General features: G+C 28.4%; 74 protein-coding genes and 1 pseudogene. 11 read left to right on the plus strand and 64 right to left on the minus strand.

Annotated elements, in window-relative coordinates:
- The 55 genes from KGF38_RS17160 to KGF38_RS17425 all read right to left on the minus strand — a co-directional run.
- A partial coding sequence (locus KGF38_RS17160; protein ID WP_227832546.1) for an N-acetylmuramoyl-L-alanine amidase occupies positions 1 to 540 on the minus strand: 540 nt, incomplete at its 3' end.
- Positions 540 to 797: a phage holin family protein gene (locus KGF38_RS17165; RefSeq protein WP_227832547.1), complete on the minus strand. Its 258-nt coding sequence runs from the start codon at positions 795 to 797 to the stop codon at positions 540 to 542. The genes KGF38_RS17165 and KGF38_RS17160, both read right to left, overlap by 1 nt.
- A 15-nt stretch (positions 798 to 812) precedes the next feature.
- Positions 813 to 1,043 carry a hemolysin XhlA family protein gene (locus KGF38_RS17170; RefSeq protein ID WP_009902618.1) on the minus strand — a complete coding sequence of 77 codons (231 nt, stop codon included), beginning with the start codon at positions 1,041 to 1,043 and terminating at the stop codon, positions 813 to 815.
- A 70-nt stretch (positions 1,044 to 1,113) separates the two neighbouring features.
- Positions 1,114 to 1,641 carry a DUF1643 domain-containing protein gene (locus KGF38_RS17175; RefSeq protein ID WP_227832548.1) on the minus strand — a complete coding sequence of 176 codons (528 nt, stop codon included), beginning with the start codon at positions 1,639 to 1,641 and terminating at the stop codon, positions 1,114 to 1,116.
- 72 nt (positions 1,642 to 1,713) lie between these two features.
- Positions 1,714 to 1,884 carry a hypothetical protein gene (locus KGF38_RS17180; RefSeq protein WP_227832549.1) on the minus strand — a complete coding sequence of 57 codons (171 nt, stop codon included), beginning with the start codon at positions 1,882 to 1,884 and terminating at the stop codon, positions 1,714 to 1,716.
- Between the two features lie 11 nt (positions 1,885 to 1,895).
- Positions 1,896 to 2,243, minus strand: coding sequence for a hypothetical protein (locus tag KGF38_RS17185; RefSeq protein WP_227832550.1), 348 nt, complete (start codon positions 2,241 to 2,243; stop codon positions 1,896 to 1,898).
- A gap of 14 nt (positions 2,244 to 2,257) precedes the next feature.
- A complete protein-coding gene (locus KGF38_RS17190) occupies positions 2,258 to 3,634 on the minus strand; it encodes a hypothetical protein (RefSeq protein ID WP_227832551.1) in 1,377 nt (458 codons plus the stop codon).
- An 18-nt stretch (positions 3,635 to 3,652) separates the two neighbouring features.
- The gene (locus KGF38_RS17195; RefSeq protein WP_227832552.1) at positions 3,653 to 4,435 is read right to left on the minus strand and encodes a phage tail protein; all 783 of its coding nucleotides are present in this window, start codon (positions 4,433 to 4,435) and stop codon (positions 3,653 to 3,655) included.
- Positions 4,436 to 5,053, minus strand: coding sequence for a putative phage tail protein (locus KGF38_RS17200; RefSeq protein ID WP_227832553.1), 618 nt, complete (start codon positions 5,051 to 5,053; stop codon positions 4,436 to 4,438).
- A 1-nt stretch (position 5,054) separates the two neighbouring features.
- Complete coding sequence (locus KGF38_RS17205) at positions 5,055 to 6,107, minus strand: baseplate J/gp47 family protein (protein ID WP_227832554.1); 1,053 nt, start codon at positions 6,105 to 6,107, stop codon at positions 5,055 to 5,057.
- Positions 6,100 to 6,534, minus strand: a complete 435-nt coding sequence (locus KGF38_RS17210; RefSeq protein WP_227832555.1) for a DUF2634 domain-containing protein — start codon at positions 6,532 to 6,534, stop codon at positions 6,100 to 6,102. Before KGF38_RS17210 ends, KGF38_RS17205 begins: the two co-directional genes overlap by 8 nt.
- On the minus strand, positions 6,527 to 6,859 hold the full coding sequence (locus KGF38_RS17215; RefSeq protein ID WP_227832556.1) for a DUF2577 family protein: 333 nt from the start codon (positions 6,857 to 6,859) through the stop codon (positions 6,527 to 6,529). The genes KGF38_RS17210 and KGF38_RS17215 overlap by 8 nt, the downstream gene beginning before the upstream one ends.
- A gap of 14 nt (positions 6,860 to 6,873) precedes the next feature.
- Positions 6,874 to 8,391 carry an NlpC/P60 family protein gene (locus KGF38_RS17220; RefSeq protein ID WP_255646266.1) on the minus strand — a complete coding sequence of 506 codons (1,518 nt, stop codon included), beginning with the start codon at positions 8,389 to 8,391 and terminating at the stop codon, positions 6,874 to 6,876.
- Between the two features lie 239 nt (positions 8,392 to 8,630).
- A complete protein-coding gene (locus KGF38_RS17225; RefSeq protein ID WP_227832558.1) occupies positions 8,631 to 9,266 on the minus strand; it encodes a LysM peptidoglycan-binding domain-containing protein in 636 nt (211 codons plus the stop codon).
- 80 nt (positions 9,267 to 9,346) lie between these two features.
- Positions 9,347 to 12,733: a phage tail tape measure protein gene (locus tag KGF38_RS17230; RefSeq protein WP_227832559.1), complete on the minus strand. Its 3,387-nt coding sequence runs from the start codon at positions 12,731 to 12,733 to the stop codon at positions 9,347 to 9,349.
- 3 nt (positions 12,734 to 12,736) lie between these two features.
- Positions 12,737 to 12,886 carry a hypothetical protein gene (locus KGF38_RS17235; RefSeq protein WP_165476789.1) on the minus strand — a complete coding sequence of 50 codons (150 nt, stop codon included), beginning with the start codon at positions 12,884 to 12,886 and terminating at the stop codon, positions 12,737 to 12,739.
- Positions 12,887 to 12,912: 26 nt separating this feature from the next.
- Entirely contained in the window at positions 12,913 to 13,329 is a 417-nt protein-coding gene (locus KGF38_RS17240; RefSeq protein WP_009899644.1) for a phage tail assembly chaperone, read from the minus strand.
- A 15-nt stretch (positions 13,330 to 13,344) separates the two neighbouring features.
- A complete protein-coding gene (locus KGF38_RS17245; RefSeq protein ID WP_021402940.1) occupies positions 13,345 to 13,785 on the minus strand; it encodes a phage tail tube protein in 441 nt (146 codons plus the stop codon).
- A gap of 15 nt (positions 13,786 to 13,800) precedes the next feature.
- The gene (locus KGF38_RS17250; RefSeq protein ID WP_227832560.1) at positions 13,801 to 14,856 is read right to left on the minus strand and encodes a phage tail sheath subtilisin-like domain-containing protein; all 1,056 of its coding nucleotides are present in this window, start codon (positions 14,854 to 14,856) and stop codon (positions 13,801 to 13,803) included.
- Complete coding sequence (locus KGF38_RS17255) at positions 14,857 to 15,306, minus strand: DUF6838 family protein (RefSeq protein ID WP_227832561.1); 450 nt, start codon at positions 15,304 to 15,306, stop codon at positions 14,857 to 14,859.
- A gap of 8 nt (positions 15,307 to 15,314) precedes the next feature.
- On the minus strand, positions 15,315 to 15,671 hold the full coding sequence (locus KGF38_RS17260) for an HK97 gp10 family phage protein (RefSeq protein WP_227832562.1): 357 nt from the start codon (positions 15,669 to 15,671) through the stop codon (positions 15,315 to 15,317).
- Complete coding sequence (locus KGF38_RS17265) at positions 15,671 to 16,018, minus strand: hypothetical protein (protein WP_227832563.1); 348 nt, start codon at positions 16,016 to 16,018, stop codon at positions 15,671 to 15,673. The genes KGF38_RS17260 and KGF38_RS17265 overlap by 1 nt, the downstream gene beginning before the upstream one ends.
- Before the next feature lie 11 nt (positions 16,019 to 16,029).
- Positions 16,030 to 16,401 carry a phage head-tail connector protein gene (locus KGF38_RS17270; RefSeq protein WP_227832564.1) on the minus strand — a complete coding sequence of 124 codons (372 nt, stop codon included), beginning with the start codon at positions 16,399 to 16,401 and terminating at the stop codon, positions 16,030 to 16,032.
- Positions 16,394 to 16,675: a Rho termination factor N-terminal domain-containing protein gene (locus KGF38_RS17275; RefSeq protein WP_227832565.1), complete on the minus strand. Its 282-nt coding sequence runs from the start codon at positions 16,673 to 16,675 to the stop codon at positions 16,394 to 16,396. The genes KGF38_RS17270 and KGF38_RS17275 overlap by 8 nt, the downstream gene beginning before the upstream one ends.
- Before the next feature lie 13 nt (positions 16,676 to 16,688).
- On the minus strand, positions 16,689 to 17,612 hold the full coding sequence (locus tag KGF38_RS17280) for a hypothetical protein (protein WP_074179422.1): 924 nt from the start codon (positions 17,610 to 17,612) through the stop codon (positions 16,689 to 16,691).
- 26 nt (positions 17,613 to 17,638) lie between these two features.
- Positions 17,639 to 18,241: a DUF4355 domain-containing protein gene (locus KGF38_RS17285; protein WP_227832566.1), complete on the minus strand. Its 603-nt coding sequence runs from the start codon at positions 18,239 to 18,241 to the stop codon at positions 17,639 to 17,641.
- Between the two features lie 25 nt (positions 18,242 to 18,266).
- The gene (locus tag KGF38_RS17290; RefSeq protein ID WP_074179424.1) at positions 18,267 to 18,593 is read right to left on the minus strand and encodes a hypothetical protein; all 327 of its coding nucleotides are present in this window, start codon (positions 18,591 to 18,593) and stop codon (positions 18,267 to 18,269) included.
- A gap of 58 nt (positions 18,594 to 18,651) precedes the next feature.
- Positions 18,652 to 19,404, minus strand: a complete 753-nt coding sequence (locus KGF38_RS17295; protein ID WP_227832567.1) for a minor capsid protein — start codon at positions 19,402 to 19,404, stop codon at positions 18,652 to 18,654.
- Positions 19,382 to 20,659 (minus strand): phage portal protein, encoded by a 1,278-nt coding sequence (locus KGF38_RS17300; protein WP_074179426.1) that lies wholly within the window; start codon positions 20,657 to 20,659, stop codon positions 19,382 to 19,384. Before KGF38_RS17300 ends, KGF38_RS17295 begins: the two co-directional genes overlap by 23 nt.
- Positions 20,660 to 20,681: 22 nt before the next feature.
- Entirely contained in the window at positions 20,682 to 22,421 is a 1,740-nt protein-coding gene (locus tag KGF38_RS17305; RefSeq protein ID WP_227832568.1) for a hypothetical protein, read from the minus strand.
- Positions 22,409 to 22,534: a hypothetical protein gene (locus KGF38_RS20475; RefSeq protein WP_255646265.1), complete on the minus strand. Its 126-nt coding sequence runs from the start codon at positions 22,532 to 22,534 to the stop codon at positions 22,409 to 22,411. The genes KGF38_RS17305 and KGF38_RS20475 overlap by 13 nt, the downstream gene beginning before the upstream one ends.
- A gap of 441 nt (positions 22,535 to 22,975) precedes the next feature.
- Positions 22,976 to 23,434, minus strand: coding sequence for a helix-turn-helix domain-containing protein (locus KGF38_RS17310; protein ID WP_103929286.1), 459 nt, complete (start codon positions 23,432 to 23,434; stop codon positions 22,976 to 22,978).
- 203 nt (positions 23,435 to 23,637) lie between these two features.
- The gene (locus tag KGF38_RS17315) at positions 23,638 to 24,282 is read right to left on the minus strand and encodes a tyrosine-type recombinase/integrase (protein ID WP_227832569.1); all 645 of its coding nucleotides are present in this window, start codon (positions 24,280 to 24,282) and stop codon (positions 23,638 to 23,640) included.
- A 3-nt stretch (positions 24,283 to 24,285) separates the two neighbouring features.
- Positions 24,286 to 24,777: a hypothetical protein gene (locus KGF38_RS17320; protein WP_227832570.1), complete on the minus strand. Its 492-nt coding sequence runs from the start codon at positions 24,775 to 24,777 to the stop codon at positions 24,286 to 24,288.
- Positions 24,778 to 24,894: 117 nt separating this feature from the next.
- On the minus strand, positions 24,895 to 25,167 hold the full coding sequence (locus KGF38_RS17325; protein WP_227832571.1) for a DUF2829 domain-containing protein: 273 nt from the start codon (positions 25,165 to 25,167) through the stop codon (positions 24,895 to 24,897).
- Positions 25,168 to 25,369: 202 nt separating this feature from the next.
- Complete coding sequence (locus KGF38_RS17330) at positions 25,370 to 25,813, minus strand: RNA polymerase subunit sigma (protein WP_227832572.1); 444 nt, start codon at positions 25,811 to 25,813, stop codon at positions 25,370 to 25,372.
- 112 nt (positions 25,814 to 25,925) lie between these two features.
- The gene (locus KGF38_RS17335) at positions 25,926 to 26,186 is read right to left on the minus strand and encodes a hypothetical protein (RefSeq protein ID WP_227832573.1); all 261 of its coding nucleotides are present in this window, start codon (positions 26,184 to 26,186) and stop codon (positions 25,926 to 25,928) included.
- Between the two features lie 19 nt (positions 26,187 to 26,205).
- Positions 26,206 to 26,691 carry a hypothetical protein gene (locus tag KGF38_RS17340; RefSeq protein WP_227832574.1) on the minus strand — a complete coding sequence of 162 codons (486 nt, stop codon included), beginning with the start codon at positions 26,689 to 26,691 and terminating at the stop codon, positions 26,206 to 26,208.
- Between the two features lie 22 nt (positions 26,692 to 26,713).
- Entirely contained in the window at positions 26,714 to 26,974 is a 261-nt protein-coding gene (locus KGF38_RS17345; protein ID WP_227832575.1) for a hypothetical protein, read from the minus strand.
- A gap of 24 nt (positions 26,975 to 26,998) precedes the next feature.
- On the minus strand, positions 26,999 to 27,805 hold the full coding sequence (locus KGF38_RS17350) for a hypothetical protein (protein WP_227832576.1): 807 nt from the start codon (positions 27,803 to 27,805) through the stop codon (positions 26,999 to 27,001).
- An 11-nt stretch (positions 27,806 to 27,816) separates the two neighbouring features.
- Entirely contained in the window at positions 27,817 to 28,353 is a 537-nt protein-coding gene (locus KGF38_RS17355; RefSeq protein ID WP_227832577.1) for a LemA family protein, read from the minus strand.
- On the minus strand, positions 28,353 to 28,679 hold the full coding sequence (locus KGF38_RS17360) for a hypothetical protein (protein ID WP_227832578.1): 327 nt from the start codon (positions 28,677 to 28,679) through the stop codon (positions 28,353 to 28,355). The genes KGF38_RS17355 and KGF38_RS17360 overlap by 1 nt, the downstream gene beginning before the upstream one ends.
- A 2-nt stretch (positions 28,680 to 28,681) precedes the next feature.
- Positions 28,682 to 28,843 carry a hypothetical protein gene (locus KGF38_RS17365; RefSeq protein ID WP_227832579.1) on the minus strand — a complete coding sequence of 54 codons (162 nt, stop codon included), beginning with the start codon at positions 28,841 to 28,843 and terminating at the stop codon, positions 28,682 to 28,684.
- Positions 28,844 to 29,035 (minus strand): hypothetical protein, encoded by a 192-nt coding sequence (locus KGF38_RS17370; RefSeq protein WP_227483830.1) that lies wholly within the window; start codon positions 29,033 to 29,035, stop codon positions 28,844 to 28,846. It lies immediately after the preceding gene.
- A 12-nt stretch (positions 29,036 to 29,047) separates the two neighbouring features.
- Positions 29,048 to 29,305: a hypothetical protein gene (locus KGF38_RS17375; RefSeq protein ID WP_227832580.1), complete on the minus strand. Its 258-nt coding sequence runs from the start codon at positions 29,303 to 29,305 to the stop codon at positions 29,048 to 29,050.
- A gap of 60 nt (positions 29,306 to 29,365) precedes the next feature.
- Positions 29,366 to 29,848 carry a sigma factor gene (locus KGF38_RS17380; protein ID WP_227832581.1) on the minus strand — a complete coding sequence of 161 codons (483 nt, stop codon included), beginning with the start codon at positions 29,846 to 29,848 and terminating at the stop codon, positions 29,366 to 29,368.
- Between the two features lie 37 nt (positions 29,849 to 29,885).
- A complete protein-coding gene (locus KGF38_RS17385; protein ID WP_227832582.1) occupies positions 29,886 to 30,062 on the minus strand; it encodes a hypothetical protein in 177 nt (58 codons plus the stop codon).
- A 23-nt stretch (positions 30,063 to 30,085) separates the two neighbouring features.
- Positions 30,086 to 30,478 (minus strand): single-stranded DNA-binding protein, encoded by a 393-nt coding sequence (locus tag KGF38_RS17390; RefSeq protein WP_227832583.1) that lies wholly within the window; start codon positions 30,476 to 30,478, stop codon positions 30,086 to 30,088.
- The gene (locus KGF38_RS17395) at positions 30,475 to 30,660 is read right to left on the minus strand and encodes a hypothetical protein (RefSeq protein ID WP_227832584.1); all 186 of its coding nucleotides are present in this window, start codon (positions 30,658 to 30,660) and stop codon (positions 30,475 to 30,477) included. Before KGF38_RS17395 ends, KGF38_RS17390 begins: the two co-directional genes overlap by 4 nt.
- Before the next feature lie 59 nt (positions 30,661 to 30,719).
- The gene (locus KGF38_RS17400; RefSeq protein ID WP_227832585.1) at positions 30,720 to 31,424 is read right to left on the minus strand and encodes a hypothetical protein; all 705 of its coding nucleotides are present in this window, start codon (positions 31,422 to 31,424) and stop codon (positions 30,720 to 30,722) included.
- A 49-nt stretch (positions 31,425 to 31,473) separates the two neighbouring features.
- Positions 31,474 to 31,860: a hypothetical protein gene (locus KGF38_RS17405; protein ID WP_227832586.1), complete on the minus strand. Its 387-nt coding sequence runs from the start codon at positions 31,858 to 31,860 to the stop codon at positions 31,474 to 31,476.
- Between the two features lie 372 nt (positions 31,861 to 32,232).
- Positions 32,233 to 33,564, minus strand: a complete 1,332-nt coding sequence (locus KGF38_RS17410) for a DnaB-like helicase N-terminal domain-containing protein (protein ID WP_227832587.1) — start codon at positions 33,562 to 33,564, stop codon at positions 32,233 to 32,235.
- Between the two features lie 321 nt (positions 33,565 to 33,885).
- Positions 33,886 to 34,038 (minus strand): hypothetical protein, encoded by a 153-nt coding sequence (locus tag KGF38_RS17415; protein WP_227832588.1) that lies wholly within the window; start codon positions 34,036 to 34,038, stop codon positions 33,886 to 33,888.
- A gap of 119 nt (positions 34,039 to 34,157) precedes the next feature.
- Positions 34,158 to 34,313, minus strand: a complete 156-nt coding sequence (locus tag KGF38_RS17420; RefSeq protein WP_227832589.1) for a hypothetical protein — start codon at positions 34,311 to 34,313, stop codon at positions 34,158 to 34,160.
- Positions 34,276 to 34,545 carry a hypothetical protein gene (locus tag KGF38_RS17425; protein WP_227832590.1) on the minus strand — a complete coding sequence of 90 codons (270 nt, stop codon included), beginning with the start codon at positions 34,543 to 34,545 and terminating at the stop codon, positions 34,276 to 34,278. Before KGF38_RS17425 ends, KGF38_RS17420 begins: the two co-directional genes overlap by 38 nt.
- A gap of 122 nt (positions 34,546 to 34,667) precedes the next feature.
- Between KGF38_RS17425 and KGF38_RS17430 the strand changes: the two genes are divergently transcribed.
- Complete coding sequence (locus KGF38_RS17430) at positions 34,668 to 35,357, plus strand: hypothetical protein (RefSeq protein ID WP_227832591.1); 690 nt, start codon at positions 34,668 to 34,670, stop codon at positions 35,355 to 35,357.
- Here the strand turns inward: KGF38_RS17430 and KGF38_RS17435 are convergent, their stop codons facing one another.
- Genes KGF38_RS17435 through KGF38_RS17450 form a run of 4 tightly spaced genes read right to left on the minus strand, consistent with a single transcriptional unit; the run spans position 35,358 to position 36,744 of the window.
- The gene (locus tag KGF38_RS17435; RefSeq protein WP_227832592.1) at positions 35,358 to 35,543 is read right to left on the minus strand and encodes a hypothetical protein; all 186 of its coding nucleotides are present in this window, start codon (positions 35,541 to 35,543) and stop codon (positions 35,358 to 35,360) included.
- A 28-nt stretch (positions 35,544 to 35,571) separates the two neighbouring features.
- On the minus strand, positions 35,572 to 36,291 hold the full coding sequence (locus KGF38_RS17440; protein ID WP_227832593.1) for a helix-turn-helix domain-containing protein: 720 nt from the start codon (positions 36,289 to 36,291) through the stop codon (positions 35,572 to 35,574).
- 29 nt (positions 36,292 to 36,320) lie between these two features.
- Positions 36,321 to 36,536, minus strand: coding sequence for a hypothetical protein (locus tag KGF38_RS17445; RefSeq protein ID WP_227832594.1), 216 nt, complete (start codon positions 36,534 to 36,536; stop codon positions 36,321 to 36,323).
- A 22-nt stretch (positions 36,537 to 36,558) separates the two neighbouring features.
- On the minus strand, positions 36,559 to 36,744 hold the full coding sequence (locus tag KGF38_RS17450; RefSeq protein ID WP_074179443.1) for a hypothetical protein: 186 nt from the start codon (positions 36,742 to 36,744) through the stop codon (positions 36,559 to 36,561).
- A gap of 189 nt (positions 36,745 to 36,933) precedes the next feature.
- On the opposite strand from KGF38_RS17450, the gene KGF38_RS17455 reads away from it, so the two are divergent.
- Positions 36,934 to 37,263, plus strand: coding sequence for a helix-turn-helix domain-containing protein (locus KGF38_RS17455; RefSeq protein ID WP_074179444.1), 330 nt, complete (start codon positions 36,934 to 36,936; stop codon positions 37,261 to 37,263).
- A gap of 6 nt (positions 37,264 to 37,269) precedes the next feature.
- On the opposite strand, the gene KGF38_RS17460 is transcribed toward KGF38_RS17455, so the two are convergent.
- Positions 37,270 to 37,428 carry a hypothetical protein gene (locus KGF38_RS17460; RefSeq protein WP_176702509.1) on the minus strand — a complete coding sequence of 53 codons (159 nt, stop codon included), beginning with the start codon at positions 37,426 to 37,428 and terminating at the stop codon, positions 37,270 to 37,272.
- Positions 37,429 to 37,991: 563 nt separating this feature from the next.
- Here KGF38_RS17460 and KGF38_RS17465 point away from each other — a divergent pair.
- Positions 37,992 to 38,375 (plus strand): BlaI/MecI/CopY family transcriptional regulator, encoded by a 384-nt coding sequence (locus KGF38_RS17465; RefSeq protein ID WP_227832595.1) that lies wholly within the window; start codon positions 37,992 to 37,994, stop codon positions 38,373 to 38,375.
- Between the two features lie 148 nt (positions 38,376 to 38,523).
- Here the strand turns inward: KGF38_RS17465 and KGF38_RS17470 are convergent, their stop codons facing one another.
- A complete protein-coding gene (locus KGF38_RS17470) occupies positions 38,524 to 39,201 on the minus strand; it encodes an HTH domain-containing protein (RefSeq protein WP_227832596.1) in 678 nt (225 codons plus the stop codon).
- Positions 39,202 to 39,620: 419 nt separating this feature from the next.
- Between KGF38_RS17470 and KGF38_RS17475 the strand changes: the two genes are divergently transcribed.
- From KGF38_RS17475 to KGF38_RS17510, 8 genes are all read left to right on the plus strand, one after another.
- Complete coding sequence (locus KGF38_RS17475) at positions 39,621 to 40,808, plus strand: replication initiation protein (RefSeq protein ID WP_227832597.1); 1,188 nt, start codon at positions 39,621 to 39,623, stop codon at positions 40,806 to 40,808.
- Between the two features lie 19 nt (positions 40,809 to 40,827).
- The gene (locus KGF38_RS17480) at positions 40,828 to 41,628 is read left to right on the plus strand and encodes a GIY-YIG nuclease family protein (protein WP_227832598.1); all 801 of its coding nucleotides are present in this window, start codon (positions 40,828 to 40,830) and stop codon (positions 41,626 to 41,628) included.
- Positions 41,629 to 41,838: 210 nt separating this feature from the next.
- Positions 41,839 to 42,699: a hypothetical protein gene (locus KGF38_RS17485; protein WP_227832599.1), complete on the plus strand. Its 861-nt coding sequence runs from the start codon at positions 41,839 to 41,841 to the stop codon at positions 42,697 to 42,699.
- Positions 42,700 to 43,043: 344 nt separating this feature from the next.
- The gene (locus KGF38_RS17490; RefSeq protein ID WP_054277857.1) at positions 43,044 to 43,196 is read left to right on the plus strand and encodes a type I toxin-antitoxin system toxin; all 153 of its coding nucleotides are present in this window, start codon (positions 43,044 to 43,046) and stop codon (positions 43,194 to 43,196) included.
- Positions 43,197 to 43,321: 125 nt separating this feature from the next.
- Complete coding sequence (locus KGF38_RS17495; RefSeq protein WP_227832600.1) at positions 43,322 to 43,699, plus strand: hypothetical protein; 378 nt, start codon at positions 43,322 to 43,324, stop codon at positions 43,697 to 43,699.
- A gap of 227 nt (positions 43,700 to 43,926) precedes the next feature.
- Positions 43,927 to 44,130, plus strand: coding sequence for a hypothetical protein (locus KGF38_RS17500; protein WP_021373347.1), 204 nt, complete (start codon positions 43,927 to 43,929; stop codon positions 44,128 to 44,130).
- 18 nt (positions 44,131 to 44,148) lie between these two features.
- On the plus strand, positions 44,149 to 45,054 hold the full coding sequence (locus KGF38_RS17505; protein ID WP_227832601.1) for a ParM/StbA family protein: 906 nt from the start codon (positions 44,149 to 44,151) through the stop codon (positions 45,052 to 45,054).
- Between the two features lie 83 nt (positions 45,055 to 45,137).
- On the plus strand, positions 45,138 to 45,653 hold the full coding sequence (locus KGF38_RS17510; protein ID WP_227832602.1) for a hypothetical protein: 516 nt from the start codon (positions 45,138 to 45,140) through the stop codon (positions 45,651 to 45,653).
- A 9-nt stretch (positions 45,654 to 45,662) separates the two neighbouring features.
- On the opposite strand, the gene KGF38_RS17515 is transcribed toward KGF38_RS17510, so the two are convergent.
- From KGF38_RS17515 to KGF38_RS17525, 3 genes and pseudogenes are all read right to left on the minus strand, one after another.
- Positions 45,663 to 45,998, minus strand: a complete 336-nt coding sequence (locus KGF38_RS17515; RefSeq protein WP_227832603.1) for a BlaI/MecI/CopY family transcriptional regulator — start codon at positions 45,996 to 45,998, stop codon at positions 45,663 to 45,665.
- A 137-nt stretch (positions 45,999 to 46,135) separates the two neighbouring features.
- Positions 46,136 to 47,182 carry a DNA cytosine methyltransferase gene (locus KGF38_RS17520; protein WP_227832604.1) on the minus strand — a complete coding sequence of 349 codons (1,047 nt, stop codon included), beginning with the start codon at positions 47,180 to 47,182 and terminating at the stop codon, positions 46,136 to 46,138.
- Between the two features lie 71 nt (positions 47,183 to 47,253).
- Positions 47,254 to 47,606 (minus strand): annotated as a pseudogene (locus tag KGF38_RS17525) (N-acetylmuramoyl-L-alanine amidase); the annotation flags it as partial.

A 47,606-nucleotide genomic window follows, 5' to 3' on the forward strand; every position in this document is an offset into this window, starting at 1 on the left:
ATTATAATTGTTTTCTTCTGCTGAACTTATATGTTTAGTTATAGCTTCTACTATTGCAGTAGCTAATTTATCAGCTCCTAAACTCAAATACTTATTTGCATCTTCGGTGTCTACAAAGCATACTTCTATTAGCATACTTTTAGCTTTTGTTTTCTTTACTACATATAATCCACTTCCATCTTTTACACCTCTATTTGTGAATCCCAGCTTAGATATATTTTTACAAACATCTACAGCATCTTGATACTGCTTACCTTTATATGTGTAAACTTCACATCCTTTGCCACCTCCAGCGTTGAAGTGTATTGATATGAACCAGTCTAAATCTTGTCTATTAGCTTGTGCTGTTATCTTAGATAAACATTCTGATTGAGTAGATGCTTTATCTATAGTACAATCGACTACATTATTGCCTAGTTTTTTTAATTTATCAATTACTTTATAACCTACATTCCTAGTTTCTATTGACTCATTTATTTTACCTATAGCTCCAGAGCCTGGTCCTGTTTTTGTATGTCCACAATTTACACCTATTTTCATTATTTATTTTCCTCCTTTAACTGCTTGTAAGTTTGATTTATACCTATTGATATACCCCAACAAATCACGCCTTGTAAGACTGCATCAGCATTTAGTCCTAGCATCCATACTGAGAAACCTATACCAAGTACTAATAATACTACTGGAATATATTTGTTATCTAACTGTTTATACTTCTTACATCCTGCTCCTACAACATAAAGAGCAGCAACTAAAATTAGTAACTGCTCTGGTATGAAACTTATTAAATTATCCATCTCTTATCCTCCTAATTAAAATATTCCTTTCTGTATTGCAAATATAAAGAATCCTACTAAGGTTGTAATTATAACTCCTACAAGCCATTTAAGTACTCCTGTTAAATTCTTTATATCACTACATAAATTTTGTATTTGTATAGCAAACTTTGCTTGCTCAATCTCTATCCTATCAATTTGTTTGCCATGCTCTTTTACTCTTGTTTCAAGTGTACTTATTTTCTCCTTCACCAGTTCTTCATTCATGAAAACCTCCTAATTAATTGAAATAAAAAAAGAATCCTCATTAAAAAGAATTCTTTTTCCCGATATATTATTATAGAATATTATTAATATCTATTTGTTCTTCCTCCACTATATTACATATAGATGGATGTTTTGCATCCCCATTTTTATCTAATAATTTATAAACAATCCTACAGTCATTGTACTTTAATATATTAATAACTTCTTCGATTCGCGTCTTATTCCCATCGTTTGAACCCCAAGCTATATAAACTTTCTCTGAGTTATTTATGGCAAATTTAATCCATTTATCATTTTCTTTTTTGCCTAATCTTTTTATATTACCTTTTACTTTATCGCTATTTGTTTCTATATAAGAATATAAATTAACTATATAAATACCACCATATTCTTTATTATCAACTAAATAGTTTATTGCTTTCATACTTGTATTGTCATATTTATATTCGTTAGCTAAACTTGGATTAAGCAATATAATTGATGCTTTAGGTTTGTTCTCATCCCAGATACGTTTTATCAAGTACCTATGTTTTTGGTCTTTACTAAAAACCGCCTCACTTTTTATAGTTGATTCTCTAATATCTAAACCTTCATTCATAATAAATTCCCCCTATTTAAATTAATTATAATACAAATTAACTCAATAAGTGCAAATAAAAAAAAGAACCTTCTATACTGTCAGTTCTACTGGTGTTTCTTCTTTATTTAATAAACCTGTTAATTCTAAATATTGTTCCTCTGTAATCCTGTTAACTGCATAGAATACATCCATTTTATGTTGTAAATCTTCCTTAGTACTATAGTTATTTTGTTCTATCATTAATTTTAATAAGTTATACATATCATTTCCTCCTATAAATTGTTGTTTAATCTTATATTTTCTACTTCAAAAGCAGTGTTTACTATCTCACTATCTCTATCTTTGTTGCCTTCTTTTAACATATTTAATTCTTTTTCTAATGCTTCTAATCTCTTTTGTTCATCAGTTAATACAACCTCTATATCTTTTAAAACAGGTTCTTTTGTAACTGGATTTATAGACTCTATATACTGTTTACTATAGTCTATACTACCAAATTCAACATCTAAAAAGTGTAACTCTTTTATTTCTGACCATTCTTGTACATCTCCTGTTGCTTCTCCTGTTTGAAACAATATTTTTCCATCTTGATTATAAATTATTCTATTTCCTCTATCCATTTTTATTACCTCCTTTATACTCTAACAGCGATCCATTCAACGCCACTTATAGTTTGTGAAAAATCGCCAGTTAATTTGTACATAAATCCACTATCATTAGATGGAATTATGAATGTCCCACCTGTTCCACTTTGATAAATTGCTCCACTACGAATAGTTATATAACTAGAATAAACATCTACATAATGTTTATCATATCTTTCATTAATATAACGAATAATTAAAAAATTAGGAGTAAAGTTTAAAGAAACATTTAAACTTGCATAACCATCAAAGGAATTACATTTACCTTTTGCAAATTTAGCACGTTTAGAAATTTCTGTATTTAACTGACTTATAGTATTATTCTTCTCTGTTAGTTGATTTTGTAATTCTTCAACACTAGCATCTGAACTATCAAAAGATAATTTAATTTTCTCAGACAACTCCACAAGTGTGTTATTCAAACTTGCTTCTACATTCTTTAATGCTAAAGTATTTATAATACTTGTTTTACCATTTTTAAACCCTTCGCCAATCTCTACTAACTTAGTTGATATATCACTTAAACTAGCGTCTGTTTGCAGTGGCATTATTTCTTTACTTATGCTTAATACTTTCTCAACTGTTGCATTTTCTGCATCTGTAGCAACTATTTTAAGTGTGTGTATTGCATTGTCTGTAAGTTCATAGTTAATAGTTTTCTCTGCTGTTAAATCTGTTGTTATTGTTTCTTTTAGTACATCATCAATAAACCACTCTATTTTACTTAAATTATTATCTGTGTCTATTGCTGTAAAGATTGCGGTAGTTGAGTTATAAGAAGTTACATTTATTTTGGGTTTAGTGTTGCCTTTTGTGAATGTAACTGTTTTATCTAAAAATTTACCGCCACCAGTAGTACTAAGTTCAATGGTTACATTATTTACAGAATTAAATACTAAATTAGATAAATGTTCATCAGTTAAATCTATAGTATAATTAGAATCTACTGTATTATTTTTTTCACTTATTACAACATCATTTAATTTCACAGTTATTTTAAAAGCAACGTCTGGATTACTGTCTGGTATTCTATACTTTATATTACAAGCATCACCAATAACACCTAAATCACTATTTATAGAGATAGTAGGGTCTGGTATAAATTGAACAGTAGTACTCTGTCGCATTACATAACCATCCATAACATATTTCTGACCATTTCCTTTTGATATAAAATATACCTCATAGGAATCAATATAATAAGTTTTTGTTGCAGAAATATGTATACTGCTAGCAGTACTTAAATTATAACTACCCCAATATTCAGCACTATCAAGATAACAAGTATATTGATGTATGTAAGAGGCTGGATAAGTGCCTCTCCTTCTTTTAATTGTCTTTATGAAATCATACCAACCTGATGCCATATAATCACTCCTTTCATTTTACATTGGTATCAAATTACTATTTATGCTAAATATAATACTACTTCTATTGCCTTTTACTTCCTGCATCACTTCTTTTAATGCTCCCTCTACATTGTCACTTGCAAATAAGTTATCTGTATCTTTTATACTTGTTTTTTCTGCTGTTGTTTCTATACTATCTACACTAGTTTTAACCTCATTTATTGCACTAACTATATTTGTTTTATCTGTTGTAGTAAGTTGTGTCGTATCCCCTATTTTGTTATTTAACTCTGTTTTAGCAGTTTCTATGTTGTTTGTTAATTCTGTTTTAGTTGTATCTATTTTAGTGTCTAATTCTTGTATATCTTTAAGTGTGGCTAAAATAACAGTTGGGTCTACTTTCAAATTTACACTTGAAGTGTTGGAGACTACTAAAATAATTTTTATAACTAAGTCTTTTACACTTCCACTATCAGCAGTTGGTTTATATGTTTCAGGATATTTAGATACTGCAATTAATTGATTTAATGAATCAAATATTCCTACTTCTCTTATCATAAAGCCACCTACACTACCTGGTATTACAGTTTCTATTACTATCCAGTTTGGATTTTCTTCGTCTATCTTTACATTATTTAAAGAACCTTCCCAAACTACATTTTTTAGAGAAGTTTGTTCTTCTGTTGGATTATATTCTGCCCCTGCTCCATCACCAAGCTGTAATTTTACTAAATCTACTTTATTACCAAGTGCTGTAGCATTTGCAATAGATGCTTTACCAATCTTAGTTAAAAGCGTATAATATTTTTGTTCTGACAACTATATCACCTCCTGTCTAGGATATAAAGTTACTTTTTCCATACTCCTGTCATTGCCTGTAGTTATAGTCAATTCTCCAAAAGAAGTTATATCAGTTGGACTGTAAGGATATATAGTAACTGTTTCACCTGTATTCATTGTAGAACCTGCAAACATAGAACTTTGGTTGAATAAAATCATTTCAAACTTATGCTCTAAATGTGCAGGTTTTATTTCTTCTATTTTCTTATCTAATTCTAAAATAGTGTTATAACTGCAATTATTTGTTATAAAACTGAGTGTAAAACTAAATAGATTACTAAATATTTCTACATCAACATTGGTCTTTGTATAAGCTTCTGATATAGCTTTTATAACTTCTATTGTAGTTATTCCTCTACCTCTAATCTTTGCCTTTATATTACTTCTTCTAGTATCAAAATCTAACTTATAATTTATTTTTATTCCTAAGAGGTTCTCCCAGTCATCAAGTCCCCAAGTTGCTGTATCTACAAAAAACTGATCTAGTAAATCATCTTTTTCATCAAGTAGTGTCAGAAGTTCATTTTCAAGTGCTTCCTGGATTTGTATGTCAATTTCATTGTTTGCAAAACTTGGTAGATAATCAATTAACTTCAATTTAACTCACCTCGATATTAAATGTAACACTTGAAACAGCAGGAACCTTTTCTTCATCAACTATTATATTTTTAACATCACCATTTATAAGAAGATTTTTTATATCATAAATACCTTCTATACTTGCCAATAAACTCATTACTTTTATATAAATAATCTCTCTTGAATTTTCTATTAAATAAGAATTTATAATATCTAAAAACACAACTTTTATGGATTCAATATCATATCCAATTTCAAATGTTAAAGTTGCACTAATGGTAATATCAAAAGTGCTTGGTGTAACAACTGTAACAGTAGATCCAATAGGTTTTTCTTCTTCTATATGTTCAGTGCATCTTTGTAATACTTCGTTATCAACTGATTGATTGTTTTGACCATAAATTAGAATCTTAATTGTACCTGGTCCATCCCAGCGAGGAATTACTTTTGCATTATAAACACCTTCAACCTCTAAGGCCCAAGACTGGTAATGTGCTTTATTTCCACTCGTTGCTTGATTTTTTTGTATTTTATAGAACCTTTCTTTTAATTCTTCATCAGTTTCTATTTCTGTTCCACCATTTAGGTCCAGTTCATTATAAATTTTAGTTACTCCATTTATTTCTTCTATAAGTTTAAATTCTGTGTTAGCTGATAAATTATACTTAATACCAACCTCTAAAGCCTGTATAGGGCTTACATTTAACTTACTATCTTCATCTATTGTAATATCTTTAATAACTACAAATAGTAAATCACTATGAGATACTATTGTTCCATTTGGTATTTTAGTTCCTATTTTGCCCTCAAATATTACCTCGCCTATTGCTTCTGTGCCTAACTTTCTATATACGCCAAATTCATTGACTCTTCTATCAAGAAAATCATCAAAGTTATCTTGAATAAAAACTCTCTTATGTATATAAGAAAGTTCTATATATAATTGTGCAAGTTCTGAATTTATTGGAGAAACTATATTATAAAGAGAAGAACCCTGACCTTTATAAAGAGGTAGACTTATGTTATTTAAAGTTCTATTATTTAAGGTACTGAATGATTGGCTATTATACAAAAATAATCTCCTCCTCTCCATAAATTGTTTTTACATTTAAACTTATAGATAAATTATCATCTTTAAATTCTGTATTTGTTACATTAACCTCTAATATATATGGATTAGTTAATAGTGCTTCTTGTATATACCTTTTTGCCTCACTTTCAGTAAGACCTTTAGTATACTTTTGTCCTATTAGATTCTTTAAATCTGTTCCATAATCCCAATCATATATTAGATATACATACTTATCTGTTTTTATTGTTTTATAAATCCATACTTTAATTGCCTCATTTCTTTCAACTATTTTAAAGTCTCCGTTTTCAATTATCTTTTCATCTTTATTAAAATCCCAAGCAAATTCTTTAAAAATAGGCAATTCTTCACTGACTGGAGAAATATAATCCTCTGGAACACCCATGAAAGGAAATATCGTATCATTCATCTAGGCTCACCAATTTACTTACAATAGCAAATTTTTCACCTATTTTAAACATTATTACCATATCTCCAGATTCAAGGTTATTAGTAAAAGGATTTTTTATATTATGTTTGTGCTCTTTATTTATTTCTGTATTAAAAGATTCTATTTGTCTATCAAGAATCCAGCTATCTATTAAAATATCTTCTTTTTCCAATTCAATATTATTTATTTCAATCTTTAAATCTGGTAATTTATCTTTAACTTTACCAATAAAAAAAGAAGGTTCATTATGAAATTTACCTTCTTGTCTCATTATTCCTATAAATTCATTAATTGGATCTGCCATGCTATCACCTCTTTTTATAAAACTCTTCTAGATGTATTAAAATCTTTTCTACTACTTAACTTACTTATTTTAACTACATCACCTTTTTGTGGTGCATGTAAAAATTCTCCATTGCCTATATATAAACCAACATGACTAACTGGATTATGAAAAAATACTAAGTCTCCTGCTTGTAAATTATTTTGTTCTACTTTTTTACCAACTTTAGATTGTTGGCTAGATGTTCTTGGTAAATTGACATTAACTTTTTTAAAGCAATATACCATAAGTCCAGAACAGTCAAAATTACTTGGTCCATTACCACCCCATTTGTATGGTTTTCCAAGGTGTTTTCTTGCTTCAGCTATAACAGTTTTTGCTCTTTCTGTCACGTTTCCAGTATAACCACCTATTACTATTTTTCCTTTTCTTCTTCCAAAATCCATCATATCTTCTACATTTCCAAATAAAATATCTATGTGATAAGTTCCATCTTTGTCTATAATTATGGCAGAGCCAACATCATTTACTTTGTACGTTCCATCTCGATTTGAAACTCCTGTAACTAACTGTATTTCATCACCATATTTTAACAATGGATGTTTATCTAAAAAATCTTTTGTATAGTAAGATTGTTTGAAAGCCCCAACCATAGGAGCTGCACATGTTTTTTTAGAAGGATCTAGTTTTTTCTTTCTGCAATCTGTATCTCCACCCTCGGATTTTCTAGGACAATAAGCAGTAAATTCAGCAGGGTATTCTGTTCCTCCAGTATACTCTGAACCATCTTCTTTTTGTTCATCTTGACCAGCAGATTTCTCATCCATTATATTCTCAAAATTAAGCTCTAATTCAATTTGATAATCTCCATTTTGCCATGTATGCTTATCTGTATCTATATAAAAGAGCCCTATAAGTTTTGTATATGAGTCTTTTACTTTTACACCTCTGCCAGTTACACAACTTATATCACCATATCCTTTTAAAGAGCAAGTCTTTTCGAGTCCTTTAAACTCGCTTTCTATATCTATGGTGCTATTTTCTTGTTGTTGTATTACCTTTTGCATAATTACTCCAACGTCTTTAAATATAGAGTCATTTATCTTCTCACTAATCTTATTACCATACTGATCAACAACCAGTATTTTATTTTTTACATTCTCCATGCTTTCAGAAAAATTTGTATTAATAAGGTTAAAATCTTCTTCAAATGTTATATTTAAAGTAACTACACCCTTCTCAATGACATTAAATTTATCAAGATTAGACTCTATCATATACTTTTTTTTAGTTGTCTTGCTTGCTTCTGTATAAACACTCATTATAGTATCATAACCAGTTACACCAATAAACATTTTTGTATATTTAACTCCAGTCTTAGGCAAATTACCTAGTGGGAGTTTATTGTCTACAAAAACCTGTTTTGCAATATCTTCAACTAGTTTATCTTTAAAGTTATATGATACTTCGCTTTGTAAAAGTAAAAAACCCATATCTTTTGCAGTGAAATCAATCATACTATTGCTTGAGTCTAAAGATCTATCTATTATCATCCCTCTAAAAAGTTCTTTATCATTAACATAGAAGCAAACTGTACTTGCTACTGGAATATCTATCTGCCTAAAATTAATATCACTTGCAGATTGAACTATAGAAAATTCTAAAGTTCTTGATGGTGATCTATAATCACCAGACCAAGTGCATTTATCCACTAAATCAGTTACATTATATATATTTCCGTTTTTTATATGAACTTGTATTTTGATTTTATTAATTATAAATCACCACCATTTTAAGGGATTATTAATATCCAACCATTTTTTATTACAGATGGATCTTTGATTGTATCTTCATTTGCTTTATAAATCTTTTCCCACAAATCTCCATTGCCATAATATTTTTTAGCTATCTTAAAAAGGGTATCTCCTTCAACAACCTTATGTGTTTTTTTCTTAGTATCAAACCCTTTTGTCAGTGGAATATTCTTTTCAGAAGATAATTTTTCATCATTATTAATATTTCCTTTAGATATTTGTATCCTTCTATATTCTTTTAGACTTAAGGTAAAATAAACATCTCTTGAATAATCTTGTTCTCTATAATTAAAATCTGCAATTATACATTCAAAGTTTATATTAGTTTCTGTAATGATAAATCTTAATATATATCCTTCTCTCATCCAACTTTCTATTAAATTTACACAATCATATGGTTTTGGAAATCCATTATAATTACAGAAACTATATTCTTGATTTGGAAAAAAAGAGGATAGTTCTATAGTTTTAAGTCCTAATCCTCCAAATACTGCGATATCTCCAACACTTAAAATATTAGATGTATTTATTGTCGCACTTCCATTTATCTCAAAAGAAGATGGAATAACAGGAAATCTAAAGGTATTATTTGCTTGTCTTAACCATATTTCCATTAAACTCCTCCTAAAAAAGACACTTAATTGAATAAGTGTCTTTTTGAAATCATTTATTATATTTAAAGAAAAAATTAAATTTATAATACCCCTCCAGCATTTGCGATAGATATTTTTCTATTTATTTTCTTTACTATTTTATCTATGTCAGCCTCTTCTCTTACAATTATTGTATCAGCCAATTTATCAATTAATAAACTACCATTTGAATTATTTCTTTTATATTGATTGGCCTCCTGCTTGGTTAAAAGTTTCTCTCCTTCATGCGCTCTTATTAAATAATCATTTCGAGGAACTCTATTTATACCAAATGCACGTCTTGGACCGCCAGCAGCATCTGCACCTTTTCCTATTTTTAAACTAGGACCACTTTTTACTATCTCAATCATCCCTTTGATTGGATTATGGAAGAATTCTTTAAGTTTATTCCAGGTTTCTTTTACGCCTTTAACTTTATCTTTAAAAAATGAGTCAGCAAGATCTATTACAGGTTCTAGTATTCCGCTTACTAAATCTACCAGCCCATTCCAAATAGATTTTACTATACCTACTCCGCCATCAAATATTTGCTTAAGTCCATCCATAGTTTGATCAGCATTTCCTGTTATAAGTCCCATTACAACATTTACAATTCCAGATATAAAAGATATGATTCCGTTTATAACTCCAGAAACAGTTGTTATTATTGCAGTTAATGTATTTAAAAACCATATAAATGCTAAAATTATTCCTCCAACAACACCAGCTATTGCTATTCCTATAGCTGGTAATAATTGCTGTCCTATTTGTGATAGGAAAGGCATAAATCCTTGGAACCAAGCTTTAACAGGGGCAAGCGCCTGACCTAAGTTTTGAAATGCTAACTTTATACCATCAGTAGATTTTTTCATATTGTCCATTGGTTGGCTTGCCTGGTCTACTGTATCTCCAACTTGTTTGGCTGGGGTAAAAAAGTCAGTAATCGCTTTTTTAACTTTATCAAAACACTCTTTCAAATTATCTAAATGAGGTTTTAAAGGTTCAAATGCTTTTACTAGATTATCTATATTTGTTTTAATGTTTCCAGCTAATATATCCTTTAATTCATTAAATTTATCTTTTATTGAAGTTATTGACTCTTTAAATTTATTCTTAAAATTTACTCCAGAATCTTCTAAAACCTTTAGTGCAGGCTTAACATCATTTAATATTTTATTTTGTAACTCTGTAAATTTAGATTTTCCAGATTCAACTCCTTGACTTATAGAATCTGTCATAGGTTTAATAAAAGTTTTAAAATCACTAAATGAACCCTTTAGATTTGCTACTGTTTGTTTTAATCCTCCTGTATTTGGAGTTGATTTTCCAGCTGCATCTGCTGCTTTACTTCCTGGAATATTTACATTTGTTTTGGTAGCAATTTTAGCAGTTGCTTCTATTGGATTTTCTAATGTTGTTCTTAAATCTCTCCATTTATCTGTAAGCCATTTAGCTTTATCTTTAAATAAGCTGTCAGCTATATCAGCTATAGCTTGTATAGGAGCAGTTACAAAATCTATGAATCCTTTCCAAATTGATTTTATAATTTTAGTTCCACCATCAAATATTTGCTTAACTCCATTTATCATCTTTTTACTATCACCTGTGACAATGCTGATAATTAAATCAAATATTCCATTTAAAATAGATGCAAGATCATTTAATACATTAGTTATAGTATCAACCACAGCTTTAAAGGCAGTTGCTAGAGTAGATAAAACTACAACTAACTTTGCTATATGAAAACCTATTACACCAATTAAAACAGGTCCTAGTACCTTCATTATTACACTTCCTAAGTTTAAGATAGATGCAAACAGTGGACCAAATGCTGATAACAACTCTTTAAATTTCTCTCCTAATTGTTTAAGTGCAGGCATACAAAAATTTACTATAGGCTTTGCGAATTCTGTAAATGATTTTACCAATGAATTAACCTTATTTCTAAATACTTCAGATTTAGCATAAGCAACAGTAAATGCTACTGACAGTGCAATTACAGCTGTTATAGTCAATCCTATAGGACCCATTACAGCTAAGAATACTGCACTTAATGGTTTCATACCAATTACAAAAGCTCTGAAAGCAACTTTTGCTCTTAATATTATTGGAACGAAGAAACCAAAGACTCCTATAGCCTTTGAAACAATTAAAGATACTGCACCTATAGTTAATAAAAGAACTCCAAATGCTCCAACCGAAAGCATTACATTAGTTATGACTCTTTTTATTGGTTCACTTAGATTATTAAACCAAACGGTCATTTTAGTTAAATTATCAACTACAGATGCTATTGCTGGCTTTAGTTGATAGTAAATAGTAATTCCAGTTTCTTCAAGGGCTGATTTTAAGGTTGCAAGTCCTCCCTTAGTATTATCCTTCATTACATCAGACATTGTTTTTAAGGCACCCTTTGAATTATCTATTTTTTTCTTTAAGCTATCATACTCATTTCCAACCCCATCAAGTAACTTTTGTAACGTTTTTAATTGAGTCTTTCCACCTATGGCAGCTAAGTAATAATTTTTCTGTTTATCAGTCATATCTTTTGTTTTATTTGCAACTTCTTTAAGTACATTTGACATACCTTTAAATTTACCCTGGTTATCAAATGCACTTACACCTAGTTTTTTCATTGCTTTACCTGCTTGCCCTGCACCCGTTGTAAGATTTATCATGATTGAGTTTAAAGCATGACCTGCATCTGTCCCCTTAACTCCTCTATTTGCAAGTATTCCCATGATAGCAGTTGCCTCAGATAACGGAACTTTTAAATTACTAAATGTACCACCTGCAACATTAAATGCTTCCATTAGCTGTTGAATATTTGTATTTGATTTAGTAGATGCATTTGCAACCTTATCTAAGTACTCACTTAATCCAGCACCAGCTAGTACTTTGCCACTTTTACTGACTTTATCAACTTCTAAACACATAGAACTCATACTATCAGTTACTAAATCTGATGCTAGACCAAGGTCCATAGAGGCTGCCTCTGATAAATTAAGTACTGGCATTAAAGCATTCATTGACTTTTGAACATCCCATCCAGCAAGTCCCATATACTGAAGTGCATTAGCAGAATCAGCAGCAGTTTTAGTTGTAGCTTTTCCAGCATCTCTAGCAGCTTTAGACATAGCTTCAAAGTCTCCTGGTTTTAGAGAATTTCCAAATGTAGCCTTAACTTGAGACATAGCACTTTCAAATTCTGTTCCAACTTTAGTTGCTGCTACAAATGCCCCACCAACTCCAGCAGTGATAAGACCTCCTGCTTTTAAAGCACTGGTTCCAACACTTTTTAAACTACTTTGGACATTATTTAATGATCTTGATGCTTGGGAAGATGAGTCATGCAGAGCTCTAGTATTTGCTGCTACTCTTCTTAAGGTTGAACTTGCTTCATCTCTCATTTTTATTATTGCTTGTAGGACTTTTGTATTAGAACTCATATACTAAAACAACCTCCCAGCACCAGATTTTATTTCTTCTTTTCTTTCATCTAATTCTTGATCCATAAAAACACTAACAATTTCTTTTTCGCCTCTTAGTATACAATAAGAAACGGATGGCATTATACCTTTATACTTAAATAATAAGTACATCAAGTTAACTTCTCCATCCGTTTTAATTAGTTTTTTATATCTTTAGCTCTTTCTTTTTGTCTTTTTTTATCTCCCTCTGCATCTATGCCATTTACTTTATTAACTTCCTCATATAAATTATCAATTTCTCCTGCTAAGAGTAATTTTTTTAGAAGGTCTTTAGGGGTTGCCAAGCCCAGATTTTCTACAACTTCCATATTTCTAAACATTGGGCATGACTCAAGTATTGTATTTACCTTAAGTTCATAAACATTAATATTTTCTAAATTACCACTATCTACATCCATTGAGTTCATTCTTATCTCATCAAAACGCTCCGGATCAATAGCATTACATTCAATTTCTAAGATATCATCTAATTTTTTGCAATATAATTCAAATATACTAGATGGCATTTTTAATTTACCTGCATCCATATTTAATAATTTTTCTACTGTATTCATATAATAAAAATCCTCCTATTTTTCTGTAATTTTATCTAAATATTTAAAGCTTTCAAAAGTAAATGGAACTTCTATTTCTCCCATTTTTCCTGCTTCCCAATCTGCTAAAGTTAAGTCATCAAGCATACAACCATAAAGAGCAACTCTTTCAGCTCCATATGAATCTGGGTCTTGTAATTTACTTATTATAGTAAATTTGAATGCTTTTCCTTCGTTTAACATACTTTCAACATATTCTCCAAATAGGGAACTCACTTTAAATAAATTTACAGAGCCCTTTCCAGATGCTCCAATGAGTTTTTGTCCAACCATCAATTGTCCACAAACTTTAACCTCTTCTTTTTCTAATTCAATTTTTGCCTCTAAGCCTTTTACAGCCATCATTTGCCTTCCATCTATCCAACATTCTCCAAATGTACCAGATATTATTCTACTTGGGTCTATTTTAGCTTTCAAATTTTAACCTCCAAACTACATAGAGATGTCTAAATACACATCTTCCATGGCATCTATTAACTTAATTTTTGCTTTTAAAAATACAATTGTATCTGTGTTACATTCTTTTATTTGTTGTTCTTCCATATTAGATACATCAATATGATTTTTTTTTAACCATGCTCTCTGAGCATCTAAATTAATTTCTATTGTTGAACCTGGGTCAATTAAACCTTCTTTTTCTAATTCTTGAAGATATAATTGTATTGCAACAATAAGCAAACACTTGTTATCATAAGTGTTTGGTGTTTTTCCTATATAATTTCTTACAATTATCTTTTTAATATCGTTATGAATTTGGTCCAATGTATCAACTAACTTAATCTTTTTGAATATATCACCTTTTGAATCAGTAGTTGTTGTAAAGGATGTAACTCCTCTAGCAATTACTATAGATCCACTTTCTTTTATCAATATTAACTCTCCATTATTTATCTTTGTATTTGCTTCAACTCTTGTCAATTTAGGTATATTAGTAACTTCTGGTACTTCTGCATATGTTACAGATTGAGTTGATGGAGTTCCTGCAATAAAGCCTGCTATTCTTGGCAGAAACTCGTTTGAAGTGTATTTTTTACCTTCAACTTCAATGTCAGTTGCTGTAAAGTTTATTATGCCTTCATAATCTGCTGAATTACTTGCAGTAATAGCTTTAACTTTTATTTTATTATCTTCTCTCATCTTATTAATCCATGCTTTGATTTTAGGTAAATCTTGTTCTGTCTCATCTGGCATACAAAGATAATTAAACTCGCAAGTTTCAAGAAAATCTAGTGCATCATCTATTAATTCATCTGTATCTAATGTATAAACTAATACTTTATTTGGAGGATATACATTTCCCTTCATAGCCATTTTTATATAGTCTAAATTAGTGGCAGAATAATTTTCTGGAATATCCTCCATTTCTTTTATCTCAACTAGCCCTATATTTTTTGTATCTTTTAAAATAAGTGCTACAATACCTCCAGAACGTTTAACAAAAGTTTTTCCTGCTTGGATAAAAGAAATATTAATTTCTGGTAAACCCATTTAATCACTTCCTATCTTCAAATCTACATTTTCCATAATTTCAAATGTTTCATTTTCAAAATAGACTTCTTCAAAATAAGATACAGTCATTAGAAAAGTTAGTTTATATCCTACAGAATCTTTTACAATCGATGGAGATATATTCTCTATAGTTAAACTCCTATCTTTAACGCTAATGTTTCTGTTAAATATTTTTTCCAATCTACTTTGTATATCATATAGATTTAATTTATTTTTTCTAGCCTTTTGATAATATTCAATATCTATGAATATCTTTTTAATATCTAAAATTTTATTTGCAATATTATTAGAAAGAGGTAAAATCTGCACAAAAAAACAAGCCTCTTTAAAGCATTGTGTATTATCTTCATTAATAAAAATATCTATATCCATGAACTCATTTTTTAACTTTTTATTAACTGCTATTATAATATCTCTGTTTGTAAGCAACCAATCACCTACCAATCAAATAAATTTGCTTTTGCGCTTGTCATATTTTCTTTTGTTTTTTCAATTCCCTTTTCAACCATAAAAGAACCAGGGACAATGCCACCATTTTTAGTTGCATGGCCATTGTTTACTAAAGTAGCATAATCAACTTCATTTTTAACAATATAAGTATCATATTCTGGTTGTTTTTCTTCCCATCCTTTTTTTAACTTTTCAGTTTTTACAGGTGTTTCATCTCTTATATTTTCTGCTAATTCCTTGCCAGTTTCTTTTGTAAACTTCTTGATTTTTCTGTTAAAGTTAGAGGCATTTAGACCTAAATCTAAGGCTAACGCTTCAAAAACTCCTAAATTATCTATTCCCATTATATTCTCTCCACTTCTGTAATAGGTATTTCCATATGGCTTGGATATATATTCGCTTTAGAAACCTTAAATATAGCTTCTTCTCCATGACTATAAGTTGCATTTATAGTGTCGCCTGTTTTTATATCTACTTCTGGTCTACAGAATAGCTTCCTATTTATGACTATAGCTCCAATATCGCCACTTACAATGGCTTCTTCTTTTCTTGAAATTGCACATGGGATATTCTCAGCTATAATAATATTACTAAAATCATTAGAACATGTTTCTTGATTCCAACCTTTTGATTTTCTGATGATAGTCATTTTATCAAGATAGGTCATTTCTAATATATCTGCCTCTGTCACTTAATCACCTCTTAGTACATATTAACAATACAAAATGGGCTTAGAAATTTTTTATCAGCATCAGTTAAAAAAGATGATGAACTCATACTATTTTCAGCAGTTTGCAATGTTAAAGTATTATATTCTATTTTTGTATCACCTCTAGTTATTGCTTTTAAGTTTTTTTCTATATTATCAAGTCCACTATTTTTCTTAAGTTCCTCAAATCTTGAAGATAATATTGATATTACTTTTTCTTCCACAAACCCTTCTAGTGCTATACTTAATTCTTGTCTAGAACAATATTCTAAAACCATTTTACTTATTTTATTTATATAAAGGATTATTAATTTATCATATCTATCATTTTCTATTCCTAAAACCAATTTAATATTATCAAGCATTGCACTCATCTAATATTTCAACTAATTCTTCTTTAGTTTTAGTTGAATATCCCTTTATATTCTTACCTTTAGCAATTTCCATAAGTTCTGGCTTAGATAGATTAAACAAATCATTAGAGATTGATTTAACTTTTTCGATTTTTTCCTCTTTTTTCTCAATATTTTCTTTAGTTGCTTCTTCTAAATATATTTTAAATCCTTTTGAAATCAATTTATCTCTCGAATTTTCATCTTCAACAACTTTAATTATGTTATTTTTTATCAATGCAAACATTTAAAACAACTCCTTATCCTTGTACAGCTTTAGCTTGCTTCACAGAGGCTCTACAAAGTTTTAAATATTCATCCAATATCCATAAATCATGATATTTTCTATAGTCTATTTGATAAGCATCTGCTGTTTGGTTTTGATCTGGAGTGAATATTCTTGGCTTATCAGTCTTAGATACTGCAATTGGAGCAGATGCTGGAGTTATTAACCAGTTTATATCTAAAGCCTTTGCTCCTTCAGTAAACCCACCCTCTGTTTGTCCAGATGTTTTACCATCTCTAAATACGTATTCTGTTTTCATTCTTTTTGATGGAACTTTTATTATAGGCACATTGTCTATAGATTTTACAATTCTTTTTATATCTCCATCACCAAATTCAATATCATCAAGTTGAGATGATTGTTCTAATATGCTTGCAATTATGCTAGACATACTAATAATAAGAGGTATATCTCCAGATAAATCTTGTATTGATGCAAGTTGGTTTTTCAATTCACTTAAAATTGTTGCAACAGATGCTTCATATGAATATTTTACACGCTCATCCACTTTAGCTGTTTCAGAAAATATTTTTGAGTATCTATATGCATCTATTTCTGGTATAACATGTTGCTTTTGAAATAAACCCATTACAGAAGATGCATTTACAACGAAGTTACTTTCATTTACATCCATTGAATCCAACATAAATGTCCTACCTCTATCCATCTCCATTTTCATTGTTTCGTACTCAAGCGTAACTGCACCTTGCGTATATCCTTTAGATCTATCATAATCACCTAAGCCATCCATCGTTACTTTTGGTACTTTTACTTCTCTTCCTCCATTATATATAACTTGGCCAGCATTTTTCTCCATCCATCCAGTAGTTGAACCAACTGTTACCTGCATATCTAGTTCTTGTTGAAAAAGCGTTACATATTCTAATACATTTGCCATTTACAAATCATCCTTTCTTTTTTATACTAAAGACTATTTAGCCCTTGTTTTATTTGTTTTCTGATTTCTGATAGCGAACCTGCGCTATCTTTGCCAGGTGGAACGTATGAACCATCTTTAATTCTTTCATCTACTCTTGATTGCACATACTGTTTCATCGAATTTTCAAATATCTCTATATTTGCATTTGTTTTATCATCATCATCAGATAGCAGATATTCAATTAAGTTTGTAGGTATTTTCTTTTCAACTAAAATATCTTTATATTTAGAAATTTTTTCTGCATGCTGCTTTTCTTTCTCTAGTTTATTTAAACTTTCTCTTAATTCTCTTATCGCTTTTTGCTCTTCTGTTTCATTAGCTCCAGTCCTTTTTAGAACTTCAGCACTTATAAGTGTTTGCATATCTTTTTTCTTGAAGTTCTCAAGTGCTTCACTATGATATTTGTTTTTTTCATTGTCTATAAACGCTTTAAAGTTTGCATCATTATTAATTAATTCTCTAAATTCTTCTATTGTAAGTTTTTTATCAGATGCAGATTTGAATAAATCTGTGCTTTGTAGCAAAGGATCTATTTCTGCTTCATCTTCTATCTCTTTTAGTAATTCTAATACTTCTTTTTTTAACATGTATCAAACTCTCCTTTTTAAAAATTTAATTTAAACATTCTATTTTATCCATAACCTTTGCTATTTTAGGAAATTGAATTGCAAAGAAGTCAATCATTTCTTCATTTGTAGCCCAAGAACTACAACTTTTCAATCCACTTTCACTAAGAAATGCATGTATTATTTCATGCCTAGCAACTTCATTTTTATATACACTCAAATCTTTTAATGAGCCTTCTTCAGAATTTATTTTCTCTATAACAATTTCTTTAACAGAGTGATCACAATATCCAGCTCTTTCTTTTAATAGCGCATCTTCGCTTTCAAATTTCTCTATCACTAGATATTCTGTTCCTAATATTTCAACTTTCATATTTCACCTCATATTTTTTAGACATAATAAAAACACCTATTAAATTAATTAATACGTGTTAAACAGGTATATACTGACATCTACAGTGACAGTGCTTAGGCAAAGATGGTCTATCTTCATTGACATAAAATATCACTCCATTGTACATAGAACAATCACTACATGTTCGAGAATCTAAATCTGCACAATATATTACTTTTATAATGCCTTGTGTTTTGAAAAAATACTCGTTTACTTCACTTTGACACCTGGCAACTTCATTTTCTATTAGTCTACTAGTTTGCCCTGCACCAGTTGAATATTTATCTCTTATTACTTTTTCTATCTTATTTACAGAAGTTTTTCCATTTAGAAAACTCTTTATTTCTTTTTTTAATGATTCTTCTATACCTTTTTTATTCTTCCAAAGCCTGTCACTCCAATGTTTTCCATCAACCTTACTATTCACTATCTTATTTATAACTTTATTGCTCATATCTTCTATCTTCAGTATTACTCCCAATAAAATTATCAAATTTGAATATTTATTCTTAGATGAATCAGATAAAACAGTTTCTATCTCCTTAACTTCTTCATCATAATTGTTAGAATATTCATTTATAATTTTATTAAGTTTCGCCCTTAAACTTTTTTTGTCCTTATCATTAATTTTTACATATTCATCAATGATGTTGTATGATAACAATATTCTAGCTATTTCTAACAAAAGTTTATCCCTGTTTTCTTTTTGATATTTATAAAATGGTTTTGTCCTATTTTCAGCAGATTTATATATATCTTCAGTCAATTTAGTTATAATCTTTTGATTCATCTAATAAAATCTCTCCCTCTGAAACTATTTCCTGCTCTTTTTTAGCTTTTTCTATTTCAGCATGAGGATTATCAATGAAACTTAGTTGAGATAATCCAGTTTCAGTAGATAATTTATCTCCAAGTTGATTTAATATATTTGCTACAACTAAATCATCTCGTGGTATCTTAGGGGTAAACTTAGCCTTAATATCTTTATAATCATAGTCAAAGCCATATTTTTTATTTAGCCAAATGCACAATAATTTGTACCTATTAAATAAAGTATCTGCAATACTATCATTATTTTGGCTACAAATCCATTCTGTACTGATTAATCTTGCTATAACTGCTAGACTTGATGTATTACTTTGCATTTTTTCATTGTGATTTATATGAGATGTAATTTCATACATATTTTCTTTTATTGAAGATAGTGTATTTTGAACAAATGTATCATTCATGTCTTTAATAAGCCACTCTATTTTTCCATCTCCATTAACTTGAAGTATTCCAAGTTCTTTCATCCTTGGCAAATCTTCTTCTTTAATATTACATCCAGAGAAGGTTAAATAAGCATTTCTAAAATCACTAATTTCATTACTTATATCACTTAAATTAGTTTCATAAGCATCTTGTAACCCTTTTATATCATTAAATATTGTATTCTTTCCTAGTTCTTCACTTCTTTTACAAATTGATATTGGAACATTACCATCAAATATATTATTTACTGTAGGGCTTTCAATTTCTTTGAAATTTGAATCAAAATGATATATATATTCTTTGTCATATACATCTACATATGTGTCATCTTCAAAATCTTTAGTAAACTCTCTAATAAAGCATACTATTTCTCCGTTTTCATTTTCATAATGACAACCATTCGTTGGCTTTATTATCTTTACCTGTATTTCATCATCTTTTACATAGTAAAGTTCATAGCAAAGCCCAAATAGCAGTGTATATCTCAATAAATCCGAGTCATGTTTTTTACTCCAATGGCAAGTATGGTATTCTAAATCATTTATAATCTCCTCATCACCAGATCTACTAGTATAGGTAATCTTATTTGCAAGAGAATAAGCAACTTCTTCATTAATAAACTTTTTTAAGAAATTAGTGTTTATCTTATTATTAGACCTCTTTGTAACCATTTTATAGTTACTAATTGCATCTGTTTCACCTTTATAATACTTGTACATAGTTTCATATTCGGATTTACTAGAATCCCAATCATCATATATTTCTTTTATTAAATCTAAATCTATTTCCACTTAATGTATCACCTCCATATAATCAAAGACCTAAATTTTTTCTATCTAATAGTGTAATACTTTCATTTACTTTAATATTAAAAATCCTATTTATAAATTCTGCTGATATATCTGGCGCATCATCATGTAGAGAGTACTTTTGCCCTGTAAAATCAAGAATTTGTTGTGTAAAGTCCTTATCTTCTTCTGCAAAAATCATTTGACCTTTACTTAAAATAGGTATTAAAGTAGAGATTTTATCATCTTTATTTTTCTTTTGATGCTCATTTATAATTTCTATATTCCTGCAACTAAGAATATCATCATTTTTTATTTTAAACTCTAATTGGTTGGCATCTGCGCCATTAAATGTATTTTTTTCTATATAAACATGTGTTATATCTGGATACATTTTTAATAAATAAATCATATGGTCTATGTATTTATCAAAATCAGTTCTAGCATTTATCTTAGCTAGTTCCGCCAACCTACCATATAGTAAGCCATTTTCAGCCTCGCTCCCAACAAGAAAAGCGCTATAGTCATGTTTCGACCCACCCGCAGACGCTGGATCACATAACAGCATTGTCTTTTTAAAAGTATGTGATTCAATTTCTTCTCTATTTTCTGTTCTAACAGTTTTAAACCATTTTTCTCCTATAGAATTGACATCATTTTGTACTTCCTGCTTAAAAGACGTTGGATTTTCATAGTAACTTAGAGCCATGTCTAAACAGTCCCAAAAACTTGGCCATAGTATAGGGAATCTCATTTCTTTTTCATTTTCCCAGTAAAATTCTTTAGCATCTTCAAGATGATTTGTATTTTTAAAATCAAATAAGATCTCTTTGAACTTAAGCCATAAACCAGAATTAAATAATTCATCTACATTATCAACTAAAACTCCTCTTTCACATTTAAACTTCCAAGTTGGTAATTTTTTTAGTCTACTATAGAAACATTCTTTATGTTGTAATGTTCCTAATGCTATAAAAGTTGTTCCTCTTTTTACAGTCTTACCATTTCTAATAACTGGTTTTTGTGCAGCATACTTTACATCATCAGAAAATCGTTTAAATTTTTTCTCTCTAGCATCTTCTGTTCTAACATTTTCTTCTGACTGGTAATCATCAAGTATGATAAGATCAGGACGATTGTTATTGTATTTTCTTCCTCTCATAGGTGATGAAGATGATATGGCTTCAATAAAGGTTTTATTTGTTAGCTCTAGTTGAGTACTATTACAAATGTATTTTCTATCATTGTCATTTAAAAGAACTCCAAATGCTTTTTTAATATACTCATTTTCAAGTAATGCATTTTTTATATCCTTTACGAATTTTTCTGCTGTAGATCCTATATCAGAGCAAATTAAAGTATATGTCTTATGTTTATAACAATGTGACCATACAGTTGTCGCTAAATCTCCAAATGCACTTTTACCTGTTCCTCTTGGATAAATTCTTCCTAATTGCTGTGAACCATCTCCAATTATAGATTCTTGTATATCTTCCCATAACTCATGATGAACTTTAGCTATAGGAGCAGCAGCATTATCTTCTTTTGGTAAATATGTGTCTTGCATAAAATACATACAGAAGAATTCTAGGTTTATTTTTCCAAGTTGATAAGCAAGCCCATTAACTCCCCAAAGATTGTTTGAATTAGCTTTTATAATCTCATTTGCTTCTTTTTCAGCATCTTTTATAGATGCTCCATTTCTTATAAAAGTCTTTGCTAGATAACTAAATATTAATTGTATATTTCTTTCTAAATTATCCACTCGTATTTACTTCCTCTTACTTCTTCTATTTTTTTAGGTTCAGCGAGTAATGCAATTAATAAAATAAGCAATGTAAATTTTTCTCTAATAAAATCACCCTCTTTGAAATACATCTCTGGTTTTTAAATTTTGCTAGAAAATTTCTAGAACTCATTTTCCATAAAAAATAATTTTTTCAAAATAGAAGGACACCCCCCTATTAATAAAAAAATAAATATATTAAAGTATTTTGAATTATTTTCTTGCAAGAAATATTTTTTTGATTAGAATTATTAATTATCTTTTAACTATTCCTTAAATATGTATTTTCGGCATAGTTGAAAAGAACCTAGCATTTCCAACAGGTTCACATATATTCTAATAAACCACACTACTTAACTGTATGAAACTTTAATTATTAAGTCTCACTAAACTTTATTAAATCAGATATATCTAAAGTCAAATCCAATCTTTATTTTAGTTATTAAGGTAAACATGCATATAATATACGTTTTACTTTAATTGATTTCAAGCATAACTAAATCATATTCTTGCAAGATTTATTTCATATCTCATTACTTCTTGCTTGTTCTTATTCTTATCTTAGCTATAGCTGCCTCTATCTCTGTTGTATCCATGCCCATACCACCACTATCATCTTCTGCTTGTATAACTGTACTAGTAGGAGTTCCATAGATACGGTTTATAAGATACTGATTAGCTGCCAACATAACCCTCTTATCACTCTTATCACTAGCTAATTCCTTAATGTTATTGATATAAGTTTCTAAATCCTTTAATATCAATAAGTTTCCTTGGTTTGTTAACTCTTGTTTACGTCTGTCAATTTCTTTCCTAATATGCTCTCTGTTCATCCAGTTATAAATAGTTTGCCTAGTAACACCAATTGCTTTAGCAACCTCTGTTACTGTCAGCCCTGAAATCAATAGATATACTGCATTAGACTCATCCTCTGATAATTCTCTTAACCTCTTATAGCTATCATTGACTACTTCAACATCTTTGCCATTCAAACAATCACTCCTTTACTTCATTTTTTATATTCATACATTGCCTTAGATTCCTCGTATAAATGACCTTTAATATGTATTTTCAGACATTTTAATAAACATATATTATCCTTTGCAAATTCTATTGTTGAGGCTCTTTACATTCTAATAATGTCCTGTTGCTGAAAAACGTAACATATTAAATTTTAGATAAAATACAAGATATTTTAATTTCTTTTTCTTTTCTTTAGCTTATTAGTAAATTTAGTTATTGCCTTTACTTCTTCATCCCTATCTATTCCTATATATCTTCTAGTCATTTCTATTGTCTTATGTCCTAGAATCTTTCTTATGAGTTCTAATGCATAAGTCTTATTTTCTTCTTCATCATAAATATGTCTTGCAAATGTCTTTCTCAAAGAGTGCGTTGCAACATTTTCTTTTATTCCTACCTTTTCTGCTGCTTCTTTTATTATTCTTCCTGCTTGTCTTGTTTGAATAGGTCTATTAAACTTCTTCCTCTTGCCACTTTTAAATAAGAATTCTTCTCCTGGTTTATCTTGAGTATAATTTTCTATAGCACTCTTTATTACATCAGATAAGAAAACCTCTCTATCATAATCTCTTTTTTCTTCTATAACTCTAATCCAATCCTTAGATACTCTTATCTTCTTACCTTTTTTATCTAACTTTACATCTGTTACATCTGCAACTTTAAGTGCTAATATATCTCCTATTCTAAGTCCAGTACACATTCCAAAGAGGGCTAATAAATAGTTTCTTTCGTTCCATTCCTCTAGAAAATTTAAAAGTCTAAATACATCCTCTATATCTTTTATGGGGTTAACTTTTTGTCCACTATGTGCTTCCATTCATTAAAAACACTCCTTATTACCAGAATAATTTTTTCTTTGTCTCTCCTGGACTAATATTTTTAAATCTTCATCTACGCTAGCAAAAGGATCTGTAATTATAGAAGTTATATCATTCGTGTCATATCGTCTCTCTTTTGCGTAAGTACTCGTTTTAATTCTAAAGCCTAGATCATTTACAGTCCTAGTTACTTTTACAACATTTTCTAATTGTAGATATAGTTTGAAAACAACCAACTCAACGTGATCAGCTTCATCAATCATACTTTCTTCTAATAATTTTAAATATAAGTCTATTTTATCAATCTTAGAATTATAGCTTTTCTTAATCCTCTTTTTTAACCCCAAAAGCTTTTCTCTCTTTTTCTTTACAAAATCTAAAGAACATTCTCTTCCATACATGCTAGGAGCTTCTTTCATAACATGGTCATAATATTTTAGATTGTCTGGTACATATGCAGCACTTGAAATTTCTTCTGTTATATCACGTTTCATTTTAAATACCCCCTTAAATTAAAACTTCTTATTGAAGTTTTTGCTTTAAATTTATGAAATTTATTTAATATCCTATTTAACAAAATAATCAATTTAATTATTTATAAGACTTTTTTCCTATCTTATTACTTGCCAGTCATCTGCAAATATATCTCCAGTACTAGGAACCCACATGGAATGCGAACCATTTGCATTTTTTATTTGTAAGTATGGGTTACATTTAAATAAATCCCCTTCTTTTAAATTCCATACCTCTGCTGTTTGCTTATTGCAAAGGATTCCATCTGGATAACCTTTTTGTCTAACTACAAACATTCCTTTTCCATTCCAGCCTAATCTAAATGCTTTCTCTCCATTTTTTATTAATGGTAATACTTCTTCAAATTTCATAATTTGTTCTCCTTTTAATTTATTGTATAAAAAAAGGCCTAGAGTATAAATTCCAAGCCATTTTTATTAAATATATTTTTCTCACAATACAATCTTACCATGATTAAAAGACACAAATCGGACATAAATCGGTCACAAATCGGTTATTTTTAGACACAAATCGGACATAAATTGGTTTAAAATCGTCACAAATCAGACATTTCTATAGCAATCCTTTTATTTTATCTATAATATCAAATCTCATTTGCTTACACTTACTCGCTGAAAAACCAATCATTCTACCAACGTATTCCCAAGATGTCCTACTATTGGAAAAGTATTTATACTGTACTATTTTCTTTTCTTCTTCACTTAATATTTTCATTGCATTATCTATTTTTTCTATTATCAACTCTTTATGTCTCTTCTCTTTTTCTTTTAAAGTAATTTTTTTGTCTTTTTCTTCAATCTCTATCTCAACTACACTTTTAATATCATATGTTTTGCCTACTTTTTCTTTAATTTCAACTCCACTACATCCTCTGTAGTCATTTTTTATCATCTGAATGTCAATGTCTATTTTTTCTATCTCTGCTTTTATTTTTTTATAATTATATAATTTACCTTCTGCATTACTAAATAGGTTATCTTTTTTACTAGACTGCATTATCTCACACTCCTAATTATGTTATAATAATATTGTGATGACAGTTTTAGATTTTTGACAAATAGGAGCGTGAGATAATGCTCCTTTTTTCTTTTTTTGAATTAAATACATCTTATTCTCTAGGCATTAATTGCAACTTATAATCATCAGAACTATATAATTTATAACCTCTTACCTTCAAGTCTGATTCTAGTCGTTCTAAACTTCTATAAGCACTAAATGAATCATATCCATTCTGCATATTTACAATAACATATCCACCTAATGTTTCCTTTAAAGAAAGAATCATATACAACTCGTTATTACCACTAATTTCAATAATATCTCCTACTTTCAATTCTCTATTATTTTTTTCAGTTACTTCTATCAGCATATCAGATTATCTCCTTACCTTAATTAATATTTTTTAGAAATTCTCCCATTTTCATTTCATCAATGCTTTCATTAACTCCTTTTATAGTACTTAAGTTAACCAGAGGCATGCACAAATCCCATAGCTTATTTACATCTAAAAATTGTATTTTTGAATTAAATTCTTTTTCATCAACGCATTTTAATTTATTATTCATATTAATTAATTCATTAATCATTGAATTTTTAATTAAATTAAGTATGCCATCTCCTATTTCTTTGAGATCCCATCCTCTTCCATTTAATTTCTTATTATGTATCTCTATACCTTCTGCTATATAATCTTCTAATTCTAAAATTTGAAACATTGTTAAAATAGTTTGACAAACATCTAGTCCTTCTGCAATTATATCTTTAGTCATTCCTACATCTATAGCCTCTTTAAACTCAGTTACTTCTTCATCAATTTTTGTCAACTGATCCTCTACATTCCAATTAGGTATACTGCTAATTAATTTCAAATTCATCTTTAATTCTCCCCTCATTCATTTATTGAAGTCCCAACTCTTTTTGAGTGTATTTATTCATGAATATCATTTCATCACAACTACTAAATATAAATAAGTCTCCATCTAGTACAAATTGCAATGATACAATATCTTCTATATCAGTTAAATCCATTTCTCCATTTAGAATATTTTCATTATCTATATCATTTAATTTAAAGAATATATTTTCTGTTTCAAACCTATCAATTAACTCATTTGCATCTTTTATATTTTTAATAGCATGATACACTTTACATTTCATGTCTGATCTTCTCCTCTTGCTCTTTTATTTATCTTCAAGCCAATCATTTTTTAAATAATAAAATACATATATAATGATTGTAGTTATTAATATCCAGATAATCCAAAATAACACTTTAAAAAATCCTGTATTAAAATTGTTATCTTCTAAAACATTCTGTATGGATTCACCCTTAAAAACTTTTATATTTTTACCAGCTGGATTCGCTATAGTATTATTTTTTAAATTAGCATACATGGTACAATCAAATTCTTTCGGTATAACTTCATAATAGTACCTTCTCTTACTATTAATATAAGCATAATTACCTTTTATTTTAAGATTAGTATTTTTAAATATATCTTTCTTTAATGTCAATCTCTCTTTAGATAAATTAGTAATTACTTTTGCATCAAACTCCTTGCCCAGGAAATTAAATTTCTTACATTTTTTCTCTACTGAGTCATGGTAATCCCAAGTCCAATATGTTTCAGTATGTTTATGCGAATGGCCTTTACTGTCTTTAGTAGTAACTACTCTAGTATGCATGGTGTATTTTTCTTCTGTTCTTTCTATAAACCAATAGTCCCCTTTTAATTCTTCTATAGATACAGAATCTACACTTTTAAATTTTCCACTTATCAAAGAATCTCCTGCACTTGTTTTCATAGCGTAATCAAAGAGATCTTTGTCATTATTTATTTTAGTTGCTTTATAATATCTTTCATTATCTTCTAAAAATTTTGATTGAACTTTATCATCAATGAAAAATCCAAGTACAATCATCATGCAAGCAATTATTATGCTCACTAAAAATTCTCTCTTAGTTATTTCAAAAGTTTTAAATTTCATATGTGCACCTCTTAATCAAATAAATTTTGAGGTGCGTCCTCTTGGGCTTTATATTCAGTATATTTAGATTCTATTTTTTCATATCCCATTCCATTTAAAATTAAATTTGCTGGAAATTTTCTTATATATTTATTGTAATTACGAATCTGTATATTATAATTTTCTCTATGCTGTGCAATCATATTTTCTGTTATGCTCAACTCACTCATTAGTTGCTTATAATTTTCATTAGCTTTTAAATTTGGATACTTCTCTGCTACTGCTTGTATATTTAATTTTGCTTCCTTGATAGATTTATCATTTGCACTTACTCTCATGTCAGTTACTTCTTTCAATGTCTTATTTTCATATTTGGCATAGTCCTTTACGCAATCTACTAGGTTTTTAATTAAATCAATTCTCCTTTTTTCTTGCACCTCTACAGATGCAGTTGCTGATTGTACCTGCTCTTCTAAATCAATTGCTTTATTTTTAGTTACTAAGAATAAGCAAGCAAACATAATTAATATTGAAGCAACTACTCCTGCAATTATTAACGTCTTTTTCATTACTCTCTCGCCTCACTTTCAAGCCATTTTTTTCTACCTTCCAAACATTCACCTAAACATTCTTGGAAATCATAAGCGCAACTAATACATCCACCTCCACCACTCACAAAAAACTCAGCCATTTCTATTTTGTTCATATTTTTTATCTTTTTATAATTAGTCATCTTATTATTCAAGTTATCTCCAAGTAATCTGTCATAACATTTTACGCACATATCTTTTCCGAAGTTTATTATGCCACCTCTACTATTAACTTTGAATACTTTTATAGCCTTAACTTCTACTATTGTTTCATCACAAAAATCACATTTCATAACACAAGCCATTTTTAATCCTCCCTTTTACTTTCTTTGCAGTTCATATCTTGATACATACAACTACAGTCTTTGCACTGCCATACAATTCCTATATTTGTTTTAAGCTTAAATATACTTCCACCACATACTGGACATTCATTTTCCCTACCACCAATTATTTTTAATTTATCCAATTAATAACTCTCCTCACAATAGAATTTTTCATTTTCTTTACACATTTTTTCAGCTACATCATCCCTAAACTTGCATCCTATACACCCATTGCAAGTTATAGCTTTTCTCTTTACTATAAATTGGTGCATTGGGCATTTCATATCACATTTTTTATGAAGTATCCCTTTTTTCAACTTTATTCTTTTATTCATTTTTACCCCTCCTTAATCAATTAATATACCTAATTTTTCCATAAATATTTGATTTGCTATAATTGAAGATAAATACAATACCTTAGCCCACAATATTTCTCTTCTTATAAAACTCCAATTAAGCTTTGCTTCCATTCTCCCCACCCCCGTCAGTGGCTTATATGGATTATCTGATTTTTCATCTTTTTCAAATTCCACATATTTTGGCGGACAATTTACAAATTCAAATCTTTTTCCATTACACTCTATAAAAATTGTTTCTTGAATCATTTTCTCAGTATGTTGATTTCAGATTTTAATTCCCTAAGTCTCCTGCATACTGCCACTTGGTTAATTCCAAGCATTTTGCCTATTTCTTGCTGAGTATAACCTTTTTCCTCTAAAACAAACTATTTTCTGTATATCTTTTATCTTACTTATCTTTACACAAGATTTAATAACATAAACATTTTCTATATCTATATTGTCATTACTAGCCAATCTATCTTCTATCCTTATTTCTTCGCCATAGGCATTTTTATAGAAGCATTTTTCAAAACTATCTATATCACTTCTATAATGCTTCTTGACATATCTAGTTGTAAACTTTCTTAGATATCCCAATATATATGGAAATGCTATCGTGGAAAATTTTCCTTTATTTTCATCAAAGCAATATGTTGCTTTATATAATCCTATAGAACCTTCTTGAAATAAATCTTCTCGTAAATATGGATACTTTCTTAAAAAGCATTTGAAATATTTATTTATAACAAAAGGCACAAGATTCATATTATCTTCAAATAATTTATTTCTCTCATCTAAACTTCTCATATAATCACCACCCATTTATTTAGATTTATCAATTTCTCTATTTTGAATTACATTTCCATTCGCTTACTCCATTATTTATTCTATTTACAATTTCATCTATACAATGATTACACAAATAAATTGTTACCTCTTTGCCTTTTCTTCTCCCACTAACTGGAGTAAGTAGATTTGAATCCATTTTTCTATTGCATGTTTCGCATTTTATTTTACTCATTTTTTTAACCTCACTATTCCTTTTTAAAATGGTATATCATCATCATCTAGAACTTGAAAACCAATTTCTTTATCATTCTTTTCTTCTTCTTTTTCTTTTGGTTTGTGATCAAGTGCATTAACAGCTTTGGTTCTAACTTTTGTGAAAGTTTTTTTCTCTCCATTTTCTTCATATTTTTCTACTCTTATTCGTCCTTGAAGTGAAACTAATCTTCCTTTTGTAAGATAATTAGCACAAAACTCTGCTGATCCACCCATAACCTCTATTGGTATAAAATCTACCTCTTTAGTACCATCTTTTTTTACATAGTCTCTATCAATGGCCAATGAAAAAGTAGCCACTGGAGTACCATAACTTGGAATATATCTTAACTCTGGATCTTTTGTTAATCTTCCAACTAAAGCTACATTATTCATATTGCAACCGCTCCCTCTTGACACATAATTTCTTCCCTATTTTCCATTTGCTTTACAACCTCAACTGCTTCAATGAAAGCATCACCTTTTTTAATTTCCTTATTTGCAGACATGATTGCATTAGCTATTTTGTCTGTAAATTCAGCCCTTTCTAAAATACTCATATAACAAATCCTTTTCATGCAATTCCCTCCTTGTTTTTTACTAAGAGGACCTATTGCAAGCCCTCTTAGATTTTCAATTAAGCAATTATATTTACATTTTTAAATTCTTTTAATTCTTCTTGCAAGTATGTTTTAATATTTAACATAGCTTGATTCTTCCATGCTCCACCGTCTGCTTCATATAATCCTGCTGCTGGTCCAGAACTCATTCTGAAAATAAATTCACTTTCTGGTTGCTCTACTTCTTGAAAAGTACGATAAGGAATTAACTTTACTCTGTTTGGAACTATTGCTTCCGATACACTTGCGACACCTGTTTTTATTGTTACAGATTGAGAAACCCCATCATCTCCAACATTTTTTACTGTAGACTCTTGGATATTACCTGCAATTTTTAAAAGTGTATCTCTATCATTATTTTTTATAAATGCTGATTGTAGCATTATGTTAAAAGCGTCTAAGTCTAAAGGTCTATCAAATTTTTTGTCTGGAAGTAGCGCTACACATTCAATATAAGTCTCTCTATCTCTATTTTTTCTCAAGGCAGATCTTAAAAGCACTTTTCTTGGAGTTAAGACTTGTATTAATAACAACTCATCTTCTTTATGATCTATGCCACTTTTTATATAATCTACTAAACCACTCAATGTTGCTATTTCTAAATCATTAGCCCTTGGCTCTTCTATTATTTCTAATCTGTCTGTTGTGTAGTTAAAACCATCTACACATACTGTTTCTCTTTTCCCTAACTTAACTAAATATTCCATTGCATTTCTTATCATTTTTTTATTCTCCTTTTTATTTAATTTATATTTTTTTACCACTTTCAATCTACTTTGAACTTGCATTTCTAAAATCAATTACACCAGCACTATTTTCTTCTGTTTCTTCAGTTTCATTACTTTCTGAGACATCCAGAGACAACTGACCAGCTAGTTGATTTTTAAATTCAGATGCCTCAACTCTTCCTGTTTCCAAGTCTTTTCCTATTAAAACTTTAGTTGTCGTTGCTTTTGCCTCCACTATAGTCGCTTTAGATTTTATATCTACTTCTGCAAGATCTCTATCTTCATTTGCTTTAAACACTATCTCTAAACTAATCTTTCTTGTTTTTTTAAAATCTGTATTTGGATCTGCAATATTATCTAAAACTTTTTGCAACTCTGTATTAAACTTTTCTTTTAAAACTCCACCTGCAAATTTTTCTAATGCTATCATGTAAAATCACTCCTTTATTTATTGAAAATAATATTTTTCTACGAGGAAATTAATTAATAAACTTTAACTATAATTTAATAACGTTTTTATCGAAATTTTTGATTTATTTTTTTCTCTCTATCATTACCATCTTTTAATGCTTTTTGACAACTTCTTTAAACCTGTGTTTTTTGTGTAATGCAATCGCATTCTATAAGTATTGCAATTGCTATATTTATTAATTTTTTTCAATATTGATTTTCAATACTTCATGAAATTTTAATTTCAATATTGAAAAACGGTATTTTTTCAATATTGAATTTTTAAATTATTCAATATTGGTTTTTCTTATAAAATCATTACTTAATAAAATTTCCTATTTTTTATCCTTTTTTAAAATACATCTTCTGGAATTTCTGCTTGCACATATTGTTTATCTACATCATATTTGTAATCTCTGTTTAACTCTTCACTAGTCGTGTAAAGTCTTTTTCTTCTTTCTGAAAAATTCATTTTAAAACTTATATTCTGTTTTCCTGTTATTCTATTTTTTAAAATTAATAAATAAGTGTCATCTGTCTCTTCTTCTTCATCTATCACTCTGTAAGTTGATAAAATATAATCTGCATAATTGACAATCTCACTTGCTCCAGATACATCATACATAGTTGGCTTCATGTCACCCATATTTTTCCTAGGATGTGCAACTAAAATTATTACTAAGTTGTATTTTTTAGCAAGATTTTTTAAGTTGCCTACTATCTGCTCTTGTCTGTCATATTTCTCTGCCTTATTGCCAGTCTTTATTGTCATTAGATTGTCAAGAACAAAGAGTCTAACCCCTTTTTTCAAATACAAATGTTCTATGGTATTTATTAAATTTATCTCGTCACTTATTGCATCTTCATCATACAGAAAAAATTTATCTTTTATCCAATCTGAAATCAAATCAACAGCATAATCTGGAATATCTGCATATGTTCCACCATAAGGACTTTGATATTCTTTTATGTGGTAGTCATTGGCTGCAGTTTTTCTAAACCAATCCATAGCCATAAAACTAGGTAATTCTCCAGAATACAAAAAGGCTTTTTCTCCAGTTAAAATTGATTGTGCTATAAATTGATTAACTATAGTCGATTTACCACTCGCTGGCTTTCCAGTTAGAATTGTAAGTGTTCCATATCTAAAAGCATCTAGTGCATTGTTTAGTTTATTAAAACCTGTATCTATGGACTTGTGTGCGCCTTTTTCACGCTTTATTTTTGACGCGTCAATGTAATTATCATTTACGCTACTACTCGTCGTCACAAGTGCTTTTAAATCGTTTATATCTACAATCAATTCGTCTATATTTGTATCTGAATTTGAATTATTAATTAATTCATTTGCTAACTCTGAAATTTGTCTTTTAAGTAACTTTTCTTTTATTATTTTTATATAGTGATCTATGTTTGAAGTAGTTATGACTATAGTTGTTAGACTGGTAATGTAACTAACTCCTCCAACATCTACTAATCTATCTATTTTTTCTAATTCATTTTTTAAAAGCAAAAGATCTAAAGGTTTATTTGAGTCAATTATTTTCTTCATGCAAGATAAAATAATTTTATGTGACTCAAAGTAGAAATCATTTTCTTTTAATTCTCTAATTTTGTATGCTATTGAGTCATTTATAAGAAAACTACCTAAAATGTTTTGCTCGGCTTCTAAAGAGTAATTCATTTAATCACCCCTAACTTATTATTAAAATGTCACAACTAAAGGAATTACCCTTTCAACGTCATACAATACCCCACAAATACGATCCTTTGGAACATTTTTGTAAACTAAAATATCAATTATGTCAGCAATAAGTTTTGCATAGTATTTTGGAGTTTCAAATCCATAACTTCTATAAGCAAGTTTTTCTTCAACAAATTGTTCGCATTTACTTCTTGTACTTGTTCTATTTTCATGGTCTTTACTCTGTTCTATTTCTATATAATTTCCATCAAAGTCTATTATTTTAAAAGGTTTTTCAAACTGAATTTTAAAAGGCTTAGATTAATCTATAAATTCATTGCCAATTTCATCATCTATTGATTCTATTATTTCTTCAAGTGCATCTAATCTTTTTCCTATTTCTGATTCATTTTCTATATACTCAACTATTTGTCGTAAATCACTTTCTCTGAGTTTATACTTTTCATTTTCCATTTAACATGCCTCCTATCTTTAACTATTTAGTTGTTTCTTTCTGATTTGAAACTATTCTACACCATGATAATTTACATGCTATAATTAATTTGAATATATTGGTAGTATGTTCAAGTTAATTAGAAAAGGTGGTGCGAATATTCAACTTCTCCAAATGCTTCTGGAACTAAGTTAATATCTGCTGAGTGCAATAGAGGATATATTTGCGATTCTTCTTCTGATGAAGAATGTCCTATTCTAAAGAAACTTATTAGATAATATTTCAGAATTTTCATCTGAACAATGAGTCTTAAATATAGAAATTTTCACACCTGTTATCTTGCTTAACTTGCTGAAAGTATCTATATGAGTAAAATAGTCCTTACATTCTTGCAAATAATCACAAACTTCGCATGATGTAGGGGCTTCTCTGTTCTCTCTAAACGCTATCTCTAACACTTCATTTTGCAAATGTCTTGCAATACAATGTAAGTCTTTTTCAGTAAGTTCTAACTTTTCCTCTTTCATAATCAACCTCCTAATCTGCTTTTAATTTTTAAGATTTCAAAGATATTATAAGTTTCATTCTACAATCTAATGAATCACATGCTATAATTTATATATACATAAATTTTTAAGGGGGTAATTATTTGAAAAAAAGCATTGAATCAATTAATATAGCTACTGATGAAATTGTAGACATACAATGCATAATTGAAGATGAATGTCCTATATGCCATACTTCTATTATGCCTAAAACACTTAATTCATATTTTTTATTAGGGTTTAATCAACATTTATCCATTTTAAATCTTTGTACCAAATGCAAAGAATGTTTTATTACTCGTTATGATCTAGATTTTGATTTCCTTTATGAAACAGGCGAGGATTATTATCAGACTAATAATCCTGTTTCTTTTCCCTATAAAGCTAAATTATTAGAGTTCGATAAAGAAATTACAAATATTTCTCCAACGTTCGTAAAAATCTATAATCAATCTTACATAGCTGAACAAAAAGACTTAGACGAAATAGCTGGCATGGGATACCGTAAAGCCTTAGAATTCCTAATTAAAGATTATTTAACTTCACTTGATCCTAAAAATGAAGAAGTAATAAAATCATCATTTTTAGGCAAATGTATTAACGAAAATATGAACTTCCCAGAACTCCAAACAGTCGCAAAAAGAGCTATTTGGCTTGGTAATGACCATGCTCACTATATACAAAAGCATACAGATAAAGATTTAACTGATTTAAAATTACTAATAGAGCTTTCTGTTTCATGGATTATTTTAAAGGTAAAAACAGAAAAGGCAAAAGCAATTCAGCCTAAATAATTAAATATCTGATTTAATCTTAAACTCAATATTAAATCGCGCAAGTTTATTAATCGCTTCTTGAAGTTGATAAACTTGCTCATTAACATTTTCTATCAATTCCTCAAACTCTTTAATATCCCTAACCCCTAAGAATAACTTCACATTAGAACTGTTCAAATAAACAGTCTCTTCTTTTTCATTCATACTATCTACCTCCTATACTATTTAGTTTTTAAAGTTCTTTAAAGCCACTAAGTGGATTCTTAGCCTTTGTAACTGGTTGCAATATACCTTTGCTAGTATCAGCATTCCCCCAAGTCACCAAAGCCCTGTAATGACTTTTATACCTACTCCCTTTTCCATTTACAATATAGTTTTCTAAACTAACAATTTTATCATGTATGTATTTCTTACCAAACTTACTTATAAGTTTGTCATATTCATCTTTAGTTAGTTTTACTTTTTCTATATCTAAGTCCAAGAATGATAGATCTAAATAATCAGTTTTAGGTTCATTTTGTGAAGTGGTATTACTTTTTATATAAGTCTTTTTATTATAAGTCTTTTTAGGGGCTCTCTCAGAACCCACCCCTAGGTTCTCACAGAACCCACCCTGGGTTCTCTCTGAGCCTAGGTTCTCACAGAGCCCACCATTTAAACTTGCAATATAATATAAATTGCTCTCATTGTTACCATGTTCATTTTTACGGTTTACCTTCTTTATTAATTCTTTTTCTTCCAAGCTATTAATCACCCTTTTTACTGTGGCAATACTGCAACCAGATTTTTTAGAAATAGTCAATTTGCTAGGAAAACATGAACTTTCATTATCTGAATATCTTGCTAATACTACATAAATTATTTTTTCATAAATAGTCAAATCTTCTCTATCTACCAAATCATTTTCCAGCCAAAACCACTCTTTTTTTCTTGCATCCTTCAAAAGATCCAAAGTTATCACCTCCCTTCTGAAATTGCTTTTTAAGATAATAACTTAAGTTTATAGTCATCAAGTATTAGATCTTCTTTAGTCAAAGTTTTATATGCTATTTCCTCTGTCTCTTTTTCATAATACATGACTAGTATTTCATTCTTTTCTACTTTCACAATGATACAATCCATCATTGCATTAAATCTTGTCTCTTGTAATTGAACAGCTTTACCTATATGTTCTTTATTAAAACCTGAAATTTTCAATGTTATCACCTCTGATTTGATATTAAACTGAAGATTTATCATTTTTTTCCTTTTTTAACAATTGCTTTCTTTTCTCTTTAGCAATTCCTTTTAACAGATACTTAATTTTTATAAACTCTAAGTAATCAGTCTCATAAAGTAAACTAGCATCTTTTATAAAATTTTCTTTTTCCTTTCTGTTAAAATCATTTGCAAAATTTTCATTCATCCAATCGCCTCCTTAATCTCAAAGGGATTATTTTTATCTCATTGAGATATTTATATTATATATCCCTTTGAGATTAATGTCAATGTATTTTTGAGATATACATATCTTTTATATTTAGATATTTAAAGTTGTATTGAGATGTTTTTTATGATATAATATCTCAAAGAGGTATCCCAAGGAGGTGAGACAATGAATACCAGAATTAAAGAATTGAGACAAATAAAACATCTTTCTCAAAAAGAATTTGGAGAAACTTTAAATCTTTCCCAAAATCACATATCTTCTATTGAAAAAGGCATTAGAACAGTCACAGATAGAACTATTAATGATATATGCGATAAATACAATGTAAACAAAAAATGGTTACTAACTGGACAAGGTAAAATATTCAAAGATATTTTAGAAGGTTTTAATCTTGATAATAGTGAGGTCGAAGAATTTGTTAGACTTTTCTATGAGGTTGATTCTGAAACAAGAGAATATGTATTAGGGTTAATGCAGAAAACTTTGAAAAAATAAGGCACTTTATTGTGCCTTATTTTTTAATTTAGAATACTCCATATATCCCATGATTTTCAAAAACGTATTATAATCCTTTTCTCTAATTTCTGTAACAATATTTATAACTTTTACTTTATTTTCCTTAGAATCAATTGCAATTAATGATTTCATTTCTAAATCCACGATAAGATCATCCCCCCATATTCAAAATATTCTGATTTATTTTTTTACAACTTCCCTATTTCTGAAAAACAACAGACTACTCCCTTCCCCTTTATTTAAAGTTCCTTGAAACTAATATGATCTATATTTTTGCTTATGTATGTCATGTTCTAAGATGAATTTGAAATTAAAGATTATGATTTTTAAAATTGTTTTACGTACGTAGTTTATATGTATTATTTCGATATATATCTTCTTTATGTTACAATTGTAACACCTCATTTGACATTAGGCAAATGTCAAAATTTACCATTTTTGATTATTTTTTAAAATTTAATTTTACAAAAATAGAATCAAGTTCAAGTATTTGAATGTACTGTTATAAAATGAGTATTTTTTTGTAATAATTCTCTTATAATGCTAATTTTTGATAATATCTTATTTTTTTTACCCCTATTTAAATTCTATTTAAAAGATAAATTTATTGGTAAAAATTGGTAAAACATTTTTAGACATTTAGTATTGTATAGTTAACTCTATTGTTATAGTATTTTAGTTATACTTTTGAAAAGGTGGTGTACTTTGTGAAGATAAAAAAGATTCCAGAATCAGAACTTTTGGTAATGATGTACATTTGGGATAGTGAAGATGAAGAAGTTGCATCTACTGAAATTTTGAAGACGCTAGGCGAAAAATATGAATGGAAAAAATCAACTATGCTAACTTTTTTAAGAAGGTTAGTTGGTAGAGGATTTTTAGAAGTTGTTAAGAAAGATAGATTTACATATTACAAAGCATTAATAGAAAAAGAAGAATATTTGAAAGTTGAGACTAAAAGTTTCTTTAGTTTCTTTCACAGAAATTCTTTTGAAAGTTTATTAAGTGCTTTGCATGATGATGAAGAAGTATCTGAAAATAAATTAAAAAGTTTAGAAAAGTTTATTGAGGATTGGGAAGAAGATAAATAGAGAGCCAATATAGTTTTATTTGGTTCTCTATTTTTATATCTGACCTTCTATTTCCATTTTTAAGCAAATTTGTATCTTTTTAGGTAAATAACATCAAGTTTGTAATTAAAACACGTCAGATAAGCCTTTAAATGCTTTTAAGCTATATTTAATCAGCTTTATTTTTATCAATTTCCTTTTTCCACTCATCAAAATTACAAATCCGATAAACTTTTCTTATTTTTGGAACTTCTCTAAGTTTTTCTTTGTCATATTCATATACATTTACTTTTTTTGTTTCAATGTATTTATTTTCTTCTAAAGTTTTAACAGAAGAAGTTATAATATCTAAATTATTTTTACTTTTAGAACTTAGTCCTATGCTTTCTGCTATAAAACTATTAGTTGCAGGTTTAAAATTAGTTTCTGTAGTGATTGTTTTAAGTAAAAAATATACTTTTATTGTATTTGATTTAAATTTATTGACCATTTTTTTAAGCATTTCATAATTTATCAATGCAAATTTGTTTAAATCAATATTATTTTCTGATGGTAAACAATATACAATTCCATTTAGGGTATTTTCTATTTTTAGTATTTTAAAATCTAACTTCTCTAGTTTTTTTATATTTCTTTGGATTGTTGCTTTATTTACATTCAGTTCATTTGCTATTTCTTGAATATCAAGTTTATTCTTATACAAAATTCTATTTTTATGGGTATTAAAAATGTCACTATTTTCAGCGCTCTTTATTAATAGTGCTCCATATTCTTTTATATAATATTGCTTATCTTTTAAACAATATGTTGCTACTGGTAAGTAAATTTCTTTTCTGTTTTCAATCATAAAAAATTCTTCATCTCCAATCTTTTATAAGAAATTATTTTTAGTAAGTATTTAAAGTATACTAGAAAAATAAATACTAAAGTTTTTTAATATAAAAAAAGAATAGTTCAGAACATCTTTTCTAGTCTTTAATAGTTTTTAAAACAGTTTTTAAAGTCTTTAATAGTTTTTAGACAAGCTATAATAATTGGTATAACTAGGTTTCAGAGATGAAAGGTCATCATTTTAAGGGTCAAAGGTCATCATTTTAAGGGTCAAAGGTCATCATTTTAAGGGTCGAAAGGTCATCATTTTAAGGGTCAAAGGTCATCATTTTAAGGGTCAAAGGTCATCATTTTAAGGGTCAAAGGTGAGCGTGTTTTAAAAATAGTTGACCTTTTTATAAATTAGGTATTATAATCTATATGAGGTGATAGATTTTGGAAAAAAAAGAAATTTTAATGCAACCAAATAATTTAATAAAAAGTAAATATGATTTTACAAATATAGAAAATAAGTTATTTTACAAAATACTTTTTAATGCTCAGAAGCAACAAAATTCATCTTATGTTACAACTATATCAAAAGAAGAACTAAAAGTATTTATGAAAAACAATAATGATTATGAACATAAAAATATAAAAGAAATTTTGAACATGTTTCAACAGAGTGTTTTGGAATTTGACTATATAGAAGAGACAACTGGCAAGTTAAAAACTTTTGGAAGTGGTTTAATTAATACATATGAATTGGATCATACAGACCAAATTTATACAATTATGATGCATGAAGTTCTATACAATCATATAACTGATTTTGTAAAAATGCAGAAAAAGAAAAATGGATATACAGCTATTAATTTATCAGTTTTATTTAATTTTAGAGGTGCATATACTCAGAGATTATACACTTTATTTAGGCTATGGAGCAGAGAAAATAAGGAAGTAGAGATAAAATATAAATTAGATGAATTAAGATTTTATTTGAAATTAAAAGATAATGTATATCCAGAATATAAATATTTTAAGCAAAATGTTCTAAAAAGAGCAATGAATGAAATAAATAAAAAAGGCAACATGGTTGTTTCAATAAAAGAAGAAAAAAGAAAAAATAGAAAAATAGATGAGATAATTTTTTCTGTGATAGATTATGAACCTAGAAAATATTTTGATAAAGATATATTAGTTGAAGATTATATACCTAAAAAGAAACAGGACAATGAAGTATCTTTTGTTTTTTATATACCAAATGAAAATATTTTTACAACAGGGACAATTAAACTATTTAAAGAAGATTTTAAAGAGTTTGATTTCAAGAAAGATGTTTATCTGAATGCTTTTAATAAGTCTATTGCTATAGCACTTGAAAGAGATAATACTGACATTATAAATACAAAGAATTATGATTTTTTCAAATCAACACTTTCAAATAAAATAAGTGAAGTTATAATTCATCAAAAAGATGATTTAAAGTTTAAAGAAGAATTAAACAAATATTGGGATGATGAAGATGTTAAAAAAGAAGAAAGAGAAATTGATTATAGCAAAGATCCTGTCAGACTTGAAACTGTTAGGAGAAATTTATTTGATCAAGGTCTAGTAAATGAAGAAGGATATTACTATAAATAAGAATTGGAGAAAATAAAAAATGTATTATGTTTATAAATATATTGATCCAGCTACAGAAGAATGTTTATATGTTGGAAAAACAGAAGATATATATGTAAGGCATTCATCTCATTTGAGTAATAAAGAAGAAGGTTGGTGTAATAAAGAATTAATACTAAAATATATTGAACTTCCACGTAGATATAATATGGATTTTTTTGAAGTTTATTTAATAAATGAACTAAATCCAATATTTAATAAATTAAGTAAAGGCGATATGGATACTGAGCACATCTTTTTTGATTACAAGGAAGAAGATTGGAGTACATATTCAGAAGAAGATTTTAAGGAAAAGACGAAGGGAAAAAGAAGATTCAGAGAAAGAAAGATAGATATGAAATATGAAGTAAGTAAAAAATCTATTAATTTTTTAAAGAGAATTGAAAAGTTAGATGCCAAGGTTGAAATGTTATATGAAAATAATATTTTAAGTGTGCTATATAACTTTGAAAATATGGATATAGAATTTTGTGAGAATGAATTAGATATTAATTTGATATCATATGATTTTGAAACATTAGAAAGTTTTGGAAGTAGTTCTTTGATTTCAGTTTATCCTAGATGGAAAGAATATACAGCAACAAATAAAAAAATACTTATAGATATAACATTAGAGATTAGGGTTGGATCTTTGGCTAATTTAATGGAATTAATGCCAACATTTGAATATAAAGTTGCTGAGATTTTCCAACAAATAGAGGATATTTTTCACATATTAGAAGTTGGATATACATGGCAAGAATTATTTGAAATATATAAGGGCTGCAAATATGACAATTAAGGATTGGAGAAAATAATTATGTATTATGTTTATAAATATATTGATCCAGCTACAAAAGAATGTTTATCCAAGATAGGCGAAATACTCCATCCTCAAGGTAAGTAGGGTGGAGATGCAAGCCTGAAATATGTTAATATAAACTAAAGGAAGTGAAGAAATGATACAGATGAAAGCTTTTAAATTTAGAATATATCCAAAGGGAGGTATTATATGCCAACACCATCACTTATGCAGATTCCTAAGAGTAAATCTCCAGAAGAATTTGAAGATTTATGTTCAGACGTACTTTCAAGTTTCTATAATACACGATTCATATTATATGGGAAAAAGGGTCAATTTCAGAGTGGGATTGATATATTAGGACAAGTTAAAATGGGGGAATATTATGTAGCACAATGCAAGAATTATTTTAATCCAAAATCTGCTGAAAAACTTATTAATGTCATAAAGGATGATATTGAGAGTGCAGAAAATCTACCATTTAATATAGCTAAATTTATAGTTATGACATCAATGGATAATCATACCGAAGTTCACAATAAAATAAGTATGATAAAAAGTAAATTTGAAATAGAATTGTGGTTTTGGGATAATATTCAAAAAGAAGTATGCCAAAGTGAGTATTTACTAAGTGGGTACTACCATGAAATGTATTATAATTTTAAACTACCAATAGAGGCAGTAAATCAAATTATACATTGCATGAATAATTTAAAAAATAACGTCAGATATTTTAATAATGAGTGTAAATACTATAAAGTAGCATATAATCAAAAATCTGATACTGAACTATATAATTTCTGTGTTGATACTCAAATTACCTATGAAAATTTACAGCAATTAAAAAATCAATATTATTCACAGTTAAGTAAAATTGATATCGTTGAAACAGTTGAAGAAATTATAAATTCTAGACCTGTATTTTATGATGAAAATAAGGATGGAACAGGCACAAGTATGGTTTCTACTTTACATGAACATATACAAAATTTCACCAAATATAATATAAATGAGTTAGTTGAAAATTGTAACAAGGTTATAAAGGAAATTTCATTACAAAAACATAAGTAAAGAAGTGCAATATTGAATAAGTCCTTGTATTTGTTTTAAGTAGCTAGTATGAGGGTTTTATTTATGTATTTTCAAATTAAAAATGTCTAAAAACTAGATATAATTATAGGATTTGTTAAGATTTATGCCTTATAATTATATTTAAAACAAGTATAAAAAGTGTCTAAATTTGAAAATAGTAAAATAATTGGTACAAGCTTTCTGAATATTGCAGTGCAAATTCTTAACTGGCATTACAAAATATGGTATAATTAAATCTAGCAAGAAGAGCGTAATACAATCTATAAGAGTGGAGTTCATGTACAAAAGATTATCCTCCCAACGATTCGAAGGGAGGTGAGTTCATGGATAACTTTTTGTTTAATGTTTTAGCTAGTTTAACAGCTAGCGTGGTAGTTTACTTAATTAGTAAACTATTCAAAAAAGCAAAAAGCCACTCTCGCGCAAAGAGTGACTTACAGGTTGAATTTAAATTTATGTTTAAATTCAAAAAATAAACTATGTTTATGATGAACTCCACTCTGCCGCAAAATAGATTGTAGTTCTTCTTGCTTTTATTATATCACAAAACCTTCAAAATGATACGATTTTATATCACTTTGCTGGAAAAGGAGTAACTTGAATGAATTATAATTATGAACTAAGTCAAAAATTAAAAGAAATTTATAAGCATGAATTAGGAGAATGTTATAATAATGCTTATGAATTATTGCTATATGGTGAAGTAGAATACTATTCCATAGGCTATGTACATGATTTAAAAACAAAAGTAGCTTTTAGGCATGCTTGGGGAGTATTAAATAATCAAATAATAGATACTACTGTAGGAAACATTGATATGTCAGACTATAATTTTTATAGTGCATTTAATATATATAAAAATGATTTAGAGTACATTAGAAAAAATTATAAACCTTACCTAGAAGGTTATAAAGATAAAGAGGAGCAGCAACTTTTAGAAATGCTAATTAAAGATAAAAAAGTAACTGAAGTAGTATGAAAAAGAAGGTTAAGTATTTGCTTAACCTTCTTTTTCATGCTATAACAATACGTTTAGAAATTAAAGAAACATATTTGAGATAAATTAAAGATAATTAGTTTTATAAAAAAGTATAAAATTTTATAAAAAATATCTTATAAATCTATTGAATTACTGTGTAAAATTTGGTAAAATATATGTAAATATTAATAAATTTTATAATATTTTACAAAAAAGGAAGTGGTTGAATGAGTAGGATAGTTCTAACATTTAAAAACAATGATAAAGAAAAAGCAATTGAAAAGTTTTTAGATGAGAAATTATCAGCTACAGCTTATTTAAAAGAGCTTGTTTGGGAAAAAATGCAAGAAAAAAAGGATAATGCTGTAGTTGAACAGAAAAAAGAAATAGAAGATCCAGCAAATAATTTTGATTTTGGAAGTTTAGAATAAAAGGGGGAAATAACATAAATGAGTAAATTAGGTATAGATATTGGAAATTATGCAGTTAAAACAAGTACAGATGATATTTTTGAAAGTAAAGTTACAGAGGTAAAAAACTTTGGTTCAGATTCAGATGCCGTTAAAATAGGCAATAAAACATATTACCTAGGTGAAGGTGACGAGGAAATAAATATAGTTAAATACGAGAAAGAAAACTTCTTGCCGCTTTTACTTGGGGCTATATGCAGAAATACAGATGATGAAATTGTTGATTTAGGACTAGGTCTACCGGTAAAACAATTTGCTGGATTAAGAAAAGATCTTATTGAAAAAATACAAGGTGAAGAATATCATGTTGAATTTGTAAGAGGAAATGAAACTACTAAAAGAGATATAACAATAAGATCTATTCAAGTATTTCCGGAAGGTGTTACAGGATACTTATATTATGCAAAAGACATAGTTGACCAGGTTGCAGGAAGAGATGTTGTTTTAGTTGATATTGGTGGAAAGACAACAGATATTGCGCTTGTACAAGGAAATAAAGCGACTGATCCATATTCTGTAAATGTTGGAACGATAAATATATATGATGCAATAAAAAAATCTCTTGAAATGGATGAAAGATTTTTAGGTAAGGTTGAGATAAAAAGAGAAAAAATACAAGACTACATAGACAAAGGGTTTTACCTAAATGGTGAAAAACAAGATATAAAGAAAAATATAGATGCGTCTGTTGGATTATTTAAACAAATATACAATGAATTGAAATTAAATTACCCAATATCAACTTCTGCTGTTGTTGTTATGGGTGGAGGTGCTAAATTGTTAGGTGAAGCATTTAAAAAGAACATACCTGGCATAATAGTCATGAGCGATGTAGATAAACATGTTTTTGCAAATGCAAAAGGATACAAAAAAATGATGAAATAAAAAAGGATTTAGTTTATAGTATGTATAATAGATTACAAATATATGATATTTGTAATCTATTATTTTTTTTGAGGAGGTTTTATATGACTTGGAGTGATTTGAAAGAAAAAAATATTAATGAAGTTGTTGATTGTATTAATAATAAATTAAGTGAATTTGAAAGTCTTAAAAAAGTTGGAGATGAGTTAGAGGTAAATGAAAGTACTATAAGGAAGTGGCTTAATAAGAAAGGATATAAAAGAGCTGGAAACAAGTTTGTAGAAGATAATAAAAGTTATGATGACAAATATCATATAGATAGCATTAACAGTAAGATTGATGATGATATTAAATATTTATCTAGTGAAATTGATAATATAAAAAGTGTGCTGGAATGGTTTAAAGCTAAAGATGATAGTTGTCATATAGGTGTCATTAAAGAAAATGATATATCTATAGATCTTCCAGATCAATCTATAAAAAGAACTACAGTTAGAATAAATAATACAGTGTGGGATATGTTTAATGAATTTGCAGATAAAAATAAACATTATGATAAACATGATTTGCTGAGTCAACTTTTACTTGAAAGTTTATTGAAATATAGCAAGGATAGGTGAAGGAGATATTTAATCTTCTTCATCTATATTTTTGAATTTATGTGCAGTAGACATTAATCGTACAAAGTATCCATCCAGATAATTTGGCTCTAAATTATTCATTTTACATTTAATGTATTCCTTTTCTGAGAGTATAGGTATGTAATATATGTGGAAAAATTTAATTCTTTTAAGCAAGACTCTTTTTTTAACAAGTCTTTTAAGTAGAATTTTTGTTGTGGATTTCCGCCACTTGTATTTTTCATTGCAAAGGCGAATAATTTCTTTCTTTGATATGCTTGAACTTCTTTTCCAAAAGATTTTCATTACACTCAATTCGCCACGTTTTAAGCTTTGTATTAACATGATGCACTCCTTGTAAATGTTTATAATATAGTAGCATTTTTTTATTTAAGATAGTACAGGTAAGTTATTCCAAAAAAGTTAATACAATGCAAGGGGTGGAAGGAAAAACCTACCACATTTTGCATTGTATTAATATTCTATTTTAATTTCTTTGCTATTTCTTCAACAACATCTACAGTAACACTATTGCCTGCTTGCTTGTATAGTTGAGTTTCTGAACAAATACTTGCTGCTCTATAGTAATAATCGTCTGGAAATCCTTGTAGCCTAAAACATTCTTTTGGAGTCAACCTCCTTACTCTAAATTTTTTGCCAATTACGCCAGCATTACTTGCAGTAGTCAAAGTACAACTTTTTTTGTGCTGAACTCTTCCACGGCCAGTTTTACCTTCTATATGATCTAGTCTTATTCCATCTCCTATAGATGCTTTAACGTATCCTTTTTTAGTATTCTCTTTAATTAATATATTTGGGCTTTCACCTTTTCCACTAGGATTGATATTGCCAACTCTATAAAGACCTGTATTGTTCCCACCTTTACTTAATAAACACTTTGATAATCCATTTGAATCATAAATCCTGTTTGAACTGTGATTAGGATTATTTAATTGCTCAAGAGTAGTTTTTCTACTCGTTCCTGCGATAGGAAATACTTCTCTTGTACTTCTTCTTCTAAGATGTCCAACAATGTATATTCTGTCTCTGTTTTGGGGAACTCTGAAGTTTTTAGAATTGAGATTTTGCCATTCTGCATTGTAGCCGATTTCATCCAACTCAATGAGAAGTTTGGCGAAGTCAAATCCTCTATTAACACTAAGTAGATTTTTAACGTTCTCAATAAGTAAGTACTTGGGTTTATTTTCTTCTTTGAGTTCTCTAATAAGTTTTGTAACTGAGAAAAATAAACTTGAACGATTTCCTTTGAATCCAAGTTTGTTACCTGCAATGCTAATGTCTTGACATGGGAATCCAAAACACCACACATCTGCTTTGGGAATATTTTCTGCTCTAATTTCTCTAATGTCTTTTTCAAACCATTCATCCTCCTTTGGGTTATGCATTGCTTTGTAACTTAAGTTTGCAAATTTATCGTATTCGCAATGGCCTACGCATTTGTGCCCTGCTCTTTCCATTCCTAGCCTAAAACCTCCAATGCCAGCAAACAAATCTAAAAATGTTAACATATAATGCTCCTTCTGAGTTGAAAATTTTATTAGTTTTATTAACAATTAATTTTTAAAGGTTGTCTTTTAATTTATAATTTTGCTTTTACAAATTCTCTAGCCCTATCCATTGTTGACCATACATCACTATCATATAGTTGAGTAAATTTTTCTCCTGTAGTCTTACTCATTTCCTTCATTTTATTACAAGTTACTCCACCAATTACATACAAATTTTGTGTTCTATGTGGTTTATAGTCTTTTATATCTGTTACTAAGTAACTTTCTTTTTCTCTCTTATAATATAATCCTAAAATGTCTGCTGATACTTTATCATATCCAGAATAGACTATAGTATGTTTATATCTATTATAATTGTTTTCTTCTGCTGAACTTATATGTTTAGTTATAGCTTCTACTATTGCAGTAGCTAATTTATCAGCTC

Origin of the sequence: Clostridioides sp. ZZV14-6387, from assembly GCF_020657835.1 — a bacterium.
GTDB classification, from domain to species: domain Bacteria; phylum Bacillota; class Clostridia; order Peptostreptococcales; family Peptostreptococcaceae; genus Clostridioides; species Clostridioides difficile_A.

Excerpts from the sequence above, each read along its gene's own strand:
- KGF38_RS17165 (WP_227832547.1), bottom strand. The coding sequence starts at position 797 with ATGGATAATTTAATAAGTTTCATACCAGAGCAGTTACTAATTTTAGTT.
- KGF38_RS17170 (WP_009902618.1), bottom strand. The coding sequence starts at position 1,043 with ATGAATGAAGAACTGGTGAAGGAGAAAATAAGTACACTTGAAACAAGA.
- KGF38_RS17175 (WP_227832548.1), bottom strand. The coding sequence starts at position 1,641 with ATGAATGAAGGTTTAGATATTAGAGAATCAACTATAAAAAGTGAGGCG.
- KGF38_RS17180 (WP_227832549.1), bottom strand. The coding sequence starts at position 1,884 with ATGTATAACTTATTAAAATTAATGATAGAACAAAATAACTATAGTACT.
- KGF38_RS17185 (WP_227832550.1), bottom strand. The coding sequence starts at position 2,243 with ATGGATAGAGGAAATAGAATAATTTATAATCAAGATGGAAAAATATTG.
- KGF38_RS17190 (WP_227832551.1), bottom strand. The coding sequence starts at position 3,634 with ATGGCATCAGGTTGGTATGATTTCATAAAGACAATTAAAAGAAGGAGA.
- KGF38_RS17210 (WP_227832555.1), bottom strand. The coding sequence starts at position 6,534 with ATGAATGATACGATATTTCCTTTCATGGGTGTTCCAGAGGATTATATT.
- KGF38_RS17215 (WP_227832556.1), bottom strand. The coding sequence starts at position 6,859 with ATGGCAGATCCAATTAATGAATTTATAGGAATAATGAGACAAGAAGGT.
- KGF38_RS17220 (WP_255646266.1), bottom strand. The coding sequence starts at position 8,391 with ATGATAATAGATAGATCTTTAGACTCAAGCAATAGTATGATTGATTTC.
- KGF38_RS17225 (WP_227832558.1), bottom strand. The coding sequence starts at position 9,266 with ATGGAAATATGGTTAAGACAAGCAAATAATACCTTTAGATTTCCTGTT.
- KGF38_RS17230 (WP_227832559.1), bottom strand. The coding sequence starts at position 12,733 with ATGAGTTCTAATACAAAAGTCCTACAAGCAATAATAAAAATGAGAGAT.
- KGF38_RS17235 (WP_165476789.1), bottom strand. The coding sequence starts at position 12,886 with ATGTACTTATTATTTAAGTATAAAGGTATAATGCCATCCGTTTCTTAT.
- KGF38_RS17240 (WP_009899644.1), bottom strand. The coding sequence starts at position 13,329 with ATGAATACAGTAGAAAAATTATTAAATATGGATGCAGGTAAATTAAAA.
- KGF38_RS17250 (WP_227832560.1), bottom strand. The coding sequence starts at position 14,856 with ATGGGTTTACCAGAAATTAATATTTCTTTTATCCAAGCAGGAAAAACT.
- KGF38_RS17260 (WP_227832562.1), bottom strand. The coding sequence starts at position 15,671 with ATGGGAATAGATAATTTAGGAGTTTTTGAAGCGTTAGCCTTAGATTTA.
- KGF38_RS17270 (WP_227832564.1), bottom strand. The coding sequence starts at position 16,401 with ATGCTTGATAATATTAAATTGGTTTTAGGAATAGAAAATGATAGATAT.
- KGF38_RS17275 (WP_227832565.1), bottom strand. The coding sequence starts at position 16,675 with ATGTTTGCATTGATAAAAAATAACATAATTAAAGTTGTTGAAGATGAA.
- KGF38_RS17280 (WP_074179422.1), bottom strand. The coding sequence starts at position 17,612 with ATGGCAAATGTATTAGAATATGTAACGCTTTTTCAACAAGAACTAGAT.
- KGF38_RS17285 (WP_227832566.1), bottom strand. The coding sequence starts at position 18,241 with ATGTTAAAAAAAGAAGTATTAGAATTACTAAAAGAGATAGAAGATGAA.
- KGF38_RS17290 (WP_074179424.1), bottom strand. The coding sequence starts at position 18,593 with ATGAAAGTTGAAATATTAGGAACAGAATATCTAGTGATAGAGAAATTT.
- KGF38_RS17295 (WP_227832567.1), bottom strand. The coding sequence starts at position 19,404 with ATGAATCAAAAGATTATAACTAAATTGACTGAAGATATATATAAATCT.
- KGF38_RS20475 (WP_255646265.1), bottom strand. The coding sequence starts at position 22,534 with ATGTATTTCAAAGAGGGTGATTTTATTAGAGAAAAATTTACATTGCTT.
- KGF38_RS17315 (WP_227832569.1), bottom strand. The coding sequence starts at position 24,282 with ATGGAAGCACATAGTGGACAAAAAGTTAACCCCATAAAAGATATAGAG.
- KGF38_RS17320 (WP_227832570.1), bottom strand. The coding sequence starts at position 24,777 with ATGAAACGTGATATAACAGAAGAAATTTCAAGTGCTGCATATGTACCA.
- KGF38_RS17325 (WP_227832571.1), bottom strand. The coding sequence starts at position 25,167 with ATGAAATTTGAAGAAGTATTACCATTAATAAAAAATGGAGAGAAAGCA.
- KGF38_RS17330 (WP_227832572.1), bottom strand. The coding sequence starts at position 25,813 with ATGCAGTCTAGTAAAAAAGATAACCTATTTAGTAATGCAGAAGGTAAA.
- KGF38_RS17335 (WP_227832573.1), bottom strand. The coding sequence starts at position 26,186 with ATGCTGATAGAAGTAACTGAAAAAAATAATAGAGAATTGAAAGTAGGA.
- KGF38_RS17340 (WP_227832574.1), bottom strand. The coding sequence starts at position 26,691 with ATGAATTTGAAATTAATTAGCAGTATACCTAATTGGAATGTAGAGGAT.
- KGF38_RS17345 (WP_227832575.1), bottom strand. The coding sequence starts at position 26,974 with ATGAAATGTAAAGTGTATCATGCTATTAAAAATATAAAAGATGCAAAT.
- KGF38_RS17350 (WP_227832576.1), bottom strand. The coding sequence starts at position 27,805 with ATGAAATTTAAAACTTTTGAAATAACTAAGAGAGAATTTTTAGTGAGC.
- KGF38_RS17355 (WP_227832577.1), bottom strand. The coding sequence starts at position 28,353 with ATGAAAAAGACGTTAATAATTGCAGGAGTAGTTGCTTCAATATTAATT.
- KGF38_RS17360 (WP_227832578.1), bottom strand. The coding sequence starts at position 28,679 with ATGGCTTGTGTTATGAAATGTGATTTTTGTGATGAAACAATAGTAGAA.
- KGF38_RS17370 (WP_227483830.1), bottom strand. The coding sequence starts at position 29,035 with ATGAATAAAAGAATAAAGTTGAAAAAAGGGATACTTCATAAAAAATGT.
- KGF38_RS17375 (WP_227832580.1), bottom strand. The coding sequence starts at position 29,305 with ATGATTCAAGAAACAATTTTTATAGAGTGTAATGGAAAAAGATTTGAA.
- KGF38_RS17380 (WP_227832581.1), bottom strand. The coding sequence starts at position 29,848 with ATGAGAAGTTTAGATGAGAGAAATAAATTATTTGAAGATAATATGAAT.
- KGF38_RS17385 (WP_227832582.1), bottom strand. The coding sequence starts at position 30,062 with ATGAGTAAAATAAAATGCGAAACATGCAATAGAAAAATGGATTCAAAT.
- KGF38_RS17390 (WP_227832583.1), bottom strand. The coding sequence starts at position 30,478 with ATGAATAATGTAGCTTTAGTTGGAAGATTAACAAAAGATCCAGAGTTA.
- KGF38_RS17395 (WP_227832584.1), bottom strand. The coding sequence starts at position 30,660 with ATGAAAAGGATTTGTTATATGAGTATTTTAGAAAGGGCTGAATTTACA.
- KGF38_RS17400 (WP_227832585.1), bottom strand. The coding sequence starts at position 31,424 with ATGATAAGAAATGCAATGGAATATTTAGTTAAGTTAGGGAAAAGAGAA.
- KGF38_RS17405 (WP_227832586.1), bottom strand. The coding sequence starts at position 31,860 with ATGATAGCATTAGAAAAATTTGCAGGTGGAGTTTTAAAAGAAAAGTTT.
- KGF38_RS17410 (WP_227832587.1), bottom strand. The coding sequence starts at position 33,564 with ATGAATTACTCTTTAGAAGCCGAGCAAAACATTTTAGGTAGTTTTCTT.
- KGF38_RS17415 (WP_227832588.1), bottom strand. The coding sequence starts at position 34,038 with ATGGAAAATGAAAAGTATAAACTCAGAGAAAGTGATTTACGACAAATA.
- KGF38_RS17420 (WP_227832589.1), bottom strand. The coding sequence starts at position 34,313 with ATGAAAATTCTGAAATATTATCTAATAAGTTTCTTTAGAATAGGACAT.
- KGF38_RS17425 (WP_227832590.1), bottom strand. The coding sequence starts at position 34,545 with ATGAAAGAGGAAAAGTTAGAACTTACTGAAAAAGACTTACATTGTATT.
- KGF38_RS17435 (WP_227832592.1), bottom strand. The coding sequence starts at position 35,543 with ATGAATGAAAAAGAAGAGACTGTTTATTTGAACAGTTCTAATGTGAAG.
- KGF38_RS17450 (WP_074179443.1), bottom strand. The coding sequence starts at position 36,744 with ATGAATGAAAATTTTGCAAATGATTTTAACAGAAAGGAAAAAGAAAAT.
- KGF38_RS17455 (WP_074179444.1), top strand. The coding sequence starts at position 36,934 with ATGAATACCAGAATTAAAGAATTGAGACAAATAAAACATCTTTCTCAA.
- KGF38_RS17470 (WP_227832596.1), bottom strand. The coding sequence starts at position 39,201 with ATGATTGAAAACAGAAAAGAAATTTACTTACCAGTAGCAACATATTGT.
- KGF38_RS17480 (WP_227832598.1), top strand. The coding sequence starts at position 40,828 with ATGTATTATGTTTATAAATATATTGATCCAGCTACAGAAGAATGTTTA.
- KGF38_RS17485 (WP_227832599.1), top strand. The coding sequence starts at position 41,839 with ATGCCAACACCATCACTTATGCAGATTCCTAAGAGTAAATCTCCAGAA.
- KGF38_RS17490 (WP_054277857.1), top strand. The coding sequence starts at position 43,044 with ATGGATAACTTTTTGTTTAATGTTTTAGCTAGTTTAACAGCTAGCGTG.
- KGF38_RS17495 (WP_227832600.1), top strand. The coding sequence starts at position 43,322 with ATGAATTATAATTATGAACTAAGTCAAAAATTAAAAGAAATTTATAAG.
- KGF38_RS17500 (WP_021373347.1), top strand. The coding sequence starts at position 43,927 with ATGAGTAGGATAGTTCTAACATTTAAAAACAATGATAAAGAAAAAGCA.
- KGF38_RS17505 (WP_227832601.1), top strand. The coding sequence starts at position 44,149 with ATGAGTAAATTAGGTATAGATATTGGAAATTATGCAGTTAAAACAAGT.
- KGF38_RS17510 (WP_227832602.1), top strand. The coding sequence starts at position 45,138 with ATGACTTGGAGTGATTTGAAAGAAAAAAATATTAATGAAGTTGTTGAT.
- KGF38_RS17515 (WP_227832603.1), bottom strand. The coding sequence starts at position 45,998 with ATGTTAATACAAAGCTTAAAACGTGGCGAATTGAGTGTAATGAAAATC.
- KGF38_RS17520 (WP_227832604.1), bottom strand. The coding sequence starts at position 47,182 with ATGTTAACATTTTTAGATTTGTTTGCTGGCATTGGAGGTTTTAGGCTA.